We start from the raw sequence: 57,671 nt of genomic DNA on the forward strand, positions 1-57,671 counted from the left end.
TGTCCGCGCCGGACGAGCCGCCCCGCTGTCGTGCCGAAACCGAGGTTCCGCTTGCCAATGGCGGGACGGCGCTGGTGTCGCGGCGCTGGGCGATCAGCACGGATGAATCACAGGTTCTGCTGTCGGACCGGGTTACCAATACGGGCGCCAAACCGTTCGCCCCGATGCTGATGTATCATGTGAACATCGGCGGCCGGATGCTTGGCGACGAAACATATATTGCCGGGACGATGTTCGGCGACGACCGATGGCCATGGCGGTTCGGCGATGGCGAAAGCGCGCACTTCTGTCTGCCGGCCGCGCCAACGGCCATAGACGGCTGGGCGCAGGTGAGCCTTGGTCCGTTCGAGGCGTTGTCCGGCCGCACGCTGATCGTCCGGTTTTCGACGGCAACCCTGCCGTTCCTCCAGATGTGGCGATGCCAGCGCGGCCCGGCCGACGTCATCAGCATCGAACCGGTGTCCCACCGGATTGCCAAACGGACCGATCTTGCTGCTGCGGGGGAGATGCCGATGCTCGCACCGGGAGAAACGGTGGATTATACACTGGCGTTCCAGATCCGCTGAAACCGGCTTTCCGATTGACGCCTTGCGCCGCTGGTCCTACATCAATGCGGACACCGTTTTCAGGAAGGTTTTCCCATGGACATTCGCCAGATCAACGATGAATATTCGGTCACCGGACAGATTTCCGTCGAAGACCTCGATGCGATCAAGGCGATGGGATTCAAGTCCATCGTCTGCCACCGCCCGGACTTCGAGCAGCCGGACCAGCCGCAGTTCGATGCCATCGCCGCCCGTGCCAAGGAACTCGGCCTCGACATCACCCATATTCCCGTCGGCCCGATGGGCGTGACGGCGGATGCCGTGCGTGACATGGTCGATGCGCTGGATACGTTCGAACGGCCGATGCTCGGCTATTGCCGCTCCGGCGCTCGCTCGACCAATGTGTATCAGCAAACCCAGCACATTCGCGGCTGAGAGTTTTTACGAACGGCGCGCTTTTTTGAGCGCGCCGTTCGCGCCCTCCTGAAGCCTAACCGTTCCTGATCTGGCTCAACGTCCGCGTTGGCGTGATCGCCTCCGGATCGAGCCTGATCTCGATGATCGACGGTTTGCCGCTTTGCCGCGCCCGCTCGAACGCCCCGGCAAACTCCCCCGTCTTTTCCACGCGTTCGCCATGGCCGCCAAAGGTGCGTGCGTAGGCTGCAAAATCCGGATTGGTGAGATCGGTTCCACTCACCCGGCCGGGATATTCCCGCTCCTGATGCATTCGGATCGTGCCGTAGATGCCGTTGTTGATGACCAGCGTGATGATCGGCAGGTTGTAGCGCACGGCGGTCGCGAATTCCTGTCCGTGCATCAGGAAGCAGCCGTCACCGGCAAAGCAGATCACCTCGCGTTCAGGAAAGAGATGTTTTGCAGCAACAGCCGCAGGCAGGCCGTAACCCATCGAACCCGATGTTGGAGCCGCCTGGGTGTTGAAGCGGCGGAAGCGGTGGAAGCGGTGCAGCCAGGTCGCATAGTTTCCCGCGCCGTTGGTGAAGATCGTATCCTCGGCCGAATTCGCCTCGATGTACTGGATGATAGGCCCCATCTGCACATCGCCGGGGCCGGTTTCCGGTGGGGTGGACCAGGTCAGATAGGCTTGGTGCATCGCTGCGGTGCGATCGCGCCACAGCGGCGGAACGGCGGGCTTCAAGTCGTCCAAGGCAGCTGTTAAATCGGCGGGCGCCGCCGCAATTGCCAGATCCGGGCGGTAGACACGGCCGAGTTCGCCGGGATCGGGATGCACATGCACCAGCGTCTGGCGCGGGTAGGGCACATCAAGCAGCGTGTAGCCCGAGGAGGGCATTTCGGAGAAGCGGCCGCCGATCAGGAGCACAAGATCCGACTCACGGATTTCCTTGGCGAGTGCCGGATTGATGCCGATGCCGACGTCTCCGGCATAGTTCGGATGCAGATGGTCAAACAGCATCTGGCGGCGGAAGGAGCAGCCGACCGGCAGATCGAACCGCTCGGCGAAGGCCTGGAACTGCCGGATGGCTTGCTCGCTCCAGCGGGTGCCGCCGAGAATGGCGATCGGCCGCTCGGCTTTTGCCAGCAGGCTTTCGAGCGCCTTGATCTGCCCGGGGCCGGGATGGCTTTCAACCGGTTGATAGGGTTTGGCCGCTTGAGCCTCCGTCCTCTCGGTCAGCATATCCTCCGGCAAGGTCAGCACCACCGGACCGGGGCGGCCGGAGGTTGCGACCGAGAAAGCGCGGGTGACGAATTCCGGAATGCGGGCTGCGTCATCGATCTCGCCGACCCATTTGGCGATTTCGGTAAAGGCACGGCGATACTCGATTTCCTGAAAGGCCTCGCGCTCGCGGGCATCGCGCTGCACCTGGCCGATGAACAGGATCATCGGGATCGAATCCTGGCGGGAGATATGCAGGCCGGCCGACGCGTTCATCGCACCCGGACCGCGGGTCACCATGCAGATGCCGGGTTCGCCCGTGAGGCGGCCCCAGGCATCCGCCATCATCGCCGCGCCGCCCTCCTGACGGCAGACCACGACGTCGATGTCGGTGTCATAAAGGGCGTCGAGCACCGCGAGGTAGCTCTCTCCCGGCACGCAGGAGATCCGCTTGACGCCGTTCGCCCTCAACGCCTCTACGATCAACTCCCCGCCTGTCTTCATGTCCGCTCCTCCCAAAGCCTGTGAAAACTATTTTGTCAGATTGCAGGCGACATCGGCGCCACACTGGCGCTGTTGTTGATCCGGCGTTCGCGCCAGATGATATAGGGGCCGGACGCGATGATCATCGTGCCGATTGCCGACTTCGCAAGAAATATTGTTCATGCCATGCCATCGTTATGTCGCCGTTCGACAACAGTGAGGCACCAGCCGGCAAAATCCCGCATGGCGCTGTCGCGTTCCGTTTCATTCAGCGTTTCGTGACGCATCGCCGGATAGACGACCGTCGTCACGCGTTTCAGTCCCGCCGCTTGCATGTGCCTGGCCAGCCACTTGATTTCCCGGGCACCGTTGGTGGCCGGATCCTCGCCGCCACCGACGAGATGGATTGGCAGGTTGGGGGGGAGGCGTCGCAATCGATCGCGCCGCGCGCCCAGGAATGTCAGGTCAAACAGGTCGATCCACAGCGAGACGCTGGCATCGAAGCCGCAGAGAGGATCGTCCACATATTTCTGAACCTCAAAGGCATCATGCGACAGCCAGTCGAAATCGGTCTTGCGGTCCTTGATGGACCGGCCCCAGGCGTCGAAGGTCAGTTTCGGTAGAAGGCGGCTCGGCACGTCCGAGCCCTTCAGCATCTTTTCGGCGGCGAGAATGACCTGTGCGGCACGTCCGGCAAGGCCCGGATTGAAGTTCGAGTTCCACACCGCCAACCCATCATAGAGCCCCGGATCGCTCTCTGCGGCGTTGAGCGCGATCAGCCCGCCCATGGAATGACCGAACAGGATAACGGGAAGGCCGGGGTGGTCGGCGGCTGCCATATCGCGCATTGTCCTGACGTCGCACAGCACCTTGTCTGCGCCTTGCCGGTGCGCATACCGGCCAAGCGGCGCATCAATGGCCTTGGTTGCGCCATGTCCGCGATGATCATGCGCATAGACGTGAAAGCCGTGGCCGGCCATAAACTCGGCGAAACGGGTGTAGCGGGCGGAATGTTCGGCTAGGCCGTGGCTGACGATCAGTATGCCTCTTTCCGGGCGAGCAGCCGGCTGGCGGCGCCAGACGAGCGCAGCTCCGCTCGGGCTTTGCAACGTTTCGACCTTGGCAAACACGCCAACCCTCCCAGGCGAAGTTCCAGCACGTCCCTGCTATCAACTTGATTTGTTGCCGAAAGGCAATCTCCGCTTGGTGCTCGTTTCGCATCAGGTCAGGAAATATTGGTCCGGCAACGATTTCAGGTTGCATTTTTCCCGTTTTAGTCTCTAATTGATCATGTTTTGTTCTAATTTCAGGAGGGGCATTCATGCAAGGGAATATCTTTATGCCATTTCTACGCCGTTTGGGTCTTGTCCTGCTGGCAGCGGTGGCTGCGTCTCCGGCGCTTGCCGACGAAGAGGCGGCGGCACCGAAAGGAAAGACCGAATATATTCTCGCCGTCAGCTGGCAGCCGGGATTTTGTGAGACGCGACCAAAGCGGAAGGAATGCGTTGGCCAGACCGCCGAACGCTACGATGCGACGCATTTTTCCCTGCATGGTCTCTGGCCGGTGAAGAAGAGTTACTGTGGCGTCGCCGCGGATGTTCGCGCGCGTGACAAGAAGGGCGACTGGCTGGAACTGCCGCAACTGGCGATGGCCGAAGAAACGGCGGCGAAGCTGCTGATCGCCATGCCGGGAACCCAGTCGGGTCTCGACCGGCATCAATGGCTGCGTAGCGGCACCTGCCAGGGCGGCACGGCGCAGGACTATTTTGCCGTCCAGCTGCGTCTTCTCGACGAACTCAATGGCTCGGCGGTGCGAAGCCTGTTCGCCGGTCGCCTCGGACAAGAGGTGACGGAGGGCGAGATCAAGCAGGCGTTCGACACGAGTTTTGGAAAGGGGGCCGGCGACCGGGTGCGGATGCGTTGCCAGAAGGCGGGTGAGCGTAGCGTCATCACGGGGTTGACGATCGGGCTTTCGGGCGATGTCTCCGCCGGCGCTCGCCTGTCGCCGCTGATCCTTGCCGCCGGAGATACCGATTTCAAATGCAGCAGAGGGATCGTTGACGCCGCCGGCATTGAGTGAATGGCTGAGTTAAAGCCGGTTTCTTCATTGCTCCGTCGGGATAATTCGCCTACATAGCGGGCAAAATCCCATTCCCGTCGGAGCAGTCTCTTTATGGCACGTCAATTCATCTATCATATGTCGGGGCTGAATAAGTCCTACGGCACCAAGAAGGTGCTGGAGAATGTCAATCTGTCGTTTTACCCGGACGCCAAGATCGGTATCCTCGGCCCGAACGGCGCCGGCAAGTCAACCGTGCTGCGCATCATGGCCGGCCTTGACAAGGAATATACCGGTGAAGCCTGGGTCGCCGAAGGTGCGACCGTCGGTTACCTGGCACAGGAGCCGCAGCTCGACCCAACCAAGACGGCGATGGAAAACGTCATGGAAGGCGTGGCCGACAAGACAGCCATCATCGAGCGCTACAACGAACTGATGATGAACTATTCCGACGAGACGGCGGACGAGGGCGCGCGCCTTCAGGACATCATCGATGGCCAGAACCTGTGGGATCTGGAAAACCAGGTCGAGATGGCGATGGACGCGCTGCGCTGCCCGCCCGGCGATGCCGACGTGACGAGCCTTTCGGGCGGTGAGCGCCGTCGTATCGCGCTCTGCAAGCTTTTGCTCTCCAAGCCCGACCTGCTTCTGCTCGACGAACCGACCAACCATCTCGACGCCGAAACCATCGGCTGGCTGGAAAACCATCTGCGCCAGTATCCGGGCGCCGTGATGATGATCACCCACGACCGCTACTTCCTCGACAACGTGACGGGCTGGATCCTCGAACTCGATCGCGGTCGCAGCATTCCCTATGAGGGCAACTATTCGGCCTACCTGCTCGCCAAGGCCAAGCGCATGGAGCAGGAAAACCGCGAGGACGCCTCCCGCCGCAAGGCGATCAGCCGCGAGCAGGAATGGATCGCTTCCAGCCCGAAGGCACGTCAGGCCAAGTCGAAGGCGCGTATCAAGGCCTATGACGAACTGGTCGATGCCGCTGATAAAATGCGTCTCGGCGATGCGCAGATCATCATTCCGATCGGCGAACGTCTTGGTCAGGTCGTCATCGAGGCCGAGAACATCACCAAGGGTTACGGCGATCGCGTACTGATCGACGACCTGTCGATCAAGTTGCCGCCGGGTGGCATTGTCGGTGTCATCGGACCGAACGGCGCCGGCAAGACGACCCTGTTTCGGATGATCACCGGTCAGGAGAAGCCGGACAGTGGCAGCTTCCGGGTCGGCGATTCGGTGAAGCTTGGCTATGTCGACCAGAGCCGCGATGCGCTTGATGGCAACAAGACCGTCTGGGAAGAAATTTCCGGCGGCGCCGAAGTCATCAAGCTCGGCAAGCTCGAAATGAACTCGCGCGCCTATTGCGGCGCCTTCAACTTCAAGGGCACCGACCAGCAGCAGAAGGTCGGCAACCTCTCCGGCGGTCAGCGCAACCGCGTCCACCTTGCCAAGATGCTGAAGGCCGGCGGCAACGTGCTCCTGCTCGACGAACCGACCAACGACCTCGACACCGAAACTCTGGCGGCGCTGGAAATCGCGCTCGAAAACTTCGCCGGCTGCGCCGTGATCATCAGCCACGACCGCATGTTCCTCGACCGTCTTGCCACGCATATCCTTGCCTTCGAAGGGGACAGCCATGTCGAATGGTTCGAGGGCAACTTCGAGGATTACGAGAAGGACAAAATCCGCCGCCTCGGCCCGGAATCAGTCAATCCGAGCCGCGTCAGCTACAAGCGTCTGACGCGCTGAGGGCCGGCCGCGAGGACCCTCTCGGGCGCCTCGTAGTACCTGTCGATCAAAAGGCGGCTCTTGTGGCCGCCTTTTCCGTTTGTGGACGTTGCGGCATGGCGTCACATTTCATCTTGCAGCACTCGCGAAAATCACATAAACATATCTTTATGTGTTGATGAGGATGATGATGGCGAGAGAGCAAGGGCTTGGACTGGACGCGTTGGTGGACGTCCTGAAGGCGGCGGGAGAGCCGACGCGCATGCGTCTTCTTGCCCTGTTGGCCGCCGGCGACCTGACCGTCACCGATCTTACTGAAATTCTCGGCCAATCGCAGCCGCGAATTTCCCGCCACCTGAAACTGCTCGCCGAAGTCGCGCTGATCGATCGTTACCAGGAGGGCGCCTGGGCCTATTTTCGTCTGAAGGGCGAGGGCGCGGGCGTCGCGCTGGTGCGTGATCTGCTCGCCGCTTCCGACGTCTCGGATGCGGTGTTGACGCGCGATGCAGAACGGCTGATGGCGCTGAAACAGGCGCGCTCGGAGAAAGCGCAGGCCTATTTCAGCCGCAATGCCGCCGAATGGGACGAATTGCGCCGCCTGCATGTCAGTGAGGCGGACGTCGAGGCTGCGCTGAAAAAGGTCGTCGGCACTGAACCGGTCGATGGACTGCTTGATCTCGGTACCGGCACCGGGCGTATTCTGCAACTGTTCGAGGGGCTCTACCGGCGCGGCGTCGGCGTCGATGCCAGCCGTGACATGTTGGCCGTCGCCCGCGCCAATCTGGATCGTGCCGGCATCACCAAGGCATCGATCCGGCATGGCGATATTTTCAACCTGCCGCTGGACGGGCGCCAGTTCGATCTGGTGACGATCCATCAGGTCCTGCACTTCCTGCAGCAGCCGGAGGCGGCCATTGTGGAGGCTGCCCGCATGCTGTCGCCCGGCGGCCGGCTGGCGATCATCGATCTCGCCCCGCACACGCTGGAGTATCTGCGCGACGATCATGCCCATATGCGTCTCGGCTTTTCGCGCCAGACCATGGCGGAGTGGCTGGAAAAGGCCGGGCTCAGTGTCGAAGAGGTCGTCGATCTTGCTCCGGAAAAGGACCGAGACCGGCAATTGACGGTGACCATATGGCTTGCCCGAGACAAGCGGCAGGCCGCCACTGCCGAGTTATCAGAGGGCGGCAAAGCCCTAGCCTATGCCGGGAGGACCTGACATGCCGATACACACCCTTTACCCGGCCGAACGCGGCAATCTGAGCCTCTCCTTCGAATATTTCCCGCCGAAGAATGACGAGATGGAAACGCAGCTGTTCCAGACTGTCGAGGATCTCGCCGCCTTCAACCCGGCGTTCGTGACGATGACCTATGGCGCGGGCGGTTCCACCAAGGCGCGCTCCCTGACGGCCGTGCGGCGGATGATCCACGACGGTTTTCCGAACACGGCCGCGCATCTGACCTGCGTCGGCGCGGCCAAGGACGAGGTGGATGCGATTGTCAGCGAGTTCATTGATGGCGGCGTGCGGCATTTCGTGGCCTTGCGTGGCGATCCGCAGGGCGGGATCGGCGCCCGCTACGAGCCCTTTCCTGGCGGTTATGAAAACGCGGCGGCTCTGGTCGCCGCGATCAGGGCAAGAGGCGATTTCGAGATTTCCGTTTCCGCCTATCCGGAAAAGCATCCCGAAAGCCCCGACGTCGTCACCGATATCGATATGCTGAAGCGCAAGGTCGACAACGGCGCAACGCGGGCGCTCACCCAGTTCTTCTTCGACAACAATGATTTCGAGCGCTACCTCGAACGCGTGCGGCGCGCCGGCATCACGATCCCCGTCGTTCCGGGTATCCTGCCGATCAACAACCTGGCGCAGGTCAGCAAGTTTGCCGGGTTGTGCGGCGCGCGGGTTCCGGAGGCGATCGTCACCCGATTGATCCATCTCGACGAGAGCCCGTTGGAACGCTTCAAGGAAGCGACCCACATCGCTGCCGAACAGATCGTCGATCTCGCCCGGCGCGGTATCCGTGATTTCCATGTCTACACGATGAACCGGTCGCCGCTCGTCGCCGCCGTCTGCGATCTCGTCGGATTCCAGCGGGAGACGTCCGCGGCCGTTCCGTCTCGTGCGGCGGGCGCGGCGGCCTGACGCCAGGGATCGATGATAGGAACCCAAGGGTGAACCACCTTCGGCCGGTTTCTCGTCGCTTCCGGCGGCGTTGAGGCTGCGAACCTCTCCTGGCCGAAAACGAAGATCGTGGCGACCCATGGGGTGACGTGCCAACAGAAAAGCCCTTGAGACCGCATGGCTTCAAGGGCTTTGCTTGTCTGGCAGTCTCGCTTCGCAGTGCTCGGTAGAGCCACTAACCTGCTCGATCATGCTGCAATTGATTTACGGTATTATAGTCCTTTTTACCGATTGGACTGTTGCCTGACGTTTTCAGATGAAAAGCATGGTTGCTACGAAAACGAACGCTGCACTTATCATGAGGACATTCAACGAATGTGCTATTCCCATAACCGGCCCTCCTTGCGTTAACGCACGAAACATAGGGTGAAAATGTCACGGGTGAAAGGAAAAGTTATGCTGCGCTGCAGTACCTGAAGCTTAAAAATTGGTTATGCACAGGCCTAACCTGCTGGTTAAAAAAGATTTTATCTGCTGCCACATTTTTTTCATAATGTCTTCGATCTGGTTAATGTAACGCACTGAAATGCGCCGTGAGTGACCGAAAAGACACATTTGCGTTCCGCGCGGACAGTTCCGATTCCGGTGCCTTCAGGTTAGACGGCCAGGTAGGATACGGCCGTCGAGAACGACCAGTCCGGCGGCAATCAGCAGCATGCCGGCGATGTCTGTCAGTTCAAGCGTTTCCCCGAGGAACAGGAAACCGAGCAGGATTGCGCTTGGCGGTACCAGCAGCGTCACCAGCGAGGTGTTCGTCGCGCCGGCGCGGCTCATGATGTGGAAGAACAGGATATAGGCGTAGGCGGTGGACAGCATCGCCAGGGCCAGGACCGCTAGGACGGAGGTCAGCGGTGGCACCTGCAATTGCCAGGGCGTGTCGATGATCACCGAGAGCGGCAGCATGATCAGCGTCGATGCGGTCAGTTGCCCGGCCGCGGTCACCGGCGCCGCCACCCTCCTGAAACGCTTGCCGTAGGTTGCGGCAAAACCGTAGCTGATTGCCGCGATCAGCGGAAAGAGCAATGCCCAGAGCGGAATGTTGCTGCCCGACGTCGTCAGCGCGGGCAGGGCGCTTGGGCCGATCAGAACCGCCGTTCCGGCAAGGCCAAGCAGGCAGCCCGCGATCTTGGAAAGGTTCAGCTTCTCGTCATGCGTCAGCGCATTGGCGATCAAGACGGTCCAGACCGGTGTCGTCGCGTTGAGGATGGCGGCGAGGCCCGCGCCGATCTGCGTCTGGCCGAGAAAGATGAAGGTATGCGGAATGGCGTTGTTGATCAGCCCCAGCAGCAGGAATTGCGGCCAGCGGGCTCTAAGCTCGCGGTAGATGTCGTAGCGGCCAAAGACATAGACGTGCAGGGCCAGAGCCGCGAGCGCCACCCGCAGGAGAACGAGCGTCAGGGCCGGTACATGCTGGATGGCGATGCGCGCGAAGAAGAATGAACTGCCCCAGATCAGCCCGAGCAGCGCCAGAAGGCCCCAGGTGGCCAGTGTCATCCGGTGCTGCAAACCGTCCGTTCTTGCGTGCATGCGACTTGACCTTCCCCTGCCTCATTCGGAACATAGCGAGGGTTAAGGTTTTGGGCGGGATTTATCCACCTGATTCTTGAACTTAGCCATCGACACGAGGACGATCCGCTGGAGCCCCTGACGACACAATCCATCGCTGCTGCCGCGCATGACGGGCAGGGGCTTATCTCGATCGCGATCGTGGTGGCGGTTGCGGCACTGCTGGGGCTGGGTTTCCTGCGTCTGCGCCAGCCGCCGCTGGTCGGCTTCATCCTGGCCGGCGTCGCGCTTGGGCCAACCGGCTTCGGCTTCATCTCCTCCAGCGGCAACGTCACGCTGCTGGCCGAGATGGGCGTCGTCGTCCTGTTGTTCTTCATCGGCATGGAACTCTCGATCAAGGCGTTCGTGCTCAGCCTGCGCCAGGCGCTGTTCGTCGCAGGCGGTCAGGTTATCGCCGCCATCGCGGCCGCCGGGCTGATTGCCTTGATGACCGGGGCAAGCCTGGCGGAAGGGCTGATCCTCGGTTTCGTCATCGCCATGTCCTCCACCGTCGTTGCCATGAAGATGCTCGAGGACATGGGCGAACTGCGCAGCGAAACCGGGCGGATCGCCGTCGGCGTGCTGATTGCCCAGGATATCGCGGTCGTGCCCATGCTGATCCTGGTCTCGAGCCTGGGCGGTGAGGAGGTGCGTATCGGCACGATCGTGGTCAAGATGCTGATCGCCATCGCCATTCTCGCCGCCTTGCTGTGGTGGTTCGGCCGGCACGGGAAACTCAGGATTCCGTACAGCGAGGCGGTCGAGGACAAGGTCGAGATACTGGCGCTCGGCGCCCTTGCCGTCTGTTTCGGCACTGCTGCGATTTCCGGTCTTGCCGGCATGTCGCCAGCTTATGGCGCCTTTCTGTCTGGCATCGTCATCGGTAATTCCACCCTGCGCAGCCGCGTCATCCCAGTCATCGAGCCGATCCAGAGCGTGCTGCTGGTGGTCTTTTTCCTGTCGATCGGCCTGCTGATCGACCTAACCTTCATAGGAGAGAATTTCTGGTCGGTGCTGGGTGCTGCGCTGATCGTCATCGCCGCCAAGACGGTGCTCAACATCTTCCTGCTGAGAAAGACCGGATCGTCACCGCAGATCGCGCTGATTGCCGGCCTTTCGATGGCACAGATCGGCGAATTCTCCTTCGTGTTGGCGGCTGCCGGCTTGAGCGCCGGCGTGCTGCAGTTCGATACCTACAAGGTGGCGATCGCCGTCACCGCCGTCACGCTCTTGGTATCGCCGTTGTGGGTCAGCGTGATGCACCGGCTGGAGAACACCGCTTCCGAACATCTCTCGACCTACCGCAAGGCTTTCGCGGTCGCCTATGCGCGTGAACTGAGCGAGGTATCGAAAGGAGGGGCAGCACTTGCGGACGCCCGCTGGTCGCTCCGGCTGCGTTACCGCGCGTTCCGGCTCGCCCGCCACCATCGGCGGCAGGCGCGTTTGCACAGCGAGCGCGAGACCGATGTTAAAGAGCGTTGAGAACCGCTTCCGTGGCCCAACCGTCGGCGGGCAGGCCGAGGCGCAACTGTTCCTTTTGCAGCGCCGTGCGCGTACCGGAACCGAGGATGCCATCGATCTTGCCGACATCGTGGCCCATGGTCTGAAGTTTCACCTGCAGGGCCTTCATGCCCTCGTCGCTTAATCCCTGTTCAGGGGTGCGCGTCTCGTAAGGAGGTGCACCGGCGAGCCGGGTGGCGAAATAGGCGGCCGAAGTCGTGTAGATGAACGACTGGTTCCATTCGAGATAGATGTTGAAGTTCGGATAGGTCATGAAGGCGACGCCGTGGCGTCCCTGCGGGATGACGACCGAGGCGGTAAGCTGCGCAAACGCGGTGTTGCCGTCGCGCGGCTTGACGCCGAGTGCAAACCAGTCGCCGGCGGTCATGCCGGACTGCAAGCCGGTCTTCTCCCAGGGCAGGTTCTCCGGCAGGACAACTTCCTGGATCCATGGCTGGCCGGCGGTAAATCCGAGGCTCTTGATGAATTTCGCGGCCGTCAGGATCGCATCCGGCGCGCTTTGCTTGAGGTCCACATGGCCATCGCCATCGCCGTCGACGCCCTGAGCGATGATGTCTTCCGGCAGCATCTGCACCTGTCCGATTTCGCCGGCCCAGGCACCAGTGGTGGTTGCCGGGTCAAGGTCGCCGTGCTGAACCATCTCGATCGCCGAAATCAGCTGCGGGCGGAACATTTCCGGGCGGCGGCAATCATGCGCCAGCGTCACGAGCGCGTTGCGGGTGTTGAAATCCCCCTGAACGGCGCCGAAATCCGTCTCCATCGCCCAGAACGCCGTGATCACCGGGGCTGGAACACCGAATTCCCTTTCCGCCCGTTCGAAGACTGCGGCATATTCCTTCATCTTCTTCGCGCCCGTATCCAGACGCGCCTTGCTGACGGTGCGTTGGGAGAATTCGGTGAAGCTCTGCTTGAAGACGCCTTGCGCCCGGTCGCGGCTCAGCACCTTCTCGGAAATTGCAGCACCAGCGAGCGCGCGATCGACTGCTTCTGCCGGGATACCCTTGGCAATCGCTTCCGCCTTGACGCCTTGCAGGAAGGAAGCGAGGTCGCCGCCACAGGGGGCTGCGGGCGTGGTCGTTTGCTGCGCAAGGGCAGACGAGGTCAAAAAGGTGAGGAAGCCGATCGAAAGAACGGAGCGCAGGGTACCGCGTGTCATCGCAAGTCCTTGTTGTCGGGCCGGGACCGGCCGTATGCGGCCCGAAAAAGAGCCGCGGTTGTCGCGAAATTATGAAAGCCGCTGTCGCACGGCAATGGGGCGGAAAGAAGAAAACCGCGCCTGGTTACTCACTCGCGATCTTTTCGCGCGCTTTCGAAACGGCGGTCACCCAGTTCTTCCAGTTCTTGGGCGATCCGGCGAAGACGTTGATGTCGGCATCGCCGTCAATGCCGGGGATGACGCCCGTGCTGGTATATTGCCAGAAGGCCCAGCGGCGCTCCGGATAGATCTGCGTCGGGTGCTTGGCGACGGAACGGACCCAGAAGTGATAGTCCTTGAACTGGCCAACCAGATTGTCGCGGTGGAAGTCGACCGAGGTGTAGATGATCGGGCGCTTGCCGTAATGCTGCTCCAGCCGGTCCATGAAGCGCTTCATTTCGGTCTGCACGGTCAGCGGCGAAGGCCGGTAGCGGCAGGTCTTTGATTCACCGTTCCATTCGACGTCGAGAACCGGCGGCAGATAGACCGCGCTCTTCGGCACATTGGCGATGAACCAGTCGGCCTGCTGGTCGGCCGTCGAGCAGAAATAGTAGAAATGATAGGGCGCATAGGGCAGGCCGGCGGCGCGGGCGCGCTGCCAGTATTCGTTGAACCGTGTGTCGACCCTATCCTTGCCTTCCGTCGCCTTTATGAAGGCGAAGGAGACACCGGATCCCTTCACCTTGACCCAGTCGATATCGCCCTGCCACTTCGAGACATCGACGCCATGGATATTGTGATTATACGGCGTGCGTGCGCCGAAATCCTGCGGATCCTTGTCCTGGAATCGGGGCGGGATCGATGCGGTGGAAACGAGATCGTAATCTGTCGACGTACAGCCGGAAAGGAGCGTCACAATAGGCAGTAGAGCCAGAAAAAGCCGGCGCATGAGGTTCCCGTTCTGAAACGATCGACGATGATGCCTCACACGATGATATCCGCTGATGTGAATCCCCCGGGAGGCGTGAACCTCATTTCCATCATATCATCGTAAAAATTGCGTTAGTTTCAAGCAGCAATTGTCAAAGCTGCACCGCAGAGCCGAAAGTAGGTGCGGGTCTGCGGCCGATCCTATAGAGCTGGATCGTTGCGCGGAGCTTACCCCGCTTATTTCACTTGGCGGCGGTAAACAAAGAGCCAGGCATAGCCGCGGCCGATCGGGCGATGCTCGACCATGTCACCAAACTGTTCGGCCTTCTGCCTGAGCACAGTCGCCATCGTCTCGCGCGGCGTCACGTGAAAGCGTTTCAACCAGGCCTGGAGCCCGCGCCGGAACAGGTGCGGCAGGCGTTCCTGCTGGCCGAAATCGGCGATGTGAAGCGAACCGCCGGGATTGAGTGCTGCAATCGCGGCGTCGATTGCTTTTTCCCAGTCCGGGATCATCGACAGCGCATAGGAAATAACAATGCGGTCGAAGGCGGTTTCGCCGAATTCCGAAGGCTGGAAATCGGTTGCGTCGGCGACACGCAGAACCGTCCTCGTGCGTCCGGGTTTGGCGAGTTTCGCCTCGGCCGAAACGAGCATTTCAGCCGAGATGTCGAGCCCGAACAGACGCGCCTGCGGAAAACGCCGTCCGATCAGCGCCAGATTGCGGCCGGTGCCACAGCCGATTTCAAGCACACGGCCGCCGATCGGCGCATCAAGTTCCCGGATCAGCGTGTCGCGGCCGAACAGATAGTATTTGCGGGTCAGATCGTAGAAATGCCGCTGCGTGCGGTACATCCGGTCCATGCGCTCGGCATGGGTGGTGTTTACGCCGGTATCGATCGCCGTCATGCCGTTTTCCTGTAGATATGAAAGCCGCCATAGATGGCCGAGCGATCCTTGAGGTTCAGGGCCTGCGACTTGTCTTTATCGTAGTGCCACTGACCGAGCAGGGCCTGCGACACACGGCCTTCCAGGATGCTGGCTTCGGCCGCGGTGCGGAAGATGACGACCGCACCTTCTGCCGAGGTCCGGGTAATTTCGGTCCACAGATCATTGAGCTGGCGGTCGCTCATCCAATCCTGCGCATCGAGCAGAACGTAGCGATCGACGGATCCGGCCGGCTTCTTCGCCAGAAGTTCGGTGAAGCTCGCGTGGTGCACATGGACGCGTTCGGCATTGTTGCGGATCGTCTCGTGACGGCTGGCCTGCAGGTAGACGGGCAGTTCGCCCTCATGCGGCATCGGATAGCGGCGCGCGAAAGCCTGCCAGGCGAAATAGTTTTCCTTCAGCGGGAAATGGCAGGAGAGCTTTTCCAGGCGCTGGCGCAGCACTCCTGCGAGCGATTTTTCGTCGCTTAGGCTCGCGAGTTCGTCGAACTGCTGCGGCGGAATGCCAAGCCCGAACAGCGAGCTCTTGCGGCTGGTGATCCAGCGGATGACCGGCCGATCGAAGAGGGGCGCCAGCCGCTCGTCGAAGAACTGCCGTTGTTCGCGCATCGAGCGCGCATTGGTGAGTTCGGCCGGATCGACGCCGTGCAAGCGCGCCAGAAGGTGACCGAGGCTGATGAAGCGGCCAAGCAGGCCGGTACGATAGATGTTCCTGCCGAAAACCCGGATACGGCGCTGACCCGTCAGGCTGCGGCTGTTCCAGTATCTGCGCGTAGCGGTGTCGAGCTTGGGCGCGAGGAACATATCGAAGGCCTGGACGTTGCTGGCAATATCGTGCCGGGCAAGGAAGCGAACGGCGTCCGCGTGGCCGGGCAGGTGCCGGAAAGCCGCAAGTTTCAACCGGTTGAGCGCGATATGATGCGGATTGAGATCGACGACGTCGATGCGCTCGGGGGCGGCGGAGAGATAGGCGAGCATGTTGCAGCCGCCGGAACCGATGGTGACGATATGGTGCTCCGGCCGGATTTGCATGGCCTCCATATCGACAGCCGGATCCTCCCATATCTGCGGATAGACGAGACCGGTGAAAAGCAATCCGAAAAGCCGTTCCGACAAACCGTCGACGGTCAGCGCCTTATGCTGGAGCAGAGCGGTCTTGAGCTTGCGGTTCTTTTTGCCATAGCCTGCATCGGGGGCGAGATCGGTCATGTCAGCCTGCCATCTGTTGAAGTTGGAAGGCTTCTAAGACGAGTCCGCTACACTTTGATGACGGATGGCTGATGCAATTTCTCGTTCATAAAAATCGGTTGAGTTTGCGCATGTTGGCTGAGCCATCTCCCGACGGCCCGAACACGACGTCAAAGGTCCTTTTTGATTCCCATCCGGTTTCAGCAGAGGATGTGATCTGCATTCTGCGGTGTGAAGCGGCCAAGGTCGCGGCACGATCAATAGGTTAGAAACATTTATCGCGCCAAAGTGATTGCCATAAACCCTTCCTAAAAACATGGAATCCTGTTTTTGTGGCGGTGGCGAAGCAGGGGCGGTGCGTATGCGCAGAAGATTGTGGTGGCTCGCGGGCGCGATGCCGGTTGCCGTTGCGGCGATCGCCGGCTGGCTGGTGGTCATGCCGCCCGAATTGTTGCGCGTCGGTGACAGTTATGCCGCCAAGATCGTCTGCTCCAGTGTTTTCATAGCTGGCCGCGACGCCGATGCGGTGCTCGCCGACGATGTTCAGGCGCCCGGTCATCCTCTTTTGCGCCTAGTGCGCCTATCGGTCGATGAAACCCGCAAGGCGGTCACCGCCCGCATGTTCGGCTTTGCGGCTCCAGGCCATGCCATCTACCGCGAGGGTCTTGGATGCACCAATGTCACCGAAGGCGAGTTTGCGGCGTTTCCGGGCAACCGGCAGCTTCGCCGCAGGCCGCCGCAATCGGATGAGGGGAAGCCCTGGCCCGACGGTAGCGGCACGAACGTCAATCCTGCGGTGCAGACACTGCTGACGGATCCGCAGCTTGCCGGACCCGGCATGCGCGCCATTGTCGTCGTCAAGGACGGCAGGATCGTCGCGGAACGTTATGGCGAAGGTTTCAACAGCGGCACGCCGCTGCTCGGTTGGTCAATGACCAAATCGGTGACGGCGGCGCTGATCGGCTTGCGCATCAGGGATGGCCAGATGGCGCTCGATCGAACGGAGCTTCTGCCGCAATGGCGAAACGACCCGCGCAACCAGATAAAGCTCGGCGATCTTCTGGCCATGCAGAGCGGTCTTCAGTTCAACGAGGATTATGGCGATGTGACCGACGTCACCCGGATGCTGTTCCTCGAGGGGGACATGGCGAACTTCTCGGCGTCGAAACCGCTCGAGGCGCAACCGGGAGAACGCTTCAGCTATTCCAGCGGCACGTCGACGATTCTTTCGCGGCTCTGGATGGATAGTTTCGGCAGCCTCCGCGAGGCACTCACCTTTCCGCGTGCGGCCCTGTTCCGGCCGCTCGGCATGACAAGCGCGGTGCTGGAGCCGGATGCGCACGGCACTTTCGTCGGCTCCTCCTACATGTATGCGACGGCGCGGGACTGGGCCAGATTCGGCCTCTTCCTGCTGCAAAACGGCAACTGGAAAGGTGAGCAGATCCTGCCGCTGGACTTTGTTACCTTCATGCGCACGCCGACAAAGGCATCAAACGGGCGCTATGGGGCAGGGCATGTCTGGACGAAGCTCGGAAAGGATGGTGGGCCGCCCCTGCCTTCGGACGCCTACTGGCTGCAGGGCCATGACGGGCAGACCTTGATGCTGGCCCCATCCATTGGGCTTGCCGTCGTTCGCCTGGGCCTCACGCCGTCGAGCCTGCGCTATGACGTGCGCATGCTGGAGGCGAAAATAGCTGAGACGGTCAATTGACCGCCGCTGAAGAAATCCGTGATATTGGCTGACTGAGAGGCTTTATTTCATGCCCAGCGTTTCAAGCAGGCCCTTGCGCTTGGCGTGGTAATAATAGCCGCTGGCATAGAGCCTGACGGCGCCGTCGTTCTGGTTGTCGGCGACCATCCACGCGCCTGCCAGATACTTCGTTGCATATTTCAAGTTGGTCTCTGCATCGAAGAGGCCTTCGGCCGGACCTTCGTAACCAAGGCCCTTGGCCGTGTTGTAGCGAATCTGCATCAGGCCGTAATTGCCGGCATGATAGGCGCGCGGATTATAGGTGCTTTCGCGCTTCACGACGCGATGCACCAGCTCTTCCGGAATATTGTTGAGTTTGGCGTAGTAAGCGATCAGGCGATCGAGCTCAGGACGCGAGCTGGTCGGCTTCTCCGTGGTCAGTGAAGCAAGCACCGCCTGCGGAGCGGACAGAACTTTCTCGGCCATCGAAGGCTTCTGCACCGGTACGATCATGCGTCTTGCGACGAGGGTTTCCAGTCCGACTGGTTCGCCGGTGTCGAAATCCGATTCCATCGCGGCCATGACCATGCCTTCGGGAATCTGAGGCGCACTCGCCATTGCGGTCTGGTTGGCGGCGGGAGCGACCATGGCGTTTGCGGTCTGCGGCAAGGCGCTTGGCGTTGCCGCCTGAACGGTTGTCGATGCCTGCGGCGTGGCAAGCGGGTCGGTGGTGGCGCCGTTCGTCACGGCCGGATTCTCGCCGGGCGTCATCATCGCGGTTTCGGCCGCAAGCGCCGCGGCCGTCGCGGTCGCTGCGCCATCCGGGGTCGGCAAAGCGTAAGCCGTCATTTCCGTTCCGGGCTTCGGCAGCGGCGTCACCGTCTGCACCGCCATCAGCTGTTCCATCGGTGTTCGTTCGACACTCGAGCATCCGCCGGCAAGCGCCACCGAGACCAGAGTGCAAGCCGTAACAGCCGGTTTTGAAACGGAAAAACGGAAATTAGCCATGCTGTCGCTTTCGTGCTGTCAGGCCCCGCAGCCCTTGCAAATCAGCAGCCGAAAGCCGCCCCGTGCAAAACTTCATTAACTGATGGGGCAGGGAACCGCAAGCACGGGATGCCTTTTCAGGCGCCGGCGCGCCGCAGGCCCGCTGTCACAAGGCCTGCGCCGATCAGCAGCGAGCCGCCCGTCCGGTTGACGATGGCCTGAACCTTCGGCTTTCGAATCGTCTTGCGGGCGACTGAGGCCATCAGCGCATAGGCCGTTGCGTTGGCCGCGGCGAGCACCAGAAATGTCGTTTCGAAGATCAGCATCTGGCTAAACAGCGGACGGCTGAGATCGAGAAACAGCGGCAGAAAGGCGACGAAGAAGACGATGCTTTTCGGGTTCAGCGCGGTGACGACATACATGTGCAGGAAAATCCGCAAGGGTTGCTCGACGGGAACCGCCATCGTCCCGTCAGTGGCCTCGGCCGCGATCGGCGTGCGCCACAGCTTGATGCCGAGCCAGATGAGATAGGCGGCGCCCACCCACTTCAGAACCGTGAAAATTGCGGCCGAAGTGGCGAGCAGTGCACCGAGGCCGAGCATCGAGGCGGTCATCGCCGTGAAATCGCCAAGAGCGACACCGGCAACCGTGGCACCTGCAACAGTGCGTCCATGGCCCAGCGCATGGGAGATGACGAGCAGGATTGTCGGGCCTGGAATCGCAAGCAGGATGGACGAGGCGACGACGAAGGCCAGCCAATGCTCGATCGACATGAAAAAAGGCTCCGTTTGGACGTGGCGTTCCATCGAGGAAGCCATGCGCAAACGGAGCCGTCAATAGGCCTTGTCAGCAGAGAATCAGGATGCCGGTGACCACTTCTGTCCGATCACGTCCATCACGTCCCCGAACCACTTGACCGACGTATCGAAATGCTTGCCACCGCGGATGCGCGGGAATTCGATCGTCCTCAGCCTGCCGCCCTTGTCCTCATCGTGACCGGTGACGCCGGAGACCTTGTTGAGCGCGCTTTCGACGGCGAGATCGACCATGCCCTGGATAAGGCGCAGATCGTCCACGTTGGCGGGTGCGGAGCGGGCGTAGTAGCCCGATTTCTGCACCATCGAGCGTTCCGCGCCGAGGAGGGCCGCGAACTGCTTGGAGAACCAGCCGCCGACATTGATCGTGTCGATCTTCACATGGCCGAAGGCGTCGCGTTTCACGGTTTCGCCGGCAGCCTCGCGTTCGGCGACGACGGCGTCGAGGCAGGCGCCTTCGCTGACGAACAGGGTGACGAAGCCTGCCTTGTCCATCGTCGCGCGCAGCCGCTCGGCCTCGGCTTCGAGATTGAAGGCGGTTTCGGGCAGGTAGAGGCCATCGATGTTCTTCAGCTTTGTGTCCATCATAAAGCCGTCGACGAATTCCTTCTCGCCGGTCATCTGGATATAGGCGCGCGCCGTCGCGGCCGTCAGCCAGCCGCAGTGGCGGCCCATGACTTCATGAACCACCAGGGTACGCGGGGCGGCACTCTGTTCATTGCTTACATTGTCAAAGAACCTGGCGCCGTATTCGGCGGCCGTCCAGGCACCGAGCGACTGGCGAATCGGCACCACGTCGTTGTCGACGGTCTTCGGCAAGCCGACGACGGTCAGGTCGTAGCCATTGGCGCCGAGATAGGCGGCGAGATCGGCTGCCGTCGTGTTGGTGTCGTCGCCGCCGATCGTGTGCAGAATAGTGATTCCATCGGAAGCGAGCTGCTCGGCAGCGACCCGCAGCGGGTTCTGGCCTTCCTTGACCAGGCCGCGCTTGACGCAGTCTGCAGCGTTGGTCAGCTTGACGCGGCTGTTGCCGATCGGCGAGCCGCCATGGCGGTGCAGGATATGGGCTTTCTCGCGCATGTCGCGGGTGATCTCGATCCGGTCGGCAAGAAGCAGACCCTGATAGCCGGAACGATAGGCGACGAGCTCGATATCAGGCGAGATGTCGGTGTAGCGTTCGATCAGACCACCGACGGCGGAGGACAGGCAGGGGGCGAGGCCGCCTGCGGTCAGCATTGCAACTTTCTGTTTGGGCATGAATTCCTCCTCGGGGATTTCGGCAGATCGTCCGAGGTCTCTCTAGCGCAATTCCCGTGGAAGTTAAATGACACTCAATCAATTCGGCAGTGTGACGCGCTATGCAACGCGCGCCTTGCGGCCGAGCCAGACGATGACGGCGACCGCGACGGCAAAGGCGACCGTCGCCGGGCTGATGACTTCGCCAAGTAGCACAGCCGACACGGCGAGGGTGACGAAGGTCTGCAGTAACTGCACCTGCGCGACGCGGCCGATGCCGCCGAGGGCGAGGCCGGCGTTCCAGAAGACAAAGCCGCCGAACATCGACATCAGGCCGAGATAGGAGAGGGCGCCGAGCTCCGCATTGGTCGGTGCATCAATGCCGTTGGTCATCGCCGCAAGCGTTGCCGCGAGCGACAGCGGCGAGGTGATCACCAGTGCCCAGGAAATCACTTCCCAACCGGGGATGATGCGTGACACCTTGGCCGACAGCACATAACCGAGCGATGCAGTGACCGCCGCCAGAAAAAGCCAGACATCGCCGAGTTGCAGATGAAAGCCGCTTTCACGAACGGAGAAAAAGACGACAAGGGCGGCGCCGGCGACACCGTAGGCCCAGAAGGCAGGCCCAGGCCGTTCGCCGTCGACAGCCGCTGCAAAGATCGAGGTCAACAGCGGCAGAAGGCCGAGAATCACGCCGCCATGACTTGCCGGGATCGTCTGCATCGCGATCGAGGAAAAGATCGGAAAACCATAGACCACGCAAATGCCTGCGCCGAGCAGCATCGCGCCCTGTCCCTTAGGCCAGCGTTTGCCAAGCAAAAGCAGCGTCAGGCCCGCTGCGGTTGAGGCGATGACGGCGCGACCGAAGGTGATGAAGAAGGGAGAGAAGCCGCCGAGCGCGATGTGCGTCATCGGCAAAGTTGCGCCAAAAATCGTGACGCCGATCAGACCTAGGGCCATGCCCATGGCCTGCGGGTGGGTGGAAATGCGCATGGGAACTCCCGGATGTACAGCTTTCGCTCGCATCCTGGCAGGACCAAAGTCAAATTCATTTGCATCATCGACGGATCACCCAATTGAATGGAAAATAGTGAGGTGCCATCACAAATTCGTCATTTGGGTCGATTCGGCGGGCTGTATGCCTTGCAATCCGCGACAACATCTGGTCATGCTGTTCCCTGAGCTGCCCGCCTATTGCGGCCGCATCGCTGTGTCTGCCTCTTTGCACCTGCGCATGGGCGCCTTGCCCATGCGGCCGCCTCCCGAAAGCAATGTGGATCAGCAACCAAGGGAAAGAACGTGCCTATGTCCTTCTGGGATCGCATCCTCAGCATCGTCACCGCGACGGGCAATGCGCTTGCCGGCGTTGTCGAGGCGATCAGGACGCTGTTTGAAGGCGACCCGGAGACGCGCCGCAAGGTGGCCTTTTCCGTCGCCATGATCGCGCTGTCCGCCAAGATGGCAAAAGCCGACGGCGTCGTCACCGAGGCCGAGGTGTCTGCTTTCCGCGATATCTTCAAGTTTCCCGACGATCAGGCCCGCAATGTCGCGCGGCTCTACAATCTCGCCCGCCAGGACGTTGCCGGTTACGAGGCCTATGCCGAGAAGATGGCGTCGCTGTGCGCTTCCTGCGATGAGAACTGCCCGGTGCTGGAAGACATCATCGACGGGCTCTTTCATATTGCCAAGTCGGATGGCGCCCTGCACGAAAAGGAGATCGGGTTCCTCGCGCGCGTGGCGGAAATCTTCCACATGGAAGAAGAGCGGTTTCAGGAGATCATGGCCCGCCATGTTCACGCGTCCGATGCCAACCCTTACGACGTGCTCGGGGTCTCTCCGAAGGACGACTTCTCGATGATCCGCAAGCGCTACCGTGTGCTCGTCTCGGAAAATCATCCGGATATGCTGGTCGCCCGCGGCGTGCCGGAAGAATTGCACGCGATCGCCAATGATCGCATGGCGGCACTCAACGCTGCCTATGAGGCGATCGAGAAAGAACGCCGCGCCGCATGACGCCCTTCGCCTGCGACTACCCGGCTGCGCGCGCCGTGCCATCGCCCAACCATGGCGAAAGGGCGGGCGGCCAGAAGCCGGACATGATCGTTCTGCACTATACCGGCATGGAGACGGCGCAAGCCGCGCTCGACTGGCTCTGTTGCGAGGAAAGCCAGGTTTCCAGTCACTACTTCGTCCATGAGGACGGTCGCGTCGATCAGCTCGTCGCCGAGGATCGTCGCGCGTGGCACGCGGGCAAGAGCGTCTGGAAAGGCGAAACAGACATCAATTCCCGCTCGATCGGCATCGAGATCGCCAATGCCGGCCACCTCGCCGGACTTCCGGACTTTCCCCCGGCGCAGATCGAAGCGGTCGCTGAATTGTGTCGGGACTGTGGCAGTCGCTGGTCTATCCCCCCGGAAAGGGTACTTGCGCACAGCGATGTGGCCCCCATTCGCAAGGCGGACCCGGGAGAAAAATTTCCTTGGGATCAGCTCCATTCGAGCGGTGTCGGGCACTGGGTTCCGCCAGCCCCGATCGGTGGCGGACGATTTTTCCAAAGGGGCGATCAGGGCCAGCCCGTCGAGGCGGTGCAGACCATGCTGTCTTTCTATGGTTACGGAATTGAAGTGACAGGCGTTTTTTGCGAGAAGACGGAGGGGGTGGTTGCCGCCTTCCAGCGACATTTCCGTCAGTCCCAGGTCGACGGCATCGCCGATATTTCGACCCTCGATACGCTCCACAGGCTCTTGTCCGCGCTGCCGAATTTCAGCCGCTGAACAGGCTTGCCGGACGGCTCTTTCGCGCCCTTGTCAGGCGTCCGTCGCATTAATTTTGTGCACTGCCACATGATCGTCACTATGCCGGGGTCTTTTGCCGGCGTACCGAGCCGTGGGTGATTTCAAGGCGCAAGGCCTTCTCCTGCTGATGACGAAAATCGGGGACGCTTGATGGCAGGGCGGGGTGCGCCCATATGCTGCTGCGCCCGAAAGTGGAGATTTCAAGCTAAATGAGACTACCGCATCTTGCTGCAACTGCGGCATGCTTCTGCATGCTTTTTTCCGGGGTTGAAACGTCGTATGCCGGGGGCATCGACAAGACCATAACATCCTCCATCAAGCCAGCCACGAGAACCACGGGTTATCCGGCGCCGGGCGCCTCCCTCGAGACTTCGGCCTATAGTAACTTGATCCAAACCTATGCGAAGCAATACGGTGTTCCTGTCGATCTCGCCCATGCGGTCGTCAAGGTCGAAAGCAACTTCAATCCGAAGGCACGTGGCAGCGCCGGCGAAATCGGCCTGATGCAGATCAAACCGGCGACGGCCCGGATGATGGGTTATAACGGGGGCAAGGGCGGCCTGTTCGATCCCGAGACCAACATCAAGTTCGGTATGAAATATCTTGCCGTGGCACATGAACTGTCCGGCGGTTTCACCTGCGGCACGATCCTTCGCTACAATGCCGGCCACGGCGCCAGGAAGATGAATCCGGTATCGCGCCGCTATTGCGGCAAGGTCCAGAGCATCATCAACTGATAAAAGCCGCGGTCCGGGCGCCGGGTAGGGTTTTGCGTACCGGCATTTTTCAAGTTTTCAGCTGCCAGCCGGCAGATGCCATGCCATCTCCGCCAGATCGTCCTCAAGGACGGTGGGCATGGCGGTAACATTCGATTTCATCATCGTTGGCAAGGGCATGATGGGCGCAGCTCCTTGAGAACGGTCAGCTGGCATACGCCGGAATACGAGACGGATTTTATCGTCTGCTACCAGTAGAAACACGGGTGGGGACACCTTATTTTCTTTTATCTATGGCAATTGGCGGATGCGTCAGTTATGCACCGCCTGCCAGTTGGCCGGGCAGCCGCTCTCCGCTAGGGCCGAAAGGCTGCGGGGGGAGGAAAGTCCGGGCTCCACGGAAAAACGGTGCCGGATAACGTCCGGCGGGGGTGACCCCAGGGAAAGTGCCACAGAAAGAATACCGCCTGCCTCTGGCAGGTAAGGGTGAAAGGGTGGGGTAAGAGCCCACCGCGCGCATGGCAACATGGGTGGCAAGGCAAACCCCACCGGGAGCAAGACCGAATAGGGATGACGTGGACTGCGCAAGCGGTCCGGCCTTTTCCGGGCCAGTCATCCGGGTGGGTTGCAGGAGGCAGCGCGCAAGCGTTGTCCCAGATGAATGGCTGCCACGTTCCGGCTTTCGGGCCGGAGCCATACAGAACCCGGCTTACAGGCCAACTGGCAAATTCTTCTTCTTTGATCCCGGCCAACGCGATGTCAAAAATCGTGTATCCGCTTGAATGCTTATTGGTTTTATACTTTGCTAATATTGAAAGTATTCATTTTACCGAAGGGATTCGACAGTGAATCCAAAGTGTTGAGGTGTCTGTCGTAACCATTTGTTAAACTTAACAGACTATCAATATTTGCTGACGACGCGTGCTGAAATAGAGCAAATCCCATTGACGCCCATATGGTCCCATGGTATCCCAATCATACACAGTACACGGGCTGATTCAGGCCGATTCACCGCAAGTCTCGGGACCCCTCGTTGGGGGATTTTCGAACGGGCATGTCGCCCGCTGGTGGAGTGTTGTGTCTTGTCTTGAGGGGGTGCGCGGGCTATTGGGGTTCGCGCGTTTACCGGAAACGGCCGTATCGCGTCATGAACCGCTTCCTATCGCATGCGACAAACCGGATCGATGCAAAGGGGCGGGTTTCCGTTCCTTCGACGTTTCGCTCTGTTCTGTCGGCGCTCGATATTCGGGAGCTTTATTGCTTTCAGGATTTCGTCTTTCCGGCAATCAGCGCCGGCGGTCCGGAATTGCTGGATCGGTTCGAGAGGCAAATCGGCGGCGAGGATCCGTTTTCGCCGCAGGCCAATCAGATGTCGCTCCTCATTCATGGGGGCGGGGTCTTCATGAAGCTCGACCAGGAAGGCCGATTGATGGTTACGGATTTCATCCGCGACTTCACCGGAATAACCACGGAAGTCACCTTCGTGGGGCGAGCGGATCATTTTCAGTTGTGGGCGCCGCAGGTGTTTCTGGAAACACAAGCGGCGGCGCGGGAAGAACGCAGGTTGCGAGGTCGGCGTTCGGACTAGAGTGGAGAAGCGGAATGATGGCGGATCAAGGCGAAGGTTTACCCGATGCCGATGGCGGACCGGTCCGTCACATTCCGGTTCTTCTCCCAGAGGTTCTTGCGAGCCTTAATCTCGCCCCCGGTAAGATCATCCTCGATGGCACCTTTGGTGCCGGTGGCTATACCTCTGCCATTCTGGCGACCGGTGCCGATGTGATTGCGCTCGATCGTGATCCGGCGGCCATTCAAGCCGGACAGCCGCTGGTCGCCGCCAGCAACGGCCACCTCACCCTGGTGCATTCGCGTTTCTCCAACCTTGCGCAATATGCCCCGGAGGGCGGACTTGACGGGGTCGTGCTCGATATCGGCGTTTCCTCCATGCAGATCGACGAAGCCGAGCGGGGCTTCTCCTTCCAGAAGCGCGGGCCGCTCGACATGCGCATGTCGTCGGATGGCGTTTCCGCGGCCGACGTCGTCAATAGGGCCAAGGTTTCGGACCTGACACGCATCTTCGGCTTTCTCGGCGAGGAGCCGCAGTCCGGCCGGATCGCCCGCGCCATTGAAAAGCGCCGGCTCGAGGAGCCTTTTGTCACGACGCGCGACCTTGCGGGCCTGATCGAGATCGTTACGCCGCGCAAGGCCAAGGACAAGATTCATCCCGCCACCCGTGTCTTCCAGGCGCTGCGCATCTTCGTCAACGACGAACTCGGCGAACTTGCCCGGGCGCTGTTTGCCGCCGAGCGCGTGCTGAAGCCCGGCGGGCGGCTGACGATCGTCACCTTCCATTCGCTGGAAGACCGGATCGTCAAGAAATTCTTCCAGGATCGCGCCGGCAAGGCTTCCGGTTCGCGTCACATGCCGCTGGTGCATGAGCGTGCGGCAACTTTCGCACCAGTTGGGAAATCTATGGTGGCGGCCAGTGAAGAAGAAGCCTCGCGCAACCCGCGCGCCCGGTCCGCCAAGATGCGGGTTGGCGCCCGCACCGATGCCCCGCCTCAGGCAGATGATCTGTCCATCTTCGATTTGCCGAACCTTGCGAGCCTTGGAAAGATTGGGGGCTGAGACATGTTACGCACCTTTGACATCGTCCTGATCGTCGTCATGACGGCCGCAGCGACGGTCACCTACACGATCAAGCACCGGGCGGAAAACAAGCTGGAAGACGTGCGCAAGCTGGAGGCGGAGATAAAGCTCGAGGAAGATACGATCGACCTTCTGCGCGCCGACTGGGCGCTGCTCACCCAGCCCAATCGCCTCGAAAAGCTCGTAACCGTCTACCAGCAGGACCTGCATCTTACGCCCACCGCCTCGACCCAGCTTGCCCGTCCGGAAGAGCTGCCGATGCTCAAGGCCGATCTGCCGCCGCCGCAGGATGTCCTCGAAGCGATGGGCATGGTCAAGGGCAAGTCGAAAAAACCGCTCGCAAAGACGGATGATATCGCAACAGGTTCGGTGGCACGCTGATGTCTTTTCTGTCCCGTATCATGGTCGTCAAGAGCAAGGCTCATTTCTCCGCCGGCGGCAACAACCATCCCGGTGATCTCGGCATTCCGTTCCAGGGAACGCGTAAGAAGAGCAGCAACCAGGCGAGAAGCCGTGTGGCGATCGTCATCATCAGCTTCGCGGCGGTCTATTGCGTCATCGGCGGCCGTCTCGTGCAGTACGGTCTGGCCAATCCAGACACGGTTTCCAGCATCGGCCGCGCCGACAATCTGATGGCCTCGCGTCCTGATATTCTCGACCGTAACGGCGAAATCCTCGCGACCGACATCCGCACGGTCTCGCTCTATGCCGAGCCGCACAAGATCGTCGATGCCGACGAGGCGGTCGAGCAATTGTCGACTGTCCTGCCCAATCTCAACGTTGCGGAAATCTACAACAAGCTGAAATCCAAATCGCGGTTTCAGTGGCTGCGTCGCCAGTTGACCCCGAAACAGCAGAGCGAAATCCTGGCACTCGGCATTCCCGGCATTGGCTTCCGGCCGGAGAAGCGCCGTTTCTACCCCGGCGGGGCTACCGCTTCGCACGTCATCGGTCATGTCAATGTCGATAATCGCGGTATTGCCGGCATGGAGCGCTGGATCGACAACCAGGGACTGGCCGATCTTGCCGCCATCGGCATGACGAGCGATGCGAAGATCGAGCCAGTCAAGCTCTCGATCGACCTGCGCGTCCAGAACATTCTGCGCGATGTCGTCGTCGATGCCATGGAAAAGTTCAAGTCGCTTGCCGCAGGCGGCGTGGTGATGGACGTGAAGACCGGCGAAATTCTCGCCATGGTGTCCTATCCCGACTATGATCCGAACAAGCCCGCCGATGGCGCCAAGGAAGGCTGGATGAACCGCATGTCGAACGGCACGTTCGAGATGGGGTCGACCTTCAAGTCGTTTACGACCGCGATGGCGCTCGATTCCGGCAAGGTGACATTGAACGACAGCTTCGATGCCCGATTCCCGATCAGAATCGGCGGCTTTACGATCAAGGATTTCCACGGCAAGCATCGTGTTCTGACGGTGCCGGAGATTTTCCAGTATTCATCGAATATCGGAACGGCCAAGATGGCCGATATCGTTGGCATCGCGGGTCACAAGGAGTTCCTGACCAGGATGGGCCTGCTCTCCAGGATGCAGACGGAACTGCCCGAAGTGAAGACGCCGAGCCAGCCACGCGAATGGAAGAAGATCAACTCGATCACCATCTCCTTCGGTCACGGCGTATCCACGACGCCACTGCAGACGGCGGTGGCCGGTGCAGCCCTGTTGAACGGCGGACACCTCATCGAACCGACCTTCCTGCCGCGCACGGCGCAGGAGGCAGAGGCCGCCTCGACGACAGTCATCAAAAAATCGACCAGCGACGATATGCGCTACCTGTTCCGTCGGAATGCCGTCAATGGCTCCGGCAAGAACGCGCGTGTGCCAGGCTTCAATGTCGGCGGCAAGACCGGGACCGCAGACAAGGTCGTGAACGGCCGTTATTCGAACGCTGCCAACTTCAACGCCTTTCTGGCCGGCTTCCCGATCGATGATCCGCGCTACGTGGTCCTGACCTTCATCGATGAACCGAAAACCGACAAGGGCAATGGCGCAGCACTTGCGGGCAATACGGCTGCCCCGATGGTTCGCGATATCATAAGCCGATCTGCGCCGCTTCTCGGCGTGGAGCCGAAGTTCGGCGAAGACGGTTCTGCCTTGCTTGTGTCTTATTGACCATGGAATGACAATCTGGAGGATTCGCCGCCCGGCGGGTCGGTATAACTGAAAAGTGCATCCATGAAGATCAAAGACCTGATCGGGAAGGATTTCCCGGAAATTGCCGCGCAGTTGAACGCCGCCGCCGGCGATATCGATATTGCCGCCATCACCGCCGATAGCCGACAGGTCGTCCCCGGTGCGCTGTTCGTGGCGCTTTCGGGTAGCAAGGCGGACGGCAAGGCCTTCATTGATGACGCAATTGCGCGCGGCGCCGCAGCCGTGGTCGCGGGCGCAAAACCCACGGAAGATGTTGCGGCGCCGATTTTTGCCGCCTCGGCGCCTCGCCGCGTGCTTGCGCTCGCAGCCGCCAATTTCTACGGGCGCCAGCCACAAACGATGGTGGCTGTGACCGGTACGGCCGGAAAGACGTCGGTCGCCTCGTTCACCCGACAGATCTGGGCGCATTCCGGCCATGCGGCAGCAATGATCGGCACCACGGGCGTCATCGCGCCCGGTCGCAACGATTATGGCTCGCTGACGACACCGGATCCGGTTTCGCTGCACAAACTGCTCGCCGAACTCGCCGACGCCGGCGTCACCCACGCGGCCATGGAGGCTTCCAGCCACGGGCTCGACCAGAGCCGGCTGGATGGCGTGCGCCTTGCCGCCGCCGGTTTCACCAACCTCGGCCGCGATCACATGGATTACCACCCGACCGTCGAGGACTATATGGCCGCCAAGATGCGGCTGTTCGAGGGCGTGCTGCCGAAGGGATCGCCGGCGGTGATATTCGCCGACGACGCCTGGTCGGGACCGGCAATCGCCGCAGCCAAGGCAACCGGTCAGGAGGTGCTGACCGTCGGCCGCAGGGGGGATTATCTGAGCCTCAAGCGCGTCGAGCATTTCCGTCACAAGCAAATCGCCGAGGTTCATATCGGCGATGAGATTTTCGAGGTGCATGTACCGCTGGCCGGCGACTTCCAGATTTCCAATGCGCTCGTGGCGGCCGGCCTCGCCATCTCCACAGGCGTCAGCGCCAAAGCGGCGATGGCGGCGCTCGAAAAGCTTCAGGGTGCTTCAGGTCGCCTCGAACTGGTTGGCCACACCAAGGATGGTGCGCTCGCCTATGTCGACTACGCCCACAAGCCGGATGCGCTCGAAAACGTCCTGACGTCCGTCCGTCCGTTCACGACCGGCCGGGTCATCGTGGTCTTCGGCTGCGGCGGTGATCGCGACAAGGGCAAGCGTCCGATCATGGGCGAGATCGCCACGCGGCTTGCCGATGTTGTGATCGTCACCGACGACAATCCACGCTCGGAAGTTCCCGAGATCATTCGCAGCGAGATCTTGGCGGCGGCCAAGGGCGCGACCGAAATCGGCGACCGTGCGGAAGCGATCAGGGCTGCCGTCACTCTGTTGAAATCCGGCGATACGCTGATCGTCGCCGGCAAGGGGCATGAGGAGGGGCAGACCATCGGCTCCGTCACTTTGCCTTTCTCCGACCATGCCGAGTTAAGAAAAGCATTGGGAGATCAATGATTTGAGCTTTCTCTGGACAGTTAGCGACCTGATGGCGGCCATGCATGGCCGCCCGATGGGAAACCTGCCGGAAGGCATTACCGGCATCTCGATCGACAGCCGCTCCATCGCCAAGGGCGAGGCTTTCTTCGCGATCAGGGGCGACCGGGTCGATGGCCACGACTATGCCGGGATCGCGATCGCCAATGGCGCAGCGCTGCTCGTCGTCAGCGAGGCGAAACTGCCGGCGCTCGGGCGTCTGATCGCGCCGATGATCGTCGTCGATGACGTGCTGGAGGCGATGGTGCGGCTCGGCTGCGCCGCTCGAGACCGCAGCGCCGCGAAGATCATCGCGGTGACTGGTTCCGTCGGCAAGACCACCACGAAGGAGATGCTGCGTCACGTCTTGTCGCCGTCCGGCCGGGTGCATGCCTCCGTCGCCTCGTTCAACAATCATTGGGGCGTGCCGCTGACCCTGTCGCGCATGCCGGAAAACACCGATTTCGGCATCTTCGAGATCGGCATGAACCATGCCGACGAGATCCGGCCGCTGGTCAAGATGGTTCGTCCGCATGTGGCAATCATTACCACGATCGCTGCCGCGCATCTTGGCAATTTCAAGGATCTCGGCGAGATTGCCGCTGCCAAGGCGGAGATCATGGAAGGGCTCGTCGATGACGGCCATGTGATCCTCAACCGCGATAGCGAGCAGTTCGAGACACTGGAAAAAGCAGCAGCGGTGCTGGGCGTTGCCCATGTGCACAGCTTCGGCAGCAGCGCCAAGGCCGATTTCCGCATGGTGGAATTCGCAGGCGGCTCGGACGGGGCCGTGCTCTGGGCGGCGATCGGCGGCAGGACGCTGGAAATCCAGATGGGCGCGCCGGGCCGGCATGTCGCCGAAAACGCGCTTACTGCACTCGGTGCCGCCGCTCTGGTCGGGGCGGATGTGGATGCTGCGGTTGCCGCCCTTGCCACCCTGGTGCCGGAAAAGGGGCGGGGCGCAAGGCACCGTCTGCCGATCGGCTCGGGTTCCTTCGTTCTGATCGATGAGAGCTACAACGCCAACCCGGCCTCAATGCGGGCGGCGATCGCGCTTCTCAAGGATTCCGAACTGCCGGAGGGCGGGCGGCGGATTGCCATTCTCGGCGATATGCTGGAGATGGGCGAGTTCGCAGGCAAGGTCCATGCCGGGCTTGCGGCACCGCTGGTTGAAGCCGGTATCGGCGCTGTCTGGCTCGCCGGACCGGAGATGGCGCATCTGCGCGATGCACTGCCTGAAGACATCCACGTCGAATACCGTGAAACGGTCGATGAGCTCAAGGAATTTGCTCTCGGCTCGATCGCGGCCGGAGATGTGGTGATGATCAAGTCGTCCAAGGGGACCGGTTGCGGCAGGATCGTTACCGCTTTGCTCGAGAAATATCCGCCTTCGCCCGGGACGGGACGCACCGAATAAGGCTGGGACAAGGCTTTCATGGCCGAAGTTCCATGCTGACACTTCTGATACGACGCAGTTATTCTTCCATTCGGTGATTCTGATGGATGACACCTGCAACGAACCTTTGGGGAAAGGTCCCTTATGCTCATCTGGCTTGTCGAACTGGCGGACCATTTTCAATTCTTCAACCTCTTCCGGTACATCACCTTCCGTACCGGCGCCGCCCTGTTCACATCGGCAATCATCGTCTTTCTGTTCGGTCCGCGGATGATCTCGTCGCTGCGTGTCCGGCAGGGCCGTGGCCAGCCGATCCGCGCGGACGGGCCCCAGACCCATTTCAAGAAGGCCGGCACGCCGACCATGGGCGGCCTGATGATCCTTGCCGGTATTGTCGGCAGTTCGCTGCTCTGGGCCGATCTTTCCAGCGTCTATGTGGTTTCGACGTTGCTCGTGACGCTCGGTTTCGGCGCTATCGGCTTCTACGATGATTATCTCAAGGTGACGAAACAGTCGGACAAGGGATTTTCCGGCAAGGCCCGCCTCGGGATCGAGTTCGTTATCGCCGCCATCGCGGTCTTTTTCATGATGCGGACCGCCTTGTTGGCTGGAACGAACGGCTCGACGTTCGGCTCGTCGCTGACATTCCCCTTCCTCAAGGATTTCACTCTCAATCTCGGCTATTTCTTCATCCTGTTCGGCGGCTTCGTCATCGTCGGCGCCGGCAATGCAGTCAACCTCACCGATGGTCTCGACGGTCTTGCCATCGTGCCGGTGATGATTGCCGCCGCCTCCTTCGGCGTCATCGCCTACCTCGCCGGTAACGCGGTGTTTGCGAACTACCTGCAGATTCATTTCGTGCCGGGCACCGGCGAGCTTGCGGTCATCCTCGGCGCCGTCATCGGCGCCGGCCTCGGTTTTCTCTGGTTCAACGCACCGCCGGCGGCGATCTTCATGGGCGACACCGGGTCCTTGGCGCTCGGCGGCCTGATCGGCACAGTTGCCGTTGCGACCAAGCACGAGATCGTCATGATCATCATTGGCGGCCTTTTCGTCATCGAAACGCTGTCGGTGATCATCCAGGTCTTCTGGTTCAAGCGCACCGGCAAGCGCGTCTTCCTGATGGCGCCGATCCATCACCATTTCGAGAAGAAGGGCTGGACGGAGAGCCAGGTCGTCATCCGCTTCTGGATCATCGCGGTCATTCTCGCCATGATCGGCCTTTCGACCCTGAAGCTGCGGTAAGCCGATGATCCCGGTCACGACATTTCAGGATAAGCAGGTCGCGCTCTTCGGTCTCGGCGGCTCCGGTCTGGCGACGGCGCAGGCGCTGGTCGCCGGCGGTGCCAAGGTTACGGCCTGGGACGATAACCCCGACAGCGTTGCCAAGGCGGCTGCCGAGGGCATCGGTACCGGTGATCTGCGACAGGCGGACTGGAGTGCCTTTTCCGCCTTCGTTTTGTCGCCTGGCGTTCCGCTCACGCATCCGAAGCCGCACTGGACCGTCGATCTCGCCCATGCCAGCGGCGTCGAGATCATTGGCGATGTGGAACTGTTCGTGCGCGAGCGGCGGGCCCATGCGCCGGATTGCGCCTTCATCGCCATTACCGGCACCAACGGCAAATCCACGACGACGGCGCTGATCGCCCATATCCTGAAGGCCAGCGGCCGCGACACCCAGCTTGGCGGCAATATCGGCACGGCCGTTCTGACCCTTGATCCGCCGAAAAACGGTCGCTTCTATGTCGTCGAGTGCTCGTCCTACCAGATCGACCTTGCGCCGACGATCAATCCGTCCGCCGGCATCCTCCTCAACCTGACGCCGGATCATCTCGATCGGCACGGTACGATGCAGCACTACGCCGGCATCAAGGAACGTCTTGTCGCCGGAAGCCGCGTTGCCGTTGTCGGTGTCGATGACAGTTTTTCGAGCCTGATCGCCGATCGCGTCGAGCGTTCAGGCACCAAGGTCGTGCGGATTTCGCGGCGCCAGGTGCTGGCGGATGGTCTCTATGCCGAGGGCAGCCGGATCGTGCAGGCCCTGGCCGGAGCAACCAGCCTGTTCGCCGATCTCGATGGTATCCAGACCCTGCGCGGCGGCCACAATGCCCAGAACGCGGCAGCGGCGATTGCCGCTTGCCTTGCCGTCGGTGTTTCGCAGGCAGACATCGTCAAGGGCCTCTCCTCTTTTCCCGGGCTGAAGCACCGCATGCAGCCGGTCGGCCGCAAGGGGCAGGTGGTTTTCGTCAACGACAGCAAAGCGACCAATGCGGATGCGGCAGCGCCCGCTTTGTCGAGCTACGAGCGGATCTACTGGATCGCGGGCGGCCTGCCGAAGGAGGGCGGCATTATGACGCTTTCACCGTTCTTTCCGAAAATCGCCAAGGCCTACCTGATCGGCGAGGCTGCATCCGCTTTCGCAGCGACCCTTGGCGAGGCTGTGCCCTTCGAGATTTCCGGGACTTTGCAGCAGGCCGTCGCCCATGCCGCCGCTGATGCGGCCAAGGACGAGGCGGGGCCATCCGCCGTGATGCTGTCCCCGGCTTGCGCAAGTTTCGACCAGTACAAGAACTTTGAAGTCAGGGGCGATGCCTTCGTCAGCCATGTGGCCGCGATCGACGGCGTGACGATGCTGATATGAGGCCGCATCTTGCGGTTTATGAGGGCCGATAGCCTGATGATGACGGAATGGCGCCGGACGCGCCGTTGAAGGGGACGAAGAGATGGTAAGCCGTGCCGAACGTGGCCCCGTGGCCGACTGGTTCTGGACGATCGACAGGTTCTTCCTGGCGACCTTCATTCTGCTGATGGGCATCGGCTTTATGCTGTCCTTCGCGGCAAGCCCGGCGGTCGCCGAGCGGCTCAATCTCGACAGCTTCCATTTCGTCAAGCGGCACGCTGCGTTCCTTCTGCCATCGCTCGCGGTGATGGTTGGCATTTCCTTCCTGTCGCCCCGGCAGGTGCGCCGAACGGCGATGATCCTGCTTCTCGCCTCGCTCGGCATGATGGTGCTGGCACTGTTCTTCGGCGCCGAGGTCAAGGGCTCCCGCCGCTGGATTTCGCTTGCCGGCCTGTCGGTTCAGCCGTCCGAATTCATGAAGCCGGCCTTCGTCGTCGTCTGTGCCTGGCTGTTCTCCGAGCATGCGCGCCAGCCGGAAATTCCAGGCAACCTGTTCGCCATCCTGCTTTACGGCATCGTCGTCGCGCTGCTCGTGGCGCAACCCGACCTTGGCCAGACCATCCTGACGACGGCCGTCTGGGGCGGCATGTTCTTCATGGCCGGCATGCCGTGGCTCTGGATCATCGTGCTCGGGGGGTCGGCAGTCGGGGGGCTGGTGGTCGCCTATACGATACTGCCGCACGTAGCCGGCCGTATCGACCGGTTCCTGACCGGCGAGGGCGACACCTTCCAGGTCGATACTGCGCGCGAGGCGATCATTCGCGGTGACTGGCTGGGGCAGGGACCGGGCGAAGGCATCGTCAAGCGGATCATCCCGGATAGCCACACCGACTTCATCTTCTCGGTCGCGGCGGAAGAGTTCGGCATCGTCTTCTGCATGGCCATCGTGCTGATCTTCGCCTTCCTCGTCATGCGCGGTCTTTCCCACGCTTTCCGTGAGCGCAACGACTTCACCCGGTTCGCCGTTGCCGGCCTCGTGCTGCAGATCGGCATCCAGTCGATGATCAATATCGGCGTCAATCTCGAACTCCTGCCGGCCAAGGGCATGACCCTGCCGTTGATCTCCTATGGTGGTTCCTCCATGGTGGCGATCTGCGTGACGGCGGGCTTCATCCTGGCGCTGACCCGCCATCGCCCGGAAAAACGCGCCGTCGAACGCAGCCTGTTCCGCTCGGGCATGGGCGTGCCAGCGGAGTGAGGCCACTATGGAGTTCGTCGTGAGTTACCCCCCTCTGTCCCTCCGGGACATCTCCCCCTCAAGGGGGGAGATCGGCCGTCAGTTTTTTGCCTCCCTGACTTTGATAAAAGGCAGGCGAGGGAAAAGAGTGATCTCCCCCCTTGAGGGGGAGATGTCACGAAGTGACAGAGGGGGGTATTACTCTCCGCGTGCATGGGCGGGCACCCTATGACCAAAGGCATCATTATGCTTGCCGCTGGCGGGACCGGCGGCCACCTGTTTCCGGCGGAAGCGTTGGCGCACGAATTGAAGGCGCTCGGTTATTCCGTCCACCTGGTGACGGACAGCCGGGCCGAGCGTTATGCAGGAAAATTTCCGGCCGATGAAATCCATGTCGTGCCTTCCGCCACGATCGGGTCTAAAAACCCTATGAAGGTCGCAGGCTCGCTGTGGACGCTCTGGTCCGGCATGCGTATCGCGCGCCGTTTGATGGCCAAGGTGCGGCCGAAAGTCGTCGTCGGCTTCGGTGGCTATCCGACCATTCCGCCACTCTTGGCCGCAACCGGGATGGGCATTCCCTCGATGATCCACGAGCAGAACGCCGTCATGGGAAGGGCGAACAAGGCTCTGGCCAGGCGCGTCAGGGCAATCGCTGGTGGTTTCCTGCCGGAGACGAATGGTCCTTATGCCGCAAAGACGGTGACGACGGGCAATCCGGTCCGTCCGGCGGTGTTGGAGGCCGCCAAGGTGCCGTATCAGCCGTCTGGTGAAGGGGAAGAATTCCGCCTCGTCGTCTTCGGTGGCAGCCAGGGCGCGCAGTTTTTTTCGAAGAGCGTGCCGACGGCGATCAGCCTGCTCGACGACAGCTTGCGGGCGCGCCTGCGCGTCACCCAGCAAGCCCGCGCCGAAGATATGCCGATGGTCGAGGGCTGCATTGCCAAGCTGGAGATGAAGGCGGACATCGCGCCGTTCTTTACCGACATGGCGGAGCGGATCGCCAAGGCTCACTTGGTCATCTGCCGGTCAGGCGCTTCCACGGTGTCGGAGATAGCGGTGATCGGCCGTCCGGCGATCCTGGTGCCTTACCCTTATGCGCTTGATCATGATCAGGCTGCCAATGCAGCCGCACTTGCCGCGACCGGCGGCGCCAAGGTGATAGCCCAGGCAGAGCTTTCCAGCGAAAAACTGAGCCGGATCCTGACGGAGGCCATGAATAACCCCGCCAAGCTCGCCGGTATGGCCGCAGGCGCCAAACAGGCGGGCAAACCCGATGCAGCTCGCTTGCTTGCCGCCATGGTTGAAGCTATTGCCAGCGGTTCGACGATTGCACAGTTCAAGGAAACACGCTCATGAAAATGCCGCAGACGATCGGCCTGGTTCATTTCATCGGTATCGGCGGTATCGGCATGAGCGGCATTGCCGAAGTGCTGCACAATCTCGGTCACCGGGTGCAGGGCTCCGACCAGTCCGACAGCGCCAACGTCCAGCGGCTGCGTGACAAGGGCATCGAGGTTTTCGTCGGCCACAAGGCTGAGAATATTGGCGATGCCGAAGTCGTCGTCGTCTCGACCGCAATCAAGAAGACCAACCCGGAACTGATCGCCGCGCGTGAAAAGCTGCTGCCGGTCGTGCGTCGCGCCGAAATGCTCGCCGAACTCATGCGTTTCCGCAATGCGATCGCCATTGGCGGCACCCATGGCAAGACCACGACGACGTCGATGGTTGCCTCGCTGCTCGAAGCCGGCGGGCTCGATCCGACCGTCATCAATGGCGGCATCATCAATGCCTATGGTACCAATGCCCGCATGGGCGAGGGCGAGTGGATGGTGGTCGAGGCCGACGAATCGGACGGCACCTTTTTGAAGCTGCCGGCCGACGTCGCCGTCGTCACCAATATCGATCCGGAGCATCTTGATCACTACGGCAATTTCGATGCGGTCCGCGCGGCCTTTCGCCAGTTCGTCGAGAACGTGCCCTTCTATGGCTTCGGCGTTATGTGCCTCGATCATCCCGAAGTGCAGACCATGGTTTCGAAGATCGAGGACCGCAAGGTCATCACCTACGGCGAAAACCCGCAGGCGGATGTGCGCTATTCCAATATCCGCATGGATGGCGCGACGTCGGTCTTCGACGTCGAAATTCGCCGCCGCCGCACCGGCCAGATTATCAAGTTGCCGGACCTGCGGCTGCCGATGCCAGGCCGTCACAACGTCGCCAACGCGACGGCTGCGATCGCGGTTGCCCAGCGCCTCGGGATCAAGCCGGAAGACATCGCCAAGGGGCTTGCCGCATTCAGTGGCGTCAAGAGACGCTTCACCCTCACCGGCGAGTGGAACGGTGCGCGTATCTATGACGACTACGGTCATCATCCCGTCGAGATCAAGGCCGTGCTGAAGGCTGCGCGCGAAGCTTGCCAGGGCCGCGTCATCGCCGTGCACCAGCCGCACCGTTACTCTCGGCTGCACAGCCTCTTTGAGGACTTTGGCGCGTGCTTCAATGATGCCGATACGGTCCTGCTCGCGCCGGTCTATTCGGCCGGTGAGGATCCGATCGAAGGCGTCAGCTCGCCGGAACTCGTCTCCCGCATCAAGGCGGGGGGGCACCGCGACGCGCGTTTCATCGACGGCCCGGAAGCGATCGCGCCGATCGTCTCCGCCATTGCGCAACCGGGTGACTTTGTGGTTCTCTTGGGGGCTGGCAGCATCACATACTGGGCGGCCGCCCTTCCGAAGGAACTCGCAGGCATTTCAGGAAATTCCGCATGAAACAGGTTGATGGTACCAAGCTTCTGGCCTCTCTCGGGGACAGCGTAAACCAACTGCGCGGGCGTCTGACGCCGGACGCGCCGATGGACCGCGTCACCTGGTTCCGTGCCGGCGGCCTTGCTGAACTGATGTTCCAGCCGCATGACGCCGATGATCTCGTCGCTTTCCTGAAGCTGCTGCCGGACGAAGTGCCTGTCATGGTCGCAGGCGTCGGCTCGAACCTGCTCGTGCGCGATGGTGGCATTCCGGGTGTCGTCATACGGCTCTCGGCCAAGGGGTTCGGCGATGTCGAGCTGGTTTCGGAAATCCGCGTCAAAGCAGGAGCGATCTGCCCGGACAAGAACCTTGCGGCGATGACGCTGGATCACGGGATCGGCGGGTTCCATTTCTACTACGGCATCCCCGGCTCGATCGGTGGCGCACTGCGCATGAACGCCGGCGCCAATGGCGGCGAGACGCGCGATCGTGTCGTCGAGGTTCACGCGGTCGATCGCAAGGGCAACAAGCATGTGCTCACCAATGCCGATATGGGCTACACCTACCGGCATTCCTCTGCGCCAGACGACCTGATCTTCACCCACGCCGTCTTCGAAGGCTATCCGGAAGACAAGGCGAAGATCCGCGCCGACATGGATGCGGTGCGCCAGCATCGCGAAACAGTACAGCCGATCCGCGAGAAGACCGGCGGTTCGACCTTCAAGAACCCCGACGGCCATTCTGCCTGGAAGTTGATCGACGAGGCGGGCTGCCGCGGCCTGATGATCGGCAGCGCCCAGATGTCGCCGATGCATTGCAATTTCATGATCAATACCGGTCAGGCAAGCGGCTACGAGCTTGAATATCTCGGCGAAACCGTACGCCAGCGGGTGTACGAAACATCGGGCATCAAGCTCGAATGGGAGATCAAGCGCATCGGCAATTTCATGCCCGGCTACGAAGTGAAGGAATTTCTCGGTCAGCTGACGGCCTGAACGCCAAGGACCTCAGACTCCGTCATCCCGCAAATCCCGCCGTCAATCGGCTGTAAAGAGGCTTCGCGCGCAAACGTGCGGGGCCTTTCCTTTTATTGGTTGCCGTCTTCGAAAATCGGTTGCATCGAATTTAACTCTCTGATTCCAAGCGATGAATCGAACAGCCTGTTGATTCGAGCAAATATTTCATCCATCCCCCGGACCGGGTTAACCAAAGTAAACGGTTCATTAACCATAATGCCGTTCTAGTGGGGCTGTGCCTGAGGGTGCGACTCGTAAGCGCGAATAAGCTAGGCGCAAGCGGAATTTGTAAGACTGGCGTAATGTCGGGGGTTTTTATGAGTGGTAAGCACGTCGCTGTCCTGATGGGCGGATTTTCTTCGGAGCGGCCGGTGAGCCTGTCCTCCGGGGCTGCGTGCGCCGATGCCCTGGAGGCCGAGGGCTATCGCGTGACCCGCATCGACGTTGATCGCAACGTCGCCTCCGTGCTTGCTGATCTGCGTCCGGACGTCGCCTTCAATGCGCTGCACGGGCCTTTCGGTGAAGACGGCACGGTTCAGGGCATCCTCGAATATCTCGAAATTCCCTACACCCATTCCGGCGTTCTGGCGTCTGCGCTTGCCATGGACAAGGCGCAGGCCAAACATGTCGCAAGTGCCGCCGGCATTCCGGTTGCCGAGGCGCAGATCATGGATCGCCACGATTTCGGTTCGCAGCATCCGATGAAGCCGCCCTATGTCGTCAAGCCGGTCCGTGAAGGATCAAGCTTCGGCGTCGTCATCGTGAAGGAAGGTCAGTCGCATCCGCCGCAGGTGATCACCTCCAGCGAGTGGCGCTATGGCGACCGCGTCATGGTCGAGCGTTATGTTTACGGGCGCGAACTGACCTGCGGCGTCATGGGTGACAAGGCGCTTGGCGTAACCGAGATCATTCCCCAGGGGCATGCCTTCTACGATTACGATTCAAAGTATGTAAAAGGCGGCTCAAAACACGTCATTCCGGCGGATATTTTACCGAATATTTACCAAAAAATACAAACACTCGCAGTCAAGGCGCATCAGGCGATTGGATGCCGCGGCGTAAGCCGCTCCGACTTCCGCTTTGACGACCGTTTCTCTGAAGACGGAGAGCTCATCTGGCTGGAGGTCAACACTCAGCCCGGAATGACTCCAACCTCTCTGGTGCCTGAAATGGCGGCTTATGCCGGTCATACATTCGGTGAATTCCTCAGGTGGATCGTGGAGGACGCGTCGTGTTTGCGTTGAGAGGCCGGAAGGCAGCAAGGGTGCTTACTTCGCAGGAGATGGCTGATCTCGACGGTCAGCGCGTTCTGCCGCGCCCTTTGCGCCGCGTCGTCCGCTTCCTCGTCAGCCTCGGAACCGGCCGTATCCATTTCGCCCCGCACACCGGCACCGTCTCGGCGCTCGCTTTCCTGGCGGCGACCGGCTTCTACGGTATGTCGCTCGGTGGCCACAGTCAGGATTTCGCGCAGACGACCACCACTGCCGCCGGTTTTGCGATCGAGGACGTCAAGGTCTCCGGCAACGAGCAGACCTCGGAAATCGATATTCTGCAGCAACTCGGCCTCGACGGCGCGACGTCGCTGGTGGCGCTCGACATCAATATCGCCCGCAAGCTGATCAGCGAAATGCCCTGGGTCGAGGATGTTGCGGTCCGCAAGATCTATCCCGGTACGATCGAGGTCAGTCTCAAGGAGCGCAAGGCCTTCGGCATCTGGCAGCATGGCTCCGATCTTTCGCTGATCGAGGCGAGCGGTAGCGTGATTGCGCCGCTGCGTGACAACAAGTTCGCAGACCTGCCGCTGTTCGTCGGTCGCGACGCCGAGACGGCTGCTGCCGAATTCTATGAGCGTTTCTCGCAGTGGCCGGAAATCGCAAAGCGCGTCAAAGCCTATGTTCGCGTTGCCGGTCGCCGCTGGGATCTGATGCTCAACAACGGCATCACCATCAAGCTGCCCGAGCACGATATCGATCGCGCCATGCAGGTTCTCTCGACGATGGAAGAGGGGCAGCAACTGCTGGAGCGCGATATCGCCGCGGTCGATCTGCGGCTGGAGGATCGCACCACGATACAGCTGACGCCCGAAGCTGCCGCCCGCCGGCAGGTGGTTCTGGAAGCGCGCACGAAGATGTTGAAGAAGCAGGAACAACAGGAGAACCGTATATGAGTCTTTTCGGTTCTTCGAATTTTGGCCTTCCCCGCCTGAAGCCGCTTAATTCCAAGCGGTCTCATGTCGTTTCGGTGCTGGATATCGGCTCTACCAAGGTGGTGTGCATGATCGGACGGCTGACGCCGCGCGCCGAGAGCCAGATCCTGCCGGGTCGCACCCATTCGATCGAGATCATCGGCATTGGCCATCACAAGTCCCGCGGCATGAAGAACGGCGTGATCGCCGACCTCGACGCCGCCGAAAGCGTCGTTCGTCTCGCGGTCGATGCCGCCGAGCGCATGGCGGGCCTGACGATCGACAGTCTGATCGTCAACATCTCCGCCGGCCGCCTGCAGAGCGATATCTACACCGCTTCCATCGATCTCGGTGGTCAGGAAGTTGATGCCGCCGATCTCAAAAAAGTTCTCGCCGCCGCCGGCCAGCAGTCGCTGCGCCAGGACCGTGTCATCCTGCATTCGCTGCCGACCGGCTTCTCGCTCGACGGCGAGCGCGGCGTCCGCGATCCCCTGGCAATGTTCGGCGACCAGCTCGGCGTCGACATGCACGTGCTGACGGCCGAACGCGCTGCGCTCAAGAACCTCGAACTCTGCATCAACCGCGCGCATCTCTCGGTCGAAGGCATTGTTGCAACACCGTACGCAAGCGGTCTCGCAGCGCTGGTGGACGATGAGGTCGAACTCGGCTGCGCCGCCATCGACATGGGCGGCGGCACCACGACGATCTCCGTCTTCGCCGAAGGCAAGCTGGTGCATGCCGACGCCGTTTCGCTTGGCGGCCATCACGTCACGACCGATCTGGCGCGGGGCCTTTCGACCCGCATCGAGGATGCCGAGCGCCTGAAGGTGGTTCATGGTTCGGCTCTGCCCAACAGCGCCGACGAACGCGACATCGTCTCGGTCCCGCCGATTGGCGAGGACGACCGCGACCAGCCAACGCATGTGCCGCGGGCGCTTGTCTCGCGCATCGTGCGTGCTCGCATCGAAGAGACACTCGAACTCATCCGCGACCGGATCCAGCGTTCGGGCTTCTCGCCGATCGTCGGCAAGCGCGTCGTGCTGACGGGCGGCGCCAGCCAGCTGACCGGTTTGCCGGAAGCGGCGCGCCGCATCCTGGCCCGCAACGTTCGCATCGGCCGTCCGCTCGGCGTGTCGGGCCTGCCGGCGGCGGCCAAGGGTCCGGCCTTTTCGACGGCCGTCGGCCTGATGATCTATCCGCAGGTCGCCGACATGGAAACACATACGGCGCAGGGCGGTCTGCTCGCGTCGCTCGCAGGAAACAACAGCCGTATCGCCCGGATGGGCCAATGGCTGAAGGAAAGCTTCTGATCCCTTCGGCTTCGGCTGAACGGATGCAATACGGAATTAGTGATTTGGCCGGCTCGGCAAGGCGGCCAGAAACCAGGAAGGAACGGGTACAATGACGATCAACTTGCAAAAGCCGGATATCACCGAGCTGAAGCCTCGCATCACCGTCTTCGGTGTCGGCGGTGGCGGCGGCAACGCTGTCAACAACATGATCACCGCAGGCCTCGAAGGCGTCGATTTCGTCGTCGCCAACACCGATGCCCAGGCGCTGACCATGACCAAGGCCGAACGCATCATTCAGATGGGTGTCGCGGTTACCGAAGGTCTCGGCGCCGGCTCGCAGCCGGAGGTCGGCCGGGCTGCCGCTGAAGAATGCATCGATGAGATCATCGATCACCTGAACGGCACGCACATGTGCTTCGTCACTGCCGGCATGGGCGGCGGTACTGGCACCGGTGCTGCTCCGGTTGTCGCTCAAGCGGCCCGCAACAAGGGCATCCTGACGGTCGGCGTCGTCACCAAGCCGTTCCATTTCGAAGGTCAGCGCCGCATGCGTCTCGCCGATCAGGGCATCGCCGAGCTGCAGAAGTCGGTGGACACGCTGATCGTCATCCCGAACCAGAACCTGTTCCGGATCGCCAATGACAAGACCACGTTTGCCGACGCCTTCGCGATGGCCGACCAGGTTCTTTATTCTGGCGTTGCCTGCATCACCGACCTGATGGTCAAGGAAGGCCTGATCAACCTCGACTTCGCCGACGTCCGTTCGGTGATGCGCGAGATGGGCCGCGCCATGATGGGTACCGGCGAAGCTTCCGGCGAAGGCCGCGCGATGGCCGCAGCGGAAGCTGCGATCGCCAACCCGCTGCTCGATGAAACCTCGATGAAGGGCGCTCAAGGCCTGCTGATCTCGATCACCGGCGGCCGTGACCTGACGCTGTTCGAAGTCGATGAAGCTGCGACCCGCATCCGCGAGGAAGTGGATCCGGATGCCAACATCATCCTCGGCGCAACGTTTGACGAAGAACTCGAAGGCCTCATCCGCGTTTCGGTCGTGGCAACGGGTATCGATCGCACGGCCGCCGAGGTGGCCGGTCGTTCTGCTGACTTTCGTCAGGTAGCAAGGCCGATCGTCCGTCCGTCCGCTGCCATTCCTGCGGCTCCCGTCCAGCAGGCGCCGGTCGCGGTTCAGCCGCAGCCGGCCCCGGTTGCCGCTCAGCCGGCACCGGTCGTCCAGCAGACTGTCGCCCAGCCGGTTCAGCAGACCTCTGACGACATCGCCCGCGCCATCCGCGAAGCCGAACTGGAACGTGAACTGTTCCTGTCGATGCCGCGCGGCGGCGGCGCCGCTCCGGTTCAGCAGGCACAGGAAGAGTTCCGCCCTCAGAGCAAGCTCTTTGCTGGCTCTGCTCCGATCGAACAGCCGTTCGTCCAGGCTGCTGCCCCGGTTCAGCGCACCGTTGAAGCGGTGGCTTACCAGCCGCAGCCTGCCGTTCAGGCACCGGTCGCCCAGGTTCGTCAGGAGCCGATCGCTCCGGTGATCCGCCAGCAGGCCGAGCCGGTCCGCATGCCGAAGGTGGAAGACTTTCCGCCGATGGTGAAGGCCGAAGCCGAACATCGCGCCCAGCCGGTACCCCAGGAAGAACGCGGCCCGATGGGCCTGCTGAAGCGAATCACCAGTTCGCTCGGACGCCGCGACGAGGAAGAGCACAACGTTACGGCAGATATGACCGCCGGTGCGCCGAGCGCCGCTTCGCAGCAGCGCCGTCCGCTGTCTGCGGAGGCAAGCCTCTATGCGCCGCGCCGGGCTGCCCCCTTGGATGACCGTGCCCGCGCTGCCTCGCAGCCGCGCGTGCATGAAGACGATCAGCTCGAAATCCCTGCGTTCCTGCGCCGTCAATCGAACTGATCTTTTACCCGCCTTCCACCTTGCCGAAATGCCCGGGTTTGCGCCCGGGCATTTTTTATGGATTATCAATTGGTTTCAGTGGTTACCCTGCGTAACAAAGCGAAAGAAACATTGATTTGGAATGACAGTCCGGTGCCCTTATCTTCACACTCGGGACTGACGGGGCTGAACCGCGATTCGAAATATCGCCGGCTTGCAGGTTGAACCGGTTGGTGGCGCTTGGCGTCGCTAACCGACTGTGTGCCTTGCGGCATTTTGAAAATGCGCTGCACCGGTCTCGGGAAAAAATTCGGCGGCAACGCCAAAAGCATTTGAAGGCGAGAAGCATGGGATTGGGAATTGGACTGCTTGGGTTTCAGACAACGATTGCAAACTCTGTAACTCTTAGCGGCACGGGCGTTCATTCAGGCGCCGAGGTAGCAATCACGTTCCATCCGGCGGAACCCGATAGCGGCATTGTCTTTCAGCGGGTAGACGGCGAGCAGACGATCAGTGAATTCAGGGCCGTGTCCTCGCAGGTCGGCAACACCGATCTCTGCACCGTTCTCGGCTTTTCTCCTTCCACCTCGATCGCCACGATCGAGCATGTGATGGCGGCGATCTACGCGCTCGGGCTCGACAATCTTCTCATCGAGGTGCAAGGCGCCGAAATGCCGATCATGGACGGCAGCTCGGCTCCTTTCATTGAAGCGATCGAACAGACGGGCATCAAGGCCCTTGCCGTCAAGCGCCGCTATATCCGTATCCTCAAGCCGGTTCGCATCGAATCGGGCTCTTCCTGGTCGGAATTCACGCCCTATGACGGCATGCGCTTCGAAGTGGAGATCGATTTCGATTGCCCGCTGATCGGCCGGCAGGCCTGGAAGGGCGACATCACGCCGTCGGTCTTCAAGACCGAACTGTCGCGTGCCCGCACCTTCGGTTTCATGCGCGATGTTGAGCGCATGTGGGCCGCAGGCCGCGGCCTCGGCTCGTCGCTCGAGAATTCGGTCGTCATCGCCGACGACGACACGGTGATCAACATCGAGGGCCTGCGTTACACGGACGAATTCGTTCGCCACAAGACGCTGGACGCCGTGGGCGATCTGGCTCTGGCCGGCACGCCGTTCATCGGCTGCTACCGTTCCTATCGCGGCGGCCACAAGATGAACGCGAACGCTCTGAAAGCGCTGATGAGCGATCCGACGGCTTATGAAATCGTCGAGACCCCAACGCGGCGCCAGCGGGTTGCCCCGCGCGAAGTGGTTGCCGTCAATGCTCCGTAAGCCGGACTAGGGTCTTTCGGAGCCGGAAAACCAGTTCTGTTCTTTGCCAAAGCCGGTCTTTCGACCGGCTTTTTCATGATCCCGCCGCCACAAAATTGCGTTAATCGATCATCATGACGTTGCGGTCTTGTTGCATCTTGATCTAAAACGCGGTTCATAGGCGGCGGTATTCTTACCGCTGTGCGAGTTGGGATTTACGAATGGTATTTGCAGGCCAGTTTGAATTGAAGAAGATGGCACGTGTTGCCGTCATCGCGCTTGCGGCTTCCGCGACCAGTGTGCTGGTGAGCGCCTGCCAGAACGATCCCGACATCGATATCACCAAGCTGACGGTGGAAACGGATCCGCCGGAAGTCCTCTACAATCAGGGTCTTGCCAACCTCAATGCCGGCAAGACGACGGAAGCGGCGCGCAAGTTCGAGGCGATCGACCAGCAGCATCCCTTCTCGGAATATGCCCGCAAGGCACTGGTGATGAAGGCCTTCGTCAATTACCGCAATGGCCAGTATCAGGACGCCATCAACGGCGCGACGCGCTATCTCAATCTTTATCCCGAATCCGAAGATGCGGCCTATGCGCAGTACATCGTCGGCCTTGCTTATTCGAAGCAGATTCCGGCGGTGACGCAGGACCAGAAGCCGGCGATGAGGACGATCGAGGCGATGCAGGCCGTCGTGACCAAATATCCGGATTCGGACTATGTCGAGGATGCCGAGGCCAAGATTCGTTTTGCCAAGGACCAGTTGGCCGGCAAGGAAATGCAGGTCGGCCGCTACTATCTTGAGCGCAAGGAATATCTTGCTGCCGTGACGCGTTTCCGCACAGTGGTCGAACAATATCCGAACACCAACCAGGTGGAAGAAGCCTTGTCGCGGCTGGTGGAAAGCTATTTCGCCATGGGTATCACCGCAGAGGCGCAGACGGCGGCTGCGGTTCTCGGCCACAACTATCCCGATAGCCAGTGGTATGCGGATTCCTACAAGCTGCTGCAGACCGGCGGCCTTGAGCCGCGCGAAAGCGGCAATTCGTGGATTTCGCGCGCAGGCAAGAAGCTTCTGGGCGCTTAATGCGTATTGCCCGAGAACGTGCAGCGTTTTTGGGCAATGACATGCATAAAAACAAAGACCTAGGCGAAGAGATTTGAAACGGGATGCTTTCACAGATTTCGATCCGCGATATCGTCCTGATCGAACGGCTTGATCTGTCCTTCGATTCCGGCTTGTCCGTGCTGACAGGGGAAACCGGTGCCGGAAAATCCATCCTGCTCGACAGTCTCTCGCTCGCGCTTGGCGGGCGCGGCGACGGTTCGCTGGTCCGCCACGGTAGCGACAAGGGGCAGGTGACGGCGGTTTTCGATGTCGGGATCAGCCATCCGGCCCGCCTCATGATTCGCGAAAACGGCATCGACGACGATGGCGACCTGATTTTCCGCCGGGTGCAATCGGCCGATGGCCGCACCAAGGCCTATGTCAACGATCAACCCGTTTCCGTGCAACTGATGCGCCAGGCAGGGCAGCTGCTCGTCGAAATCCACGGCCAGCACGACGACCGCGCTCTCGTCGATACCCATGCCCACCGCACGTTGCTCGATGCCTTTGGCGGCCTTGCCGACGAGGCGGAGAATGTGGCGGGTCTCTACCGCGTCTGGAAGGATGCCGAGCGCATGCTGAAGAAGCACCGCGACAAGGTCGAGGCCGCCGCCCGCGAAGCCGATTATTTGCGCTCGTCGGTGGATGAGTTGGAGGCACTCTCGCCGCAGGACGGCGAGGAGGACGATCTCGCCGAACGCCGCTCGCGGATGATGAAGGCCGAACGCATCGCCGTCGATATCAACGAGGCGAGCGAGTTCCTCAATGGCAATGCGTCGCCGGTTCCGCTGATCGCCTCGCTGGTGCGCCGGCTCGAGCGCAAGAGCCATGAGGCGCCAGGGCTGCTTGAGGAGACGGTCGAGTATCTCGACACCGCGCTCAACCATCTCTCCGATGCGCAGATGGCGGTCGAGGCGGCGCTCAGGAAAACCGAATACGACCCGAAGGAACTGGAGCGCGTCGAGGAACGCCTGTTTGCGCTTCGGGCCGCTGCGCGCAAATATTCCGTGCCGGTGACAAACCTTCCGGCTCTGGCCGTGAAGATGATTTCCGATCTTGCCGATCTCGATGCCGGCGAGGAGAAATTGAAGCAGCTCGATGCGCAGCTTGGCGTGACTGGGCGCGCCTTTGATGCCGCCGCCGCCGCACTCTCCGCCAAGCGTCACAACACCGCAACGGCTCTTTCCGAGGCAGTCATGGCCGAGCTTCCGGCCTTGAAGCTGGAGCGGGCTCGTTTCATGGTGGAGGTCACCTCCGATCCGGATTCCGCGACAGCAGATGGCATCGACGTGGTCGAGTTCCACGTCCAGACCAACCCGGGGACGCGTCCGGGCCCGATCATGAAAGTCGCCTCGGGCGGCGAGCTTTCGCGTTTCCTGTTGGCGCTGAAGGTGGCGCTTGCCGATCGCGGTTCGGCGCCGACCCTGGTCTTCGACGAAATCGATACCGGCGTCGGTGGCGCTGTGGCGGATGCCATCGGCCAGCGGCTGAAGCGCCTGTCGAAGAACGTGCAGGTGCTTTCCGTCACGCACGCCCCGCAGGTGGCTGCCCGCGCCGCGACGCATCTGCTCATCTCCAAGGGGCCATCGGCGGAAAAATCCGAAACCATCGCCACCCGCGTCGCCCGCATGGACGACAGGGCTCGCACCGAGGAAATCGCCCGCATGCTCGCCGGTGCTTCGGTGACCGAGGAGGCGAGGGCGGCGGCAGCGAGGCTGTTGGCCGGGAACGTGTAGTTTTACCCTCCCCGTGAGGGGGAGGGTCGGCACGTAGTGCCGGGGTGGGGTGATCCTTTGTGCTCACGTTACAATCACCTCACCCGCGCGTTCCGCACGACCACCCCCTCAAGGGGAGGTGGGTTTCAGCATCTTCCCATTCTTCGAAATTTCACTAAAACGACTCCCAAAATATGGAGTCCCAGCATGTCGACCGAATCTGTTGCCGTTGAAGATCTGACGCTCGAAGATGCCGCGGCCGAGCTGGAGCGGCTGGCCAAGGCGCTTGCGCATCACGATGCGCTCTATCACGGCAAGGACGCGCCGGAGATTTCGGATGCGGAGTATGACGCGCTGAAGCGGCGCAACGAGGAGATCGAGGCCCGCTTTCCGGAATTGATCCGCGCCGACAGCCCGTCGCGGAAAGTCGGCGCTGCACCTTCGGCCATCTTCCAGCAGATCACCCATGCCCGGCCGATGCTGTCGCTGGACAACGTGTTTTCCGACGACGACGTCCGCGACTTCATTTCCAGCGTCTACCGCTTCCTCGGCCGCCTGCCGGATAATTCGATTGCCTTCACCGCCGAGCCGAAGATTGACGGTCTGTCGATGTCCCTGCGCTACGAGAACGGCAAGCTCGTCAGTGCCGCCACGCGCGGCGACGGCACGACCGGCGAGAACGTCACCGCCAACATCCGCACCATCAGGGAAATCCCGCAGACGCTGCCGTCCGATGCCCCCACAGCCGTCGAGGTGCGCGGCGAGGTCTATATGGCCAAGAGCGATTTCCTGGCGCTCAACGAGCAGATGGCGGCGGAAGGCAAACAGACTTACGTGAACCCGCGCAACACGGCGGCAGGTTCTCTGCGCCAGCTTGATCCGGCGATCACGGCGAGCCGCAAGCTGAAGTTCTTCGCCTATGCATGGGGCGAGATATCGGACATGCCGGCCGATACGCAATTGGGCATGGTCGAGGTGTTCAATCGCTGGGGCTTTCCGGTCAATCCGCTGATGCAGCGCTTGTCGTCGATCGAGGCGATCCTCGAGCATTACAACGACATCGGCCTCAAACGTCCCGATCTCGACTACGATATTGACGGCGTCGTCTACAAGGTCGACCGGCTGGACCTGCAGCAGCGCCTCGGCTTCCGCTCGCGCTCGCCGCGCTGGGCGACGGCCCACAAGTTCCCGGCCGAGCAGGCCTTCACGATCGTCGAGAACATCGACATCCAGGTCGGCCGCACCGGGGCGCTGACGCCGGTTGCGCGGCTGACCCCGGTGACGGTCGGCGGCGTTGTCGTCACCAATGCGACGCTGCACAATGCCGACTATATCGAGGGTATCGGCAATAGCGGCGAGCGCATCCGCGAGGAGGGGCACGATATCCGTATCGGCGACACGGTGATCGTCCAGCGTGCCGGCGATGTCATCCCGCAGGTTCTCGATGTCGTCATGGAAAAGCGTTCGGCAACGGCAGAACGCTATCAGTTTCCGAAGACCTGCCCGGTCTGTGGCAGCCATGCGGTGCGGGAAAGGAACGAGAAGACCGGCAAGCTCGATTCGGTGACCCGCTGCACCGGCGGCTTCGTCTGCCGTGCGCAGGCCGTCGAGCATCTGAAGCATTTCGTGTCCCGCAATGCTTTCGACATTGAGGGCCTGGGCTCCAAGCAGATCGATTTCTTCTTCGAAGCAGAGGACCCAGCGCTTTCGATCAAGACGGCACCGGATATCTTCACGCTCGAGAAGCGGCAGAGCTATTCACCGCTCGCCAAGCTCGAAAACATCGACGGCTTCGGCAAGGTCAGCGTCCGCAAGCTTTTTGACGCGATCAACGACCGGCGGCAGGTGGCCTTGCATCGGCTCATCTACGCGCTTGGCATCCGCCACGTCGGCGAGACGACAGCAAAGCTCTTGGCGCGCTCCTACGGCAGCTACACCGTGTTCGCGGAGGCGATGAAGGCCGCGGCGGACACGTCGTCTGAAGCCTGGGCCGACCTCAACACCATTGACGGCATTGGCGAAGTGGTCGCCCGGGCGATCGTCGAGTTCTACACGGAGCCACGCAACATCGACGTCGTTTCGCGGCTGCTCGAGCAAGTGACCCCGCTCGACGCCGAAGCACCTGTTTCGAGTTCGAGCCCGGTTGCCGGCAAGACCGTCGTCTTCACCGGCTCGCTTGAAAAAATGACGCGCGACGAGGCAAAAGCCATGGCGGAACGGCTGGGAGCCAAGGTCGCCGGTTCCGTGTCGAAGAAGACCGACCTGCTCGTCGCCGGTCCCGGCGCCGGTTCCAAGCTCGAAAAAGCCCGAGAACTCGGCGTCGAAACCACCGATGAAGACGGCTGGTTTGCCCTGATCGGTGGGTAACCGCCACTGGTTGCGATCGCAGCTTTAGCCGAGGCTGCCTGCGAACCGCCCGGCCAGCCGCTCGCGGCGGAAGTGTTCGGCGACGAAATCGATGAAGACGCGGGTTTTTGCCGGCAGCAGCGTGCGGTTGGCATAATAAAGCGAAATCGGCCCGGCATCTGCATACCAGAGCGGCAGCAGGCGCACGAGGCGGCCGTTTTCGAGATGGGCGAGAGCATCCGGAACCGAGACGATGGTTATGCCGAGCCCCGATAGGGCTGCCTGGACCATGGCCGCCGGCTCGTTGAAGATCGTGCTTTCGTCCATATCGGCTGCCATTTCGTCTCCCTCCGCATTGCGCATCAGCCAGCGGCGGATGCGGCCGGTGCGGGCAGAGCGCATGACGATGCCATCGAGATCGGCAAGCCGTCTGTCGCAGGCAGGCGTTGGCCCACCAACCTGTTTTCATTGGAGGAACGTCATGTCGCGGAGTTCCCTTCTCGAGCGGTGCCGCAAATTCGACGCGACACCCGCCGTCAAATAGTGTCCTATGGGTGCAGGCGACCGCAGAGCCGCCGCTTTTGAACGGAACCGAGGAACACCCATCCATGAAGCTTGCTACCTTGAAGGATTCGACCCGGGACGGAAAACTCGTCGTGGTTTCGAAGGATCTGACGCGCTGCTCGGAAGTCGGCCATATCGCCCGCACGCTGCAGGCGGCGCTGGACGACTGGGCGCACGTCGCGCCCCGACTGCAACAGGTCGCGACCGGCATGGAGAGCGGCTCGCAGCCGACCATGCGGTTCCATGAACATGATGCGGCTTCGCCGTTGCCGCGCGCCTTCTTCTGGACCGGTGGCTCCGGCGGCTTTTCCGGGCCGCGCAATACCGTTCCGCTTGCGGATGATGCATCTGGCATCACTGTCACCGCGCAGGTCGCCGTCATCACCGACGATGTCGAGGCGCAGGCCGCCAGCGCCGACGCGAAGGGCGCTGTTCTTCTTGTCCTCCTCGCCAGCGATGTTTCGGTTGGCAATGCGACGGCAGTGTCGACGTTTTCTCCGGTCGCCGTCACGCCTGACGAACTGGGCGAAGGCTGGAATACCGGCGACCTGGCACTGCTCGTGCGCCGCAACGGCAAGGCTCTCGACGGTGGCGAGATCGGCAGGAAGGAGGCGGCGGAGATCGTCGCCAAAACGGCAGCAATCCGCCCGCTGATGGCTGGCAGTATCGTTGGGACGGGTCTGTGCAAGACATCCTGCCCCCTTTCCATCGGTGATGCCCTTCGCATCGAGATGAACGATCGGAGCGGACATTCCATCTTTGGCGCCATCGAGCAGATGGTGGAAACGCGCCGCAAATGATTGTCACGGCACGCCGGGACCCTATTTCCCGGGAGGCAATTCTTGAATTGTCTTTTTGCACTGCACACGTTAGGGAAATCGCGCCGGATTTTCACGGGAGCTCTCATGAATATCCGGCAAGAGCCAGCCGCCACGCCTAAGGCGGCAGCCTTGACGGATTGGAGGATCCCGGGATGGAAACGATCACCACGATTGCAGAGCTGCGCGCGCGCCTTGCGGATCACCGCCGTGCCGGCAAGACCATCGGTCTGGTGCCGACCATGGGTTATCTGCATGTTGGCCATATGGAACTGGTCCGTCGTGCGAGGGCGGAAAACGACATCGTCGTCGTCAGCCTCTTCGTCAATCCGCTGCAGTTTGGCGTCAACGAGGATCTGGCGAAATATCCGCGCGATCTCGCCCGCGATCAGGCGATGCTCGTTGAAGGCGGCGCCGATTTCCTCTTTGCGCCCGGCGTCTCCGACATGTATCCGCGGCCGATGGAAACGGTGGTCGATGTGCCGGCGCTCGGCAGCGAGCTCGAAGGTTCCGTCCGGCCCGGCCATTTCGCCGGCGTCGCCACGGTCGTCACCAAGCTCTTCAACATCGTCCAGCCGGAACGCGCCTATTTCGGCGAGAAGGATTTCCAGCAGTTGCAGATCATTCGCCGCATGGTTGAGGATCTGGCGCAACCGGTCGAGATCGTCGGCGTTACCACCGTGCGCGAAGCCGACGGGCTCGCCTGCTCGTCGCGCAATGTCTACCTGACACCCGCCGAACGGACCGCCGCGGCGATCGTGCCGAAGGCACTCGACGAGGCCGAACGTCTCGTCGCCGGCGGGCTGACGGATGTCGCAGCCCTCGAAAAAGCGGTGACCGATTTCATCGCTTCGGAGCCTCTGGCAAAGCCGGAAGTGGTTGCTCTTCGCGATCCGGAAACACTGCACACAGTGACGGAAATTGGTGAGAAACCGGTTCTTCTGTTGCTTTTTGTCCGTTTCGGGAGCACGAAACTGCTCGATAACAGGGTTTTCACGCCGAAAACCGCAAGATTTGCAAAGGTGGCGTAAGCATGAGTGTACAGGCATTGAAGCGTCGCCTGAGCCCCGGCAACATCGAGGCGCTCAAAGGCGAGCGGCCGATCGTCAGCCTCACGGCCTATACCACGCCGATCGCCCGGCTGCTCGATCCGCATGTCGATTTCATGCTGGTTGGGGATTCGCTCGGCATGGTGCTCTACGGCCTCGATTCGACTGTCGGCGTTACCCTCGACATGATGATCGCCCATGGCCAGGCCGTGATGCGCGGCTCGGAAAAGGCCTGCGTCGTCGTCGATCTGCCTTTCGGTTCCTACCAGGAGTCCAAGGAACAGGCCTTCGCCACCGCAGCCCGCGTTCTGAAGGAGACCGGCTGCAGCGCGGTGAAGCTCGAGGGTGGTGCGGAGATGGCCGAGACGGTCGATTTTCTCACCCAGCGCGGCATTCCCGTGCTCGGCCATGTCGGCCTGATGCCCCAGCTCGTTAACACGATGGGCGGCTACCGGTCGGTCGGCCGCAACGACAAGGAGGCGGCGAAGATCAGGCGCGATGCCAAGGCGATCGACGATGCGGGGGCTTTTGCCATCGTCGTCGAGGGCACGATCGAACCCCTGGCGCGCGAGATTTCGGCGGAACTCAGAGCGCCGACCATCGGCATCGGTGCGTCGCCGGCCTGCGATGGCCAGATCCTCGTGTCGGACGATATGCTCGGCATCTTCAGCGACTTCAAGCCTCGCTTCGTCAAGCATTTCGCCGAGCTGGCACCGCAGATTTCCGCGGCCTTCGAGGCCTATGCCAATGAGGTGAAGGCGCGGACCTTCCCCGGTATCGAGCATACGTTTCAGGTCAAGCGCTGACACGCGTGGCGGATCGGGCGCTGTCCCGGTCAGCACTGATCAGAAAATTGGATCACTACATCAATCTTATTGAATTGTTCCCTGGCCGGTCACGGCCTATCTGTGCGTTTCATCTCTCACACATCTCGGGAGGCGTCGTTTGGCCTTTGGTCGCCGTCGTTCCGGAAAGTTTCCTTCATGACTAAAGACCGTTTCTGGCAGGGTGTTCGCGGTGGTTTTCCCGTCATGGTGTCGGCGTCCCCGTTCGGCGCGCTGTTCGGCGCGCTTGCGGTCGACAATGGCTTTTCGGTTTTCGATGCGGTGTTGATGAGCGCCACGCTCTATGCGGGCGCTAGCCAGATGGTCGGCATCGAGCTGTTCGGCCACAAGGTCCAGCCATGGCTGATCGTGCTTTCGATCTTCGCGGTCAATTTCCGCCATATCCTCTATTCGGCGTCGATTGCCCGGCATATCCGGCATTTTTCCGGCGTGCAGAAGCTTTTCACCTTCTTCCTGCTGGTCGATCCGCAATACGCCGAAACCGAGAAGCGGGCCGAACGCGGCGAGCCGATAACCTTCAACTGGTATCTCGGCTTTGCGATGATCATCTACATACCCTGGCAGATCATGACGCTGCTCGGGGCGATCTTCGGGCAGATGATCGGCGAGCCGCGTGCGGTCGGTCTCGACGTGCTCTTGCCGATCTATTTCATGGGGTTGGTTCTCGGTTTCCGCAAACGGGACAACTGGCTGCCGGTCGTCGTCGCCAGTTCGCTCGCATCCATTGCGGCCATGCATTTCGTCGGCTCGCCATGGCATGTCAGCATCGGCGCGATCGCCGGCATCCTGCTTGCCTCCTGCCTGCCGCTGCCGAAACGGCATGAAGAGCCGGTCACATTGGAACACGAGGTCTGATCATGGATAGCTCAGAGCACATGCAACTGATCTACATCATCCTCGCGGCCGCCTTCGCGACCTTTCTCACCCGCATCGGCGGCTATGTTATGATCACGCAGATGAAGCGCATCCCGCCGCGCATGGAGGCGGCGCTGAATTCGGTGCCCGCCGCCGTGCTCTCGACCCTGGTTGCTCCCGCCTTCGTCCGTGGCGGCTTCGACGTGGCAGCCGCCATGCTCGTTGCCCTCGCCGTCGGTTTGCGCGTTTCGTCGCTCTGGATGCTGGCCGTCGGCTGGCTCGTCGTCATGGCGATCCGCTATTTGACCGTGTAGGAAGCGAATCACTTCAGGCTTGCCCCTCATCCGGCCCTCTTTGTTTTAGAAGAAAGGCGGCCACCTTCTCCCCGTTCTGACGGGGAGAAGGGACAAGCGGCGACCTCCGTCATCCCCTCTCCCCCTTGCGGGGAGGGGTTAGGGTGAGGGGCAATCACAAAACTTTCGTGTCGCGTGATCCAGCTTTTAAGGGATTTTTAACGCTTCAGCGGCGCCGTCGCCGCCTTCAACCACTCCAGCGCTTTTTCGTCCGAGATCAGCGGCGACAGCTTTTCGCGCGTCTCGGCGTGATAGGCGTTCAGCCAGGTGAGTTCTTCGTCCGTCAGCAGGCTGGTAACGACAAGACGACGGTCGATCGGGCAGAAGGTGAGGGTCTCGAAGCCGAGCATCGGCAGGTCGCCGCCCTCGATCGGGCTTGGCTCGAGGACATGCACGAGGTTCTCGATGCGAATGCCGAAGGCGCCGGGGCGGTAATAGCCAGGCTCGTTCGACAGGATCATGCCGGGCAACAGTTCCTGCGTCGAAGCGCGGGAAATGCGTTGCGGGCCTTCATGCACCGAGAGATAGGAGCCGACGCCGTGGCCGGTGCCGTGGGCGTAGTCGGCGCCTGCCTTCCAGAGCGCGATGCGGGCCAGCGGATCGAGATCGACGCCGCGCGAGCCCTTTGGAAAGCGGGCAACGCTGATGGCAATCATGCCCTTCAGCACCAGCGTGAAGTAACGCCGCTGTTCTTCCGGCACTGTGCCGATTGCCACCGTGCGGGTGATGTCGGTGGTGCCGTTGACATATTGGCCGCCGGAATCGATCAGGAACATCGTTCCGTCGGCGATGGCGAGATCGCTCTCCGTCGTCACCCGGTAATGCATGATCGCGGCGTGTTCGTCGGCACCGGAGATCGTGTCGAAGGAAATGTCCTTGAGCGGGTTCTGCATCCGCTCGCCGACGGCCACGCGGCAGGCTTCGAGTTTTTCGACTGCGGCGATCTCCGTGACAGTTTCGGCATGTGTACCGTCAAGCCACGCAAGGAACTCGACCATGGCTGCACCGTCCTGCAGGTGGGCGCGGGCGGAGCCTTCGAGTTCCGCCCCGTTTTTCCGGGCGCGGGGCAGGCGGGCGGGGTCGATTGCATCGATCACCGTGCCGCCGCTGATGCGGATGCGCTCGGCGAGCGCAAATGGTGCGTGCTCCGGATCGATCATGATCTTTGCGCCGGTCGCAGCGAGCGCTGCGACACGATCGTCGAACGAGGCGGGAGCCTCGAGGCTCGAAAGCTGGGTGAGATAGGCTTCCTCCTCGATTCCCGTCTTGCGCTTGTCGAGGAACAATTCTGCCTTGCCATCGGCGTGAACAATGGCGCGGGCCAGCGGATGTGGCGTGTGCGGCACGTCGCTACCACGGATGTTGAAGGTCCAGGCGATCGACGAGGGGTCGGTCAGCACCACGGCGCTAGCATCTGCCTTGGCTACTTCCTGCGCCATCGTCTCGAGCTTGTCCTTGGCAAGCACGCCGGCATGGTCCAGCGGCTGGATCTTGACGCGGCCGAGCGGCGCTGCCGGCCTGTCAGCCCACTGCCGGTCAAGCGGATTGTGATCGAGGAAGATGAGTGTTCCGCCTAGTCCCTCCAGTGCCTTCTGGAGCTTGCGCACCTCTGCGCCGGTGTGCAGCCACGGATCGATGCCCAGGCGGAAGCCTTTTTTGCCATGGTGTTCAAGCCAGAGATGCGGCGGTTCGCCGACCAGATCGCCGTCTTCGAAGACCGTGCCATCCACCTGTTCTTTGAGCTGGGTGACGTAACGGCCATCCACAAAGACAATCGCCTGCTCCTGCGTAATGAGCGCGATGCCGGCGGAACCGGTGAAGCCGGTCAGCCACGCCAGCCGTTCGGCTGATTTCGGCACATATTCGCCCTGGAATTCGTCGGCGCGCGGCACGAGGAAGCCGTCGATGTTTA

The 57,671-nt window shown here is 61.5% G+C and carries 48 protein-coding genes, 1 other RNA gene and 1 pseudogene (2 of these 50 cut by a window edge); 37 read left to right on the forward strand and 13 right to left on the reverse strand.

What is annotated here, in order from left to right; translation table 11 throughout:
- Positions 1-566 carry the 3' portion of a DUF4432 family protein gene (locus tag ACSQ2W_RS14795; protein WP_436086927.1) on the forward strand. Its footprint begins 289 nt before the window's first position, so 566 of the gene's 855 nt are visible here — the last part of the coding sequence; its start codon lies beyond the left edge, outside the window; its stop codon occupies positions 564-566.
- Between the two features lie 75 nt (positions 567-641).
- Complete coding sequence (locus tag ACSQ2W_RS14800; RefSeq protein WP_436086928.1) at positions 642-980, forward strand: TIGR01244 family sulfur transferase; 339 nt, start codon at positions 642-644, stop codon at positions 978-980.
- Between the two features lie 55 nt (positions 981-1,035).
- Here ACSQ2W_RS14800 and ACSQ2W_RS14805 read toward each other — a convergent pair whose 3' ends face one another.
- Together ACSQ2W_RS14805 and ACSQ2W_RS14810 are read right to left on the reverse strand one after the other, a co-directional pair.
- Entirely contained in the window at positions 1,036-2,682 is a 1,647-nt protein-coding gene (locus ACSQ2W_RS14805; RefSeq protein ID WP_436086929.1) for a thiamine pyrophosphate-binding protein, read from the reverse strand.
- A 158-nt stretch (positions 2,683-2,840) separates the two neighbouring features.
- Positions 2,841-3,791 carry an alpha/beta fold hydrolase gene (locus ACSQ2W_RS14810; RefSeq protein ID WP_436086930.1) on the reverse strand — a complete coding sequence of 317 codons (951 nt, stop codon included), beginning with the start codon at positions 3,789-3,791 and terminating at the stop codon, positions 2,841-2,843.
- A 209-nt stretch (positions 3,792-4,000) separates the two neighbouring features.
- Here ACSQ2W_RS14810 and ACSQ2W_RS14815 point away from each other — a divergent pair, with 209 nt between their 5' ends.
- The 4 genes from ACSQ2W_RS14815 (at position 4,001) to metF (ending at position 8,607) form a co-directional block, all read left to right on the forward strand.
- Positions 4,001-4,741, forward strand: coding sequence for a ribonuclease T2 (locus ACSQ2W_RS14815; RefSeq protein ID WP_436086931.1), 741 nt, complete (start codon positions 4,001-4,003; stop codon positions 4,739-4,741).
- Positions 4,742-4,834: 93 nt separating this feature from the next.
- Complete coding sequence (gene ettA, locus ACSQ2W_RS14820; RefSeq protein WP_436086932.1) at positions 4,835-6,484, forward strand: energy-dependent translational throttle protein EttA; 1,650 nt, start codon at positions 4,835-4,837, stop codon at positions 6,482-6,484.
- 169 nt (positions 6,485-6,653) lie between these two features.
- Entirely contained in the window at positions 6,654-7,682 is a 1,029-nt protein-coding gene (locus ACSQ2W_RS14825) for an ArsR/SmtB family transcription factor (RefSeq protein ID WP_436086933.1), read from the forward strand.
- A 1-nt stretch (position 7,683) separates the two neighbouring features.
- A complete protein-coding gene (gene metF / locus ACSQ2W_RS14830; protein WP_436086934.1) occupies positions 7,684-8,607 on the forward strand; it encodes a methylenetetrahydrofolate reductase [NAD(P)H] in 924 nt (307 codons plus the stop codon).
- Positions 8,608-9,237: 630 nt separating this feature from the next.
- Here metF and ACSQ2W_RS14835 read toward each other — a convergent pair.
- On the reverse strand, positions 9,238-10,173 hold the full coding sequence (locus ACSQ2W_RS14835; RefSeq protein ID WP_436086935.1) for a DMT family transporter: 936 nt from the start codon (positions 10,171-10,173) through the stop codon (positions 9,238-9,240).
- Between the two features lie 183 nt (positions 10,174-10,356).
- On the opposite strand from ACSQ2W_RS14835, the gene ACSQ2W_RS14840 reads away from it, so the two are divergent.
- The gene (locus ACSQ2W_RS14840) at positions 10,357-11,673 is read left to right on the forward strand and encodes a cation:proton antiporter domain-containing protein (RefSeq protein ID WP_436086936.1); all 1,317 of its coding nucleotides are present in this window, start codon (positions 10,357-10,359) and stop codon (positions 11,671-11,673) included.
- Here ACSQ2W_RS14840 and ACSQ2W_RS14845 read toward each other — a convergent pair.
- The 4 genes from ACSQ2W_RS14845 to ACSQ2W_RS14860 all read right to left on the reverse strand — a co-directional run bounded on the left by ACSQ2W_RS14845 (position 11,660) and on the right by ACSQ2W_RS14860 (position 15,930).
- Positions 11,660-12,868, reverse strand: coding sequence for a lytic murein transglycosylase (locus tag ACSQ2W_RS14845; RefSeq protein WP_436086937.1), 1,209 nt, complete (start codon positions 12,866-12,868; stop codon positions 11,660-11,662). The two genes, ACSQ2W_RS14840 and ACSQ2W_RS14845, sit on opposite strands and share 14 nt — an antisense overlap.
- A 124-nt stretch (positions 12,869-12,992) precedes the next feature.
- Positions 12,993-13,796 carry a glycoside hydrolase family 25 protein gene (locus tag ACSQ2W_RS14850; RefSeq protein ID WP_436086938.1) on the reverse strand — a complete coding sequence of 268 codons (804 nt, stop codon included), beginning with the start codon at positions 13,794-13,796 and terminating at the stop codon, positions 12,993-12,995.
- 218 nt (positions 13,797-14,014) lie between these two features.
- A complete protein-coding gene (locus ACSQ2W_RS14855) occupies positions 14,015-14,683 on the reverse strand; it encodes a class I SAM-dependent methyltransferase (protein WP_436086939.1) in 669 nt (222 codons plus the stop codon).
- Positions 14,680-15,930: a DUF3419 family protein gene (locus tag ACSQ2W_RS14860; RefSeq protein ID WP_436086940.1), complete on the reverse strand. Its 1,251-nt coding sequence runs from the start codon at positions 15,928-15,930 to the stop codon at positions 14,680-14,682. Before ACSQ2W_RS14860 ends, ACSQ2W_RS14855 begins: the two co-directional genes overlap by 4 nt.
- Positions 15,931-16,270: 340 nt before the next feature.
- Here ACSQ2W_RS14860 and ACSQ2W_RS14865 point away from each other — a divergent pair, with 340 nt between their 5' ends.
- The gene (locus ACSQ2W_RS14865; protein ID WP_436086941.1) at positions 16,271-17,620 is read left to right on the forward strand and encodes a serine hydrolase domain-containing protein; all 1,350 of its coding nucleotides are present in this window, start codon (positions 16,271-16,273) and stop codon (positions 17,618-17,620) included.
- Between the two features lie 42 nt (positions 17,621-17,662).
- Here the strand turns inward: ACSQ2W_RS14865 and ACSQ2W_RS14870 are convergent, their stop codons facing one another.
- The 4 genes from ACSQ2W_RS14870 to ACSQ2W_RS14885 form a co-directional block, all read right to left on the reverse strand.
- Complete coding sequence (locus ACSQ2W_RS14870; RefSeq protein WP_436086942.1) at positions 17,663-18,607, reverse strand: transglycosylase SLT domain-containing protein; 945 nt, start codon at positions 18,605-18,607, stop codon at positions 17,663-17,665.
- Between the two features lie 116 nt (positions 18,608-18,723).
- On the reverse strand, positions 18,724-19,359 hold the full coding sequence (locus ACSQ2W_RS14875; protein ID WP_436086943.1) for a LysE family translocator: 636 nt from the start codon (positions 19,357-19,359) through the stop codon (positions 18,724-18,726).
- Positions 19,360-19,443: 84 nt separating this feature from the next.
- Positions 19,444-20,658, reverse strand: a complete 1,215-nt coding sequence (locus ACSQ2W_RS14880; RefSeq protein WP_436086944.1) for a pyrophosphate--fructose-6-phosphate 1-phosphotransferase — start codon at positions 20,656-20,658, stop codon at positions 19,444-19,446.
- Between the two features lie 99 nt (positions 20,659-20,757).
- Entirely contained in the window at positions 20,758-21,633 is an 876-nt protein-coding gene (locus ACSQ2W_RS14885; protein ID WP_436086945.1) for a DMT family transporter, read from the reverse strand.
- Positions 21,634-21,945: 312 nt separating this feature from the next.
- Between ACSQ2W_RS14885 and ACSQ2W_RS14890 the strand changes: the two genes are divergently transcribed.
- The 24 genes from ACSQ2W_RS14890 (at position 21,946) to ligA (ending at position 51,296) form a co-directional block, all read left to right on the forward strand.
- Positions 21,946-22,653 carry a TerB family tellurite resistance protein gene (locus ACSQ2W_RS14890; RefSeq protein ID WP_436087796.1) on the forward strand — a complete coding sequence of 236 codons (708 nt, stop codon included), beginning with the start codon at positions 21,946-21,948 and terminating at the stop codon, positions 22,651-22,653.
- Positions 22,650-23,414, forward strand: coding sequence for an N-acetylmuramoyl-L-alanine amidase (locus ACSQ2W_RS14895; RefSeq protein ID WP_436086946.1), 765 nt, complete (start codon positions 22,650-22,652; stop codon positions 23,412-23,414). Before ACSQ2W_RS14890 ends, ACSQ2W_RS14895 begins: the two co-directional genes overlap by 4 nt.
- Positions 23,415-23,644: 230 nt before the next feature.
- Entirely contained in the window at positions 23,645-24,172 is a 528-nt protein-coding gene (locus ACSQ2W_RS14900) for a lytic transglycosylase domain-containing protein (protein WP_436086947.1), read from the forward strand.
- Positions 24,173-24,481: 309 nt separating this feature from the next.
- Positions 24,482-24,879, forward strand: an RNA gene (gene rnpB, locus ACSQ2W_RS14905) — RNase P RNA component class A.
- A 419-nt stretch (positions 24,880-25,298) separates the two neighbouring features.
- A complete protein-coding gene (mraZ, locus tag ACSQ2W_RS14910; RefSeq protein WP_436086948.1) occupies positions 25,299-25,739 on the forward strand; it encodes a division/cell wall cluster transcriptional repressor MraZ in 441 nt (146 codons plus the stop codon).
- A gap of 14 nt (positions 25,740-25,753) precedes the next feature.
- The gene (rsmH, locus tag ACSQ2W_RS14915; RefSeq protein WP_436086949.1) at positions 25,754-26,779 is read left to right on the forward strand and encodes a 16S rRNA (cytosine(1402)-N(4))-methyltransferase RsmH; all 1,026 of its coding nucleotides are present in this window, start codon (positions 25,754-25,756) and stop codon (positions 26,777-26,779) included.
- Positions 26,780-26,782: 3 nt separating this feature from the next.
- Complete coding sequence (gene ftsL / locus ACSQ2W_RS14920; protein ID WP_436086950.1) at positions 26,783-27,181, forward strand: cell division protein FtsL; 399 nt, start codon at positions 26,783-26,785, stop codon at positions 27,179-27,181.
- On the forward strand, positions 27,181-28,926 hold the full coding sequence (locus tag ACSQ2W_RS14925) for a peptidoglycan D,D-transpeptidase FtsI family protein (protein ID WP_436086951.1): 1,746 nt from the start codon (positions 27,181-27,183) through the stop codon (positions 28,924-28,926). Before ftsL ends, ACSQ2W_RS14925 begins: the two co-directional genes overlap by 1 nt.
- Positions 28,927-28,989: 63 nt before the next feature.
- Positions 28,990-30,450 carry a UDP-N-acetylmuramoyl-L-alanyl-D-glutamate--2,6-diaminopimelate ligase gene (locus ACSQ2W_RS14930; RefSeq protein ID WP_436086952.1) on the forward strand — a complete coding sequence of 487 codons (1,461 nt, stop codon included), beginning with the start codon at positions 28,990-28,992 and terminating at the stop codon, positions 30,448-30,450.
- A 1-nt stretch (position 30,451) separates the two neighbouring features.
- Positions 30,452-31,885, forward strand: coding sequence for a UDP-N-acetylmuramoylalanyl-D-glutamyl-2,6-diaminopimelate--D-alanyl-D-alanine ligase (locus tag ACSQ2W_RS14935; protein ID WP_436086953.1), 1,434 nt, complete (start codon positions 30,452-30,454; stop codon positions 31,883-31,885).
- 123 nt (positions 31,886-32,008) lie between these two features.
- Entirely contained in the window at positions 32,009-33,109 is a 1,101-nt protein-coding gene (gene mraY / locus ACSQ2W_RS14940) for a phospho-N-acetylmuramoyl-pentapeptide-transferase (protein WP_436086954.1), read from the forward strand.
- 4 nt (positions 33,110-33,113) lie between these two features.
- On the forward strand, positions 33,114-34,505 hold the full coding sequence (murD, locus tag ACSQ2W_RS14945) for a UDP-N-acetylmuramoyl-L-alanine--D-glutamate ligase (protein ID WP_436086955.1): 1,392 nt from the start codon (positions 33,114-33,116) through the stop codon (positions 34,503-34,505).
- Positions 34,506-34,587: 82 nt separating this feature from the next.
- Entirely contained in the window at positions 34,588-35,742 is a 1,155-nt protein-coding gene (gene ftsW, locus ACSQ2W_RS14950; protein ID WP_436086956.1) for a putative lipid II flippase FtsW, read from the forward strand.
- A 207-nt stretch (positions 35,743-35,949) separates the two neighbouring features.
- The gene (gene murG, locus ACSQ2W_RS14955) at positions 35,950-37,074 is read left to right on the forward strand and encodes an undecaprenyldiphospho-muramoylpentapeptide beta-N-acetylglucosaminyltransferase (protein ID WP_436086957.1); all 1,125 of its coding nucleotides are present in this window, start codon (positions 35,950-35,952) and stop codon (positions 37,072-37,074) included.
- Entirely contained in the window at positions 37,071-38,486 is a 1,416-nt protein-coding gene (gene murC, locus ACSQ2W_RS14960; protein WP_436086958.1) for a UDP-N-acetylmuramate--L-alanine ligase, read from the forward strand. The genes murG and murC overlap by 4 nt, the downstream gene beginning before the upstream one ends.
- A complete protein-coding gene (murB, locus tag ACSQ2W_RS14965) occupies positions 38,483-39,457 on the forward strand; it encodes a UDP-N-acetylmuramate dehydrogenase (RefSeq protein ID WP_436086959.1) in 975 nt (324 codons plus the stop codon). Before murC ends, murB begins: the two co-directional genes overlap by 4 nt.
- Before the next feature lie 338 nt (positions 39,458-39,795).
- Positions 39,796-40,722, forward strand: coding sequence for a D-alanine--D-alanine ligase (locus ACSQ2W_RS14970; protein WP_436086960.1), 927 nt, complete (start codon positions 39,796-39,798; stop codon positions 40,720-40,722).
- A complete protein-coding gene (locus ACSQ2W_RS14975) occupies positions 40,710-41,645 on the forward strand; it encodes a cell division protein FtsQ/DivIB (protein ID WP_436086961.1) in 936 nt (311 codons plus the stop codon). The genes ACSQ2W_RS14970 and ACSQ2W_RS14975 overlap by 13 nt, the downstream gene beginning before the upstream one ends.
- Positions 41,642-42,973: a cell division protein FtsA gene (ftsA, locus tag ACSQ2W_RS14980; protein ID WP_436086962.1), complete on the forward strand. Its 1,332-nt coding sequence runs from the start codon at positions 41,642-41,644 to the stop codon at positions 42,971-42,973. Before ACSQ2W_RS14975 ends, ftsA begins: the two co-directional genes overlap by 4 nt.
- 91 nt (positions 42,974-43,064) lie before the next feature.
- Entirely contained in the window at positions 43,065-44,861 is a 1,797-nt protein-coding gene (gene ftsZ, locus ACSQ2W_RS14985; protein WP_436086963.1) for a cell division protein FtsZ, read from the forward strand.
- A gap of 332 nt (positions 44,862-45,193) precedes the next feature.
- Positions 45,194-46,126 carry a UDP-3-O-acyl-N-acetylglucosamine deacetylase gene (gene lpxC / locus ACSQ2W_RS14990; RefSeq protein ID WP_436087797.1) on the forward strand — a complete coding sequence of 311 codons (933 nt, stop codon included), beginning with the start codon at positions 45,194-45,196 and terminating at the stop codon, positions 46,124-46,126.
- 233 nt (positions 46,127-46,359) lie between these two features.
- On the forward strand, positions 46,360-47,193 hold the full coding sequence (locus tag ACSQ2W_RS14995; protein ID WP_436087798.1) for an outer membrane protein assembly factor BamD: 834 nt from the start codon (positions 46,360-46,362) through the stop codon (positions 47,191-47,193).
- Between the two features lie 83 nt (positions 47,194-47,276).
- Positions 47,277-48,950: a DNA repair protein RecN gene (recN, locus tag ACSQ2W_RS15000; protein ID WP_436086964.1), complete on the forward strand. Its 1,674-nt coding sequence runs from the start codon at positions 47,277-47,279 to the stop codon at positions 48,948-48,950.
- Positions 48,951-49,136: 186 nt separating this feature from the next.
- Entirely contained in the window at positions 49,137-51,296 is a 2,160-nt protein-coding gene (ligA, locus tag ACSQ2W_RS15005) for an NAD-dependent DNA ligase LigA (protein ID WP_436086965.1), read from the forward strand.
- 24 nt (positions 51,297-51,320) lie between these two features.
- Here the strand turns inward: ligA and ACSQ2W_RS15010 are convergent.
- Positions 51,321-51,701: pseudogene (locus tag ACSQ2W_RS15010) on the reverse strand (LysR substrate-binding domain-containing protein); the annotation flags it as partial.
- A 182-nt stretch (positions 51,702-51,883) separates the two neighbouring features.
- On the opposite strand from ACSQ2W_RS15010, the gene ACSQ2W_RS15015 reads away from it, so the two are divergent.
- The 5 genes from ACSQ2W_RS15015 (at position 51,884) to ACSQ2W_RS15035 (ending at position 55,720) form a co-directional block, all read left to right on the forward strand.
- The gene (locus ACSQ2W_RS15015; protein ID WP_436086966.1) at positions 51,884-52,639 is read left to right on the forward strand and encodes a fumarylacetoacetate hydrolase family protein; all 756 of its coding nucleotides are present in this window, start codon (positions 51,884-51,886) and stop codon (positions 52,637-52,639) included.
- A gap of 173 nt (positions 52,640-52,812) precedes the next feature.
- Complete coding sequence (gene panC, locus ACSQ2W_RS15020; RefSeq protein ID WP_436086967.1) at positions 52,813-53,688, forward strand: pantoate--beta-alanine ligase; 876 nt, start codon at positions 52,813-52,815, stop codon at positions 53,686-53,688.
- 2 nt (positions 53,689-53,690) lie between these two features.
- Positions 53,691-54,512 (forward strand): 3-methyl-2-oxobutanoate hydroxymethyltransferase, encoded by an 822-nt coding sequence (gene panB / locus ACSQ2W_RS15025; RefSeq protein ID WP_436086968.1) that lies wholly within the window; start codon positions 53,691-53,693, stop codon positions 54,510-54,512.
- Between the two features lie 177 nt (positions 54,513-54,689).
- Complete coding sequence (locus ACSQ2W_RS15030; RefSeq protein WP_436086969.1) at positions 54,690-55,406, forward strand: AzlC family ABC transporter permease; 717 nt, start codon at positions 54,690-54,692, stop codon at positions 55,404-55,406.
- 2 nt (positions 55,407-55,408) lie between these two features.
- Complete coding sequence (locus tag ACSQ2W_RS15035) at positions 55,409-55,720, forward strand: AzlD family protein (protein ID WP_436086970.1); 312 nt, start codon at positions 55,409-55,411, stop codon at positions 55,718-55,720.
- Positions 55,721-55,917: 197 nt separating this feature from the next.
- Here ACSQ2W_RS15035 and ACSQ2W_RS15040 read toward each other — a convergent pair whose 3' ends face one another.
- Positions 55,918-57,671, reverse strand: the 3' portion of a protein-coding gene (locus ACSQ2W_RS15040) for an aminopeptidase P family protein (protein WP_436086971.1). It continues 82 nt past the right edge of the window; only the last 1,754 of its 1,836 coding nucleotides appear in the window; the start codon falls outside the window, past its right edge — the gene reads right to left on this strand; its stop codon occupies positions 55,918-55,920.

The sequence above is a fragment of the Pararhizobium sp. LjRoot255 genome, from assembly GCF_964252905.1.
Classification (GTDB): Bacteria; Pseudomonadota; Alphaproteobacteria; order Rhizobiales; family Rhizobiaceae; genus Pararhizobium.

Bases quoted from the DNA above. Each gene is read 5' to 3' on its own strand.
- murD (WP_436086955.1), top strand. From the start codon at position 33,114: ATGATCCCGGTCACGACATTTCAGGATAAGCAGGTCGCGCTCTTCGGT.
- ACSQ2W_RS15030 (WP_436086969.1), top strand. From the start codon at position 54,690: ATGACTAAAGACCGTTTCTGGCAGGGTGTTCGCGGTGGTTTTCCCGTC.
- ACSQ2W_RS14890 (WP_436087796.1), top strand. From the start codon at position 21,946: ATGTCCTTCTGGGATCGCATCCTCAGCATCGTCACCGCGACGGGCAAT.
- ettA (WP_436086932.1), top strand. From the start codon at position 4,835: ATGGCACGTCAATTCATCTATCATATGTCGGGGCTGAATAAGTCCTAC.
- ACSQ2W_RS14880 (WP_436086944.1), bottom strand. From the start codon at position 20,658: ATGCCCAAACAGAAAGTTGCAATGCTGACCGCAGGCGGCCTCGCCCCC.
- ftsA (WP_436086962.1), top strand. From the start codon at position 41,642: ATGAGTCTTTTCGGTTCTTCGAATTTTGGCCTTCCCCGCCTGAAGCCG.
- ACSQ2W_RS15015 (WP_436086966.1), top strand. From the start codon at position 51,884: ATGAAGCTTGCTACCTTGAAGGATTCGACCCGGGACGGAAAACTCGTC.
- ligA (WP_436086965.1), top strand. From the start codon at position 49,137: ATGTCGACCGAATCTGTTGCCGTTGAAGATCTGACGCTCGAAGATGCC.
- ACSQ2W_RS15035 (WP_436086970.1), top strand. From the start codon at position 55,409: ATGGATAGCTCAGAGCACATGCAACTGATCTACATCATCCTCGCGGCC.
- murB (WP_436086959.1), top strand. From the start codon at position 38,483: ATGAAACAGGTTGATGGTACCAAGCTTCTGGCCTCTCTCGGGGACAGC.
- murG (WP_436086957.1), top strand. From the start codon at position 35,950: ATGACCAAAGGCATCATTATGCTTGCCGCTGGCGGGACCGGCGGCCAC.
- ACSQ2W_RS14925 (WP_436086951.1), top strand. From the start codon at position 27,181: ATGTCTTTTCTGTCCCGTATCATGGTCGTCAAGAGCAAGGCTCATTTC.
- ACSQ2W_RS14855 (WP_436086939.1), bottom strand. From the start codon at position 14,683: ATGACGGCGATCGATACCGGCGTAAACACCACCCATGCCGAGCGCATG.
- ACSQ2W_RS14815 (WP_436086931.1), top strand. From the start codon at position 4,001: ATGCCATTTCTACGCCGTTTGGGTCTTGTCCTGCTGGCAGCGGTGGCT.
- ACSQ2W_RS14845 (WP_436086937.1), bottom strand. From the start codon at position 12,868: ATGACACGCGGTACCCTGCGCTCCGTTCTTTCGATCGGCTTCCTCACC.
- ACSQ2W_RS14875 (WP_436086943.1), bottom strand. From the start codon at position 19,359: ATGTCGATCGAGCATTGGCTGGCCTTCGTCGTCGCCTCGTCCATCCTG.
- ACSQ2W_RS14865 (WP_436086941.1), top strand. From the start codon at position 16,271: ATGCGCAGAAGATTGTGGTGGCTCGCGGGCGCGATGCCGGTTGCCGTT.
- ACSQ2W_RS14800 (WP_436086928.1), top strand. From the start codon at position 642: ATGGACATTCGCCAGATCAACGATGAATATTCGGTCACCGGACAGATT.
- ftsZ (WP_436086963.1), top strand. From the start codon at position 43,065: ATGACGATCAACTTGCAAAAGCCGGATATCACCGAGCTGAAGCCTCGC.
- ftsW (WP_436086956.1), top strand. From the start codon at position 34,588: ATGGTAAGCCGTGCCGAACGTGGCCCCGTGGCCGACTGGTTCTGGACG.
- panC (WP_436086967.1), top strand. From the start codon at position 52,813: ATGGAAACGATCACCACGATTGCAGAGCTGCGCGCGCGCCTTGCGGAT.
- ACSQ2W_RS14825 (WP_436086933.1), top strand. From the start codon at position 6,654: ATGGCGAGAGAGCAAGGGCTTGGACTGGACGCGTTGGTGGACGTCCTG.
- ACSQ2W_RS14805 (WP_436086929.1), bottom strand. From the start codon at position 2,682: ATGAAGACAGGCGGGGAGTTGATCGTAGAGGCGTTGAGGGCGAACGGC.
- metF (WP_436086934.1), top strand. From the start codon at position 7,684: ATGCCGATACACACCCTTTACCCGGCCGAACGCGGCAATCTGAGCCTC.
- recN (WP_436086964.1), top strand. From the start codon at position 47,277: ATGCTTTCACAGATTTCGATCCGCGATATCGTCCTGATCGAACGGCTT.
- ACSQ2W_RS14835 (WP_436086935.1), bottom strand. From the start codon at position 10,173: ATGCACGCAAGAACGGACGGTTTGCAGCACCGGATGACACTGGCCACC.
- ACSQ2W_RS14930 (WP_436086952.1), top strand. From the start codon at position 28,990: ATGAAGATCAAAGACCTGATCGGGAAGGATTTCCCGGAAATTGCCGCG.
- ACSQ2W_RS14885 (WP_436086945.1), bottom strand. From the start codon at position 21,633: ATGCGCATTTCCACCCACCCGCAGGCCATGGGCATGGCCCTAGGTCTG.
- ACSQ2W_RS14870 (WP_436086942.1), bottom strand. From the start codon at position 18,607: ATGGCTAATTTCCGTTTTTCCGTTTCAAAACCGGCTGTTACGGCTTGC.
- rsmH (WP_436086949.1), top strand. From the start codon at position 25,754: ATGATGGCGGATCAAGGCGAAGGTTTACCCGATGCCGATGGCGGACCG.
- ACSQ2W_RS14895 (WP_436086946.1), top strand. From the start codon at position 22,650: ATGACGCCCTTCGCCTGCGACTACCCGGCTGCGCGCGCCGTGCCATCG.
- ACSQ2W_RS14995 (WP_436087798.1), top strand. From the start codon at position 46,360: ATGGCACGTGTTGCCGTCATCGCGCTTGCGGCTTCCGCGACCAGTGTG.
- ACSQ2W_RS14970 (WP_436086960.1), top strand. From the start codon at position 39,796: ATGAGTGGTAAGCACGTCGCTGTCCTGATGGGCGGATTTTCTTCGGAG.
- ftsL (WP_436086950.1), top strand. From the start codon at position 26,783: ATGTTACGCACCTTTGACATCGTCCTGATCGTCGTCATGACGGCCGCA.
- ACSQ2W_RS14850 (WP_436086938.1), bottom strand. From the start codon at position 13,796: ATGCGCCGGCTTTTTCTGGCTCTACTGCCTATTGTGACGCTCCTTTCC.
- ACSQ2W_RS14860 (WP_436086940.1), bottom strand. From the start codon at position 15,930: ATGACCGATCTCGCCCCCGATGCAGGCTATGGCAAAAAGAACCGCAAG.
- mraY (WP_436086954.1), top strand. From the start codon at position 32,009: ATGCTCATCTGGCTTGTCGAACTGGCGGACCATTTTCAATTCTTCAAC.
- mraZ (WP_436086948.1), top strand. From the start codon at position 25,299: ATGAACCGCTTCCTATCGCATGCGACAAACCGGATCGATGCAAAGGGG.
- panB (WP_436086968.1), top strand. From the start codon at position 53,691: ATGAGTGTACAGGCATTGAAGCGTCGCCTGAGCCCCGGCAACATCGAG.
- ACSQ2W_RS14900 (WP_436086947.1), top strand. From the start codon at position 23,645: ATGAGACTACCGCATCTTGCTGCAACTGCGGCATGCTTCTGCATGCTT.
- murC (WP_436086958.1), top strand. From the start codon at position 37,071: ATGAAAATGCCGCAGACGATCGGCCTGGTTCATTTCATCGGTATCGGC.